55 protein-coding genes and 2 pseudogenes (1 of these 57 cut by a window edge) are annotated in these 57,671 nt (G+C 41.6%); 11 read left to right on the forward strand and 46 right to left on the reverse strand.

The features are described 5' to 3' along the window. Positions 1-131: 131 nt before the first annotated feature. From ACY8D0_RS19920 to ACY8D0_RS19930, 3 genes and pseudogenes are all read right to left on the reverse strand, one after another. Complete coding sequence (locus tag ACY8D0_RS19920) at positions 132-2,243, reverse strand: peptidoglycan D,D-transpeptidase FtsI family protein (protein WP_462412520.1); 2,112 nt, start codon at positions 2,241-2,243, stop codon at positions 132-134. 540 nt (positions 2,244-2,783) lie between these two features. Beyond that, a complete protein-coding gene (locus ACY8D0_RS19925) occupies positions 2,784-4,001 on the reverse strand; it encodes an MFS transporter (protein ID WP_462412232.1) in 1,218 nt (405 codons plus the stop codon). A gap of 378 nt (positions 4,002-4,379) precedes the next feature. Next, positions 4,380-4,648, reverse strand: a pseudogene (locus tag ACY8D0_RS19930) (superoxide dismutase); the annotation flags it as partial. A gap of 324 nt (positions 4,649-4,972) precedes the next feature. Here ACY8D0_RS19930 and ACY8D0_RS19935 point away from each other — a divergent pair. The 4 genes from ACY8D0_RS19935 (at position 4,973) to ispG (ending at position 8,201) form a co-directional block, all read left to right on the forward strand. Then, entirely contained in the window at positions 4,973-5,668 is a 696-nt protein-coding gene (locus tag ACY8D0_RS19935; protein WP_462412233.1) for a Crp/Fnr family transcriptional regulator, read from the forward strand. Positions 5,669-5,785: 117 nt separating this feature from the next. Further along, positions 5,786-6,556: a DUF1189 domain-containing protein gene (locus ACY8D0_RS19940; RefSeq protein WP_462412234.1), complete on the forward strand. Its 771-nt coding sequence runs from the start codon at positions 5,786-5,788 to the stop codon at positions 6,554-6,556. Between the two features lie 101 nt (positions 6,557-6,657). Further along, on the forward strand, positions 6,658-6,987 hold the full coding sequence (locus ACY8D0_RS19945; RefSeq protein WP_462412235.1) for a LysM peptidoglycan-binding domain-containing protein: 330 nt from the start codon (positions 6,658-6,660) through the stop codon (positions 6,985-6,987). Positions 6,988-7,100: 113 nt separating this feature from the next. Further along, positions 7,101-8,201 (forward strand): flavodoxin-dependent (E)-4-hydroxy-3-methylbut-2-enyl-diphosphate synthase, encoded by a 1,101-nt coding sequence (gene ispG, locus ACY8D0_RS19950; protein ID WP_462412521.1) that lies wholly within the window; start codon positions 7,101-7,103, stop codon positions 8,199-8,201. Positions 8,202-8,252: 51 nt separating this feature from the next. On the opposite strand, the gene ACY8D0_RS19955 is transcribed toward ispG, so the two are convergent. Beyond that, entirely contained in the window at positions 8,253-8,576 is a 324-nt protein-coding gene (locus ACY8D0_RS19955) for a hypothetical protein (RefSeq protein ID WP_462412522.1), read from the reverse strand. 423 nt (positions 8,577-8,999) lie between these two features. On the opposite strand from ACY8D0_RS19955, the gene ACY8D0_RS19960 reads away from it, so the two are divergent. Next, on the forward strand, positions 9,000-9,590 hold the full coding sequence (locus ACY8D0_RS19960; protein WP_462412236.1) for a 5' nucleotidase, NT5C type: 591 nt from the start codon (positions 9,000-9,002) through the stop codon (positions 9,588-9,590). 30 nt (positions 9,591-9,620) lie between these two features. Here ACY8D0_RS19960 and ACY8D0_RS19965 read toward each other — a convergent pair whose 3' ends face one another. From ACY8D0_RS19965 to ACY8D0_RS19975, 3 genes are read right to left on the reverse strand one after another with little or no spacing between them, the layout of a single operon-like run. After that, entirely contained in the window at positions 9,621-10,040 is a 420-nt protein-coding gene (locus ACY8D0_RS19965) for a zinc uptake transcriptional repressor Zur (protein ID WP_462412237.1), read from the reverse strand. After that, positions 10,027-10,899, reverse strand: coding sequence for a metal ABC transporter permease (locus tag ACY8D0_RS19970; RefSeq protein ID WP_462412238.1), 873 nt, complete (start codon positions 10,897-10,899; stop codon positions 10,027-10,029). The genes ACY8D0_RS19965 and ACY8D0_RS19970 overlap by 14 nt, the downstream gene beginning before the upstream one ends. Position 10,900: 1 nt before the next feature. Further along, positions 10,901-11,668, reverse strand: coding sequence for a metal ABC transporter ATP-binding protein (locus ACY8D0_RS19975; protein ID WP_462412523.1), 768 nt, complete (start codon positions 11,666-11,668; stop codon positions 10,901-10,903). Between the two features lie 162 nt (positions 11,669-11,830). On the opposite strand from ACY8D0_RS19975, the gene ACY8D0_RS19980 reads away from it, so the two are divergent. After that, positions 11,831-12,088, forward strand: coding sequence for a DUF2624 domain-containing protein (locus ACY8D0_RS19980; RefSeq protein WP_462412239.1), 258 nt, complete (start codon positions 11,831-11,833; stop codon positions 12,086-12,088). 65 nt (positions 12,089-12,153) lie between these two features. Here the strand turns inward: ACY8D0_RS19980 and ACY8D0_RS19985 are convergent, their stop codons facing one another. Together ACY8D0_RS19985 and ACY8D0_RS19990 are read right to left on the reverse strand one after the other, a co-directional pair. Then, positions 12,154-13,050, reverse strand: a complete 897-nt coding sequence (locus tag ACY8D0_RS19985; RefSeq protein ID WP_462412240.1) for a deoxyribonuclease IV — start codon at positions 13,048-13,050, stop codon at positions 12,154-12,156. 22 nt (positions 13,051-13,072) lie between these two features. Next, entirely contained in the window at positions 13,073-14,389 is a 1,317-nt protein-coding gene (locus ACY8D0_RS19990) for a DEAD/DEAH box helicase (RefSeq protein ID WP_462412241.1), read from the reverse strand. 335 nt (positions 14,390-14,724) lie between these two features. Here ACY8D0_RS19990 and vrrA point away from each other — a divergent pair, with 335 nt between their 5' ends. Further along, positions 14,725-15,408: a VrrA/YqfQ family protein gene (gene vrrA / locus ACY8D0_RS19995; RefSeq protein WP_462412242.1), complete on the forward strand. Its 684-nt coding sequence runs from the start codon at positions 14,725-14,727 to the stop codon at positions 15,406-15,408. Between the two features lie 328 nt (positions 15,409-15,736). Beyond that, positions 15,737-16,681, forward strand: coding sequence for a 4-hydroxy-3-methylbut-2-enyl diphosphate reductase (locus tag ACY8D0_RS20000; RefSeq protein WP_462412243.1), 945 nt, complete (start codon positions 15,737-15,739; stop codon positions 16,679-16,681). Positions 16,682-16,728: 47 nt separating this feature from the next. Here the strand turns inward: ACY8D0_RS20000 and ACY8D0_RS20005 are convergent, their stop codons facing one another. The 22 genes from ACY8D0_RS20005 to rpsU form a co-directional block, all read right to left on the reverse strand. Continuing rightward, complete coding sequence (locus tag ACY8D0_RS20005; protein WP_462412244.1) at positions 16,729-17,844, reverse strand: Nif3-like dinuclear metal center hexameric protein; 1,116 nt, start codon at positions 17,842-17,844, stop codon at positions 16,729-16,731. Further along, positions 17,831-18,550, reverse strand: a complete 720-nt coding sequence (locus tag ACY8D0_RS20010) for a tRNA (adenine(22)-N(1))-methyltransferase (RefSeq protein ID WP_462412245.1) — start codon at positions 18,548-18,550, stop codon at positions 17,831-17,833. Before ACY8D0_RS20010 ends, ACY8D0_RS20005 begins: the two co-directional genes overlap by 14 nt. A 78-nt stretch (positions 18,551-18,628) precedes the next feature. Then, positions 18,629-18,988, reverse strand: a complete 360-nt coding sequence (gene cccA, locus ACY8D0_RS20015; protein ID WP_462412246.1) for a cytochrome c550 — start codon at positions 18,986-18,988, stop codon at positions 18,629-18,631. Positions 18,989-19,224: 236 nt separating this feature from the next. Continuing rightward, a complete protein-coding gene (locus ACY8D0_RS20020; RefSeq protein ID WP_462412247.1) occupies positions 19,225-20,364 on the reverse strand; it encodes an acyl-CoA dehydrogenase family protein in 1,140 nt (379 codons plus the stop codon). Positions 20,365-20,870: 506 nt separating this feature from the next. Beyond that, positions 20,871-22,019 (reverse strand): RNA polymerase sigma factor RpoD, encoded by a 1,149-nt coding sequence (gene rpoD / locus ACY8D0_RS20025; RefSeq protein WP_462412248.1) that lies wholly within the window; start codon positions 22,017-22,019, stop codon positions 20,871-20,873. 40 nt (positions 22,020-22,059) lie between these two features. Continuing rightward, positions 22,060-23,868, reverse strand: a complete 1,809-nt coding sequence (dnaG, locus tag ACY8D0_RS20030; protein WP_462412249.1) for a DNA primase — start codon at positions 23,866-23,868, stop codon at positions 22,060-22,062. Positions 23,869-23,980: 112 nt separating this feature from the next. Then, positions 23,981-24,397, reverse strand: a complete 417-nt coding sequence (locus tag ACY8D0_RS20035) for a YaiI/YqxD family protein (RefSeq protein ID WP_462412524.1) — start codon at positions 24,395-24,397, stop codon at positions 23,981-23,983. A 646-nt stretch (positions 24,398-25,043) separates the two neighbouring features. Then, the gene (locus tag ACY8D0_RS20040) at positions 25,044-25,859 is read right to left on the reverse strand and encodes a pyruvate, water dikinase regulatory protein (RefSeq protein WP_462412250.1); all 816 of its coding nucleotides are present in this window, start codon (positions 25,857-25,859) and stop codon (positions 25,044-25,046) included. 33 nt (positions 25,860-25,892) lie between these two features. After that, entirely contained in the window at positions 25,893-26,525 is a 633-nt protein-coding gene (locus ACY8D0_RS20045) for a transcriptional regulator CcpN (RefSeq protein WP_462412251.1), read from the reverse strand. 136 nt (positions 26,526-26,661) lie between these two features. Next, on the reverse strand, positions 26,662-28,044 hold the full coding sequence (locus ACY8D0_RS20050; RefSeq protein ID WP_462412252.1) for a glycine--tRNA ligase: 1,383 nt from the start codon (positions 28,042-28,044) through the stop codon (positions 26,662-26,664). A 357-nt stretch (positions 28,045-28,401) separates the two neighbouring features. Beyond that, a complete protein-coding gene (recO, locus tag ACY8D0_RS20055; RefSeq protein ID WP_462412253.1) occupies positions 28,402-29,154 on the reverse strand; it encodes a DNA repair protein RecO in 753 nt (250 codons plus the stop codon). 34 nt (positions 29,155-29,188) lie between these two features. After that, positions 29,189-29,332, reverse strand: coding sequence for a YqzL family protein (locus tag ACY8D0_RS20060; RefSeq protein ID WP_462412254.1), 144 nt, complete (start codon positions 29,330-29,332; stop codon positions 29,189-29,191). Between the two features lie 161 nt (positions 29,333-29,493). Continuing rightward, positions 29,494-30,417, reverse strand: coding sequence for a GTPase Era (gene era / locus ACY8D0_RS20065; RefSeq protein ID WP_462412255.1), 924 nt, complete (start codon positions 30,415-30,417; stop codon positions 29,494-29,496). Next, positions 30,407-30,808, reverse strand: a complete 402-nt coding sequence (locus ACY8D0_RS20070) for a cytidine deaminase (protein WP_462412256.1) — start codon at positions 30,806-30,808, stop codon at positions 30,407-30,409. Before ACY8D0_RS20070 ends, era begins: the two co-directional genes overlap by 11 nt. Before the next feature lie 159 nt (positions 30,809-30,967). Next, positions 30,968-31,354: a diacylglycerol kinase family protein gene (locus tag ACY8D0_RS20075; RefSeq protein ID WP_462412257.1), complete on the reverse strand. Its 387-nt coding sequence runs from the start codon at positions 31,352-31,354 to the stop codon at positions 30,968-30,970. Next, positions 31,332-31,799, reverse strand: coding sequence for an rRNA maturation RNase YbeY (gene ybeY, locus ACY8D0_RS20080; RefSeq protein WP_462412258.1), 468 nt, complete (start codon positions 31,797-31,799; stop codon positions 31,332-31,334). The genes ACY8D0_RS20075 and ybeY overlap by 23 nt, the downstream gene beginning before the upstream one ends. Continuing rightward, entirely contained in the window at positions 31,796-33,967 is a 2,172-nt protein-coding gene (locus ACY8D0_RS20085; RefSeq protein ID WP_462412259.1) for an HD family phosphohydrolase, read from the reverse strand. Before ACY8D0_RS20085 ends, ybeY begins: the two co-directional genes overlap by 4 nt. Before the next feature lie 188 nt (positions 33,968-34,155). Next, entirely contained in the window at positions 34,156-35,127 is a 972-nt protein-coding gene (locus tag ACY8D0_RS20090; protein WP_462412260.1) for a PhoH family protein, read from the reverse strand. Beyond that, positions 35,124-36,320: a sporulation protein YqfD gene (gene yqfD / locus ACY8D0_RS20095; RefSeq protein ID WP_462412261.1), complete on the reverse strand. Its 1,197-nt coding sequence runs from the start codon at positions 36,318-36,320 to the stop codon at positions 35,124-35,126. Before yqfD ends, ACY8D0_RS20090 begins: the two co-directional genes overlap by 4 nt. Next, positions 36,317-36,619, reverse strand: a complete 303-nt coding sequence (yqfC, locus tag ACY8D0_RS20100; RefSeq protein WP_462412262.1) for a sporulation protein YqfC — start codon at positions 36,617-36,619, stop codon at positions 36,317-36,319. The genes yqfD and yqfC overlap by 4 nt, the downstream gene beginning before the upstream one ends. A gap of 136 nt (positions 36,620-36,755) precedes the next feature. After that, positions 36,756-37,202, reverse strand: coding sequence for a GatB/YqeY domain-containing protein (locus ACY8D0_RS20105; RefSeq protein ID WP_462412263.1), 447 nt, complete (start codon positions 37,200-37,202; stop codon positions 36,756-36,758). Between the two features lie 21 nt (positions 37,203-37,223). Continuing rightward, a complete protein-coding gene (gene rpsU, locus ACY8D0_RS20110) occupies positions 37,224-37,397 on the reverse strand; it encodes a 30S ribosomal protein S21 (RefSeq protein ID WP_042458546.1) in 174 nt (57 codons plus the stop codon). A 226-nt stretch (positions 37,398-37,623) separates the two neighbouring features. Between rpsU and ACY8D0_RS20115 the strand changes: the two genes are divergently transcribed. Then, the gene (locus ACY8D0_RS20115; protein WP_462412264.1) at positions 37,624-38,565 is read left to right on the forward strand and encodes a Na/Pi symporter; all 942 of its coding nucleotides are present in this window, start codon (positions 37,624-37,626) and stop codon (positions 38,563-38,565) included. Between the two features lie 152 nt (positions 38,566-38,717). On the opposite strand, the gene mtaB is transcribed toward ACY8D0_RS20115, so the two are convergent. The 12 genes from mtaB to gpr all read right to left on the reverse strand — a co-directional run bounded on the left by mtaB (position 38,718) and on the right by gpr (position 52,882). Further along, positions 38,718-40,073 carry a tRNA (N(6)-L-threonylcarbamoyladenosine(37)-C(2))-methylthiotransferase MtaB gene (gene mtaB / locus ACY8D0_RS20120; protein ID WP_462412265.1) on the reverse strand — a complete coding sequence of 452 codons (1,356 nt, stop codon included), beginning with the start codon at positions 40,071-40,073 and terminating at the stop codon, positions 38,718-38,720. Between the two features lie 8 nt (positions 40,074-40,081). Beyond that, positions 40,082-40,831 (reverse strand): 16S rRNA (uracil(1498)-N(3))-methyltransferase, encoded by a 750-nt coding sequence (locus ACY8D0_RS20125; protein ID WP_462412266.1) that lies wholly within the window; start codon positions 40,829-40,831, stop codon positions 40,082-40,084. A gap of 104 nt (positions 40,832-40,935) precedes the next feature. Continuing rightward, positions 40,936-41,877, reverse strand: coding sequence for a 50S ribosomal protein L11 methyltransferase (gene prmA / locus ACY8D0_RS20130; protein WP_462412267.1), 942 nt, complete (start codon positions 41,875-41,877; stop codon positions 40,936-40,938). A gap of 19 nt (positions 41,878-41,896) precedes the next feature. Then, a complete protein-coding gene (gene dnaJ, locus ACY8D0_RS20135; RefSeq protein WP_462412268.1) occupies positions 41,897-43,039 on the reverse strand; it encodes a molecular chaperone DnaJ in 1,143 nt (380 codons plus the stop codon). 142 nt (positions 43,040-43,181) lie between these two features. Further along, positions 43,182-45,017, reverse strand: coding sequence for a molecular chaperone DnaK (gene dnaK, locus ACY8D0_RS20140; RefSeq protein WP_462412269.1), 1,836 nt, complete (start codon positions 45,015-45,017; stop codon positions 43,182-43,184). Positions 45,018-45,047: 30 nt separating this feature from the next. After that, positions 45,048-45,665, reverse strand: a complete 618-nt coding sequence (gene grpE / locus ACY8D0_RS20145; protein WP_462412270.1) for a nucleotide exchange factor GrpE — start codon at positions 45,663-45,665, stop codon at positions 45,048-45,050. 106 nt (positions 45,666-45,771) lie between these two features. Then, entirely contained in the window at positions 45,772-46,794 is a 1,023-nt protein-coding gene (gene hrcA, locus ACY8D0_RS20150) for a heat-inducible transcriptional repressor HrcA (protein WP_462412525.1), read from the reverse strand. Between the two features lie 139 nt (positions 46,795-46,933). Then, a complete protein-coding gene (gene hemW / locus ACY8D0_RS20155) occupies positions 46,934-48,073 on the reverse strand; it encodes a radical SAM family heme chaperone HemW (RefSeq protein ID WP_462412271.1) in 1,140 nt (379 codons plus the stop codon). Positions 48,074-48,155: 82 nt separating this feature from the next. Continuing rightward, positions 48,156-49,991: a translation elongation factor 4 gene (lepA, locus tag ACY8D0_RS20160; protein WP_462412272.1), complete on the reverse strand. Its 1,836-nt coding sequence runs from the start codon at positions 49,989-49,991 to the stop codon at positions 48,156-48,158. Between the two features lie 104 nt (positions 49,992-50,095). After that, positions 50,096-50,422 carry a DUF3679 domain-containing protein gene (locus tag ACY8D0_RS20165; protein ID WP_462412273.1) on the reverse strand — a complete coding sequence of 109 codons (327 nt, stop codon included), beginning with the start codon at positions 50,420-50,422 and terminating at the stop codon, positions 50,096-50,098. A gap of 32 nt (positions 50,423-50,454) precedes the next feature. Continuing rightward, complete coding sequence (locus ACY8D0_RS20170; protein WP_462412274.1) at positions 50,455-51,639, reverse strand: stage II sporulation protein P; 1,185 nt, start codon at positions 51,637-51,639, stop codon at positions 50,455-50,457. Positions 51,640-51,763: 124 nt separating this feature from the next. Continuing rightward, positions 51,764-52,882 (reverse strand): GPR endopeptidase, encoded by a 1,119-nt coding sequence (gpr, locus tag ACY8D0_RS20175; RefSeq protein ID WP_462412275.1) that lies wholly within the window; start codon positions 52,880-52,882, stop codon positions 51,764-51,766. 200 nt (positions 52,883-53,082) lie between these two features. Between gpr and rpsT the strand changes: the two genes are divergently transcribed. Continuing rightward, entirely contained in the window at positions 53,083-53,343 is a 261-nt protein-coding gene (gene rpsT, locus ACY8D0_RS20180; protein WP_462412276.1) for a 30S ribosomal protein S20, read from the forward strand. 63 nt (positions 53,344-53,406) lie between these two features. On the opposite strand, the gene holA is transcribed toward rpsT, so the two are convergent. Beyond that, positions 53,407-54,423: a DNA polymerase III subunit delta gene (gene holA, locus ACY8D0_RS20185; protein WP_462412277.1), complete on the reverse strand. Its 1,017-nt coding sequence runs from the start codon at positions 54,421-54,423 to the stop codon at positions 53,407-53,409. Positions 54,424-54,726: 303 nt separating this feature from the next. On the opposite strand from holA, the gene ACY8D0_RS20190 reads away from it, so the two are divergent. Next, complete coding sequence (locus tag ACY8D0_RS20190) at positions 54,727-54,861, forward strand: YqzM family protein (protein ID WP_042458588.1); 135 nt, start codon at positions 54,727-54,729, stop codon at positions 54,859-54,861. Between the two features lie 70 nt (positions 54,862-54,931). Here ACY8D0_RS20190 and ACY8D0_RS20195 read toward each other — a convergent pair whose 3' ends face one another. Beyond that, positions 54,932-57,244, reverse strand: a complete 2,313-nt coding sequence (locus ACY8D0_RS20195) for a DNA internalization-related competence protein ComEC/Rec2 (protein WP_462412278.1) — start codon at positions 57,242-57,244, stop codon at positions 54,932-54,934. Positions 57,245-57,333: 89 nt separating this feature from the next. Beyond that, positions 57,334-57,671, reverse strand: a pseudogene (locus ACY8D0_RS20200) (ComE operon protein 2) (its annotated part continues 112 nt past the right edge of the window); the annotation flags it as partial.

The following is a 57,671-nucleotide window of genomic DNA, read 5'->3' on the forward strand; positions in this document are numbered from 1 at the left end:
GTGTGGAGATTTTGTAAATTAAGGGGTCCAAAGATAACTTCATTGTTTCGATTGGAAAGAATAATATTGCACTGTAAACTATTAAGTTTATAAAAAAAACACCTGTCTCATTTAGAGACAAGTGTCGCTTATTACTCAGTCTGTTCTGTTGTTTCAGCTGTAGGTACAGTTTCTACAGGAGTACTACTATCTATGTTTTGCCCCGCAACGTCGGCAGTTGCAGGATTTGCCCGCGCTTTCTTTAAATCAAAGTAGGCATCCATAACCCTGCGCCCAATTGAGTGGTTGATACTAGGTCCACTTCCTTGGTAAGCCCATGGAACCACAACAGCCAAGGATACCTCCGGATCATCATATGGAGCAAAGCTGACCAAGCTCAAGTTCCATACTGGTGTACCACGTTTTGATTTGTCAGAACCGTCATAAAAGGCTTCTGCGGTCCCTGTTTTACCCGCAGGATTGTAAGTGGCACTTTTCCAGTAACCTACTCCTGTACCATCACCAACCTGCATAACCATCCGAAATCCTTCTTGAACTCGTTTAATCCAGTCTTCTTTCATATCAAGCCGATTCAGAACCTTTGGCTGAATTTCTTCAACAATCGGACCTAATTCATTTGTGTCCTCACTAGGGTCCCGAATTTCTTTGACAAGATGCGGCTGAATTCGATTACCTCCGTTTGCAATTGTAGCCACATATTGGGCAAGCTGCATTGGAGTATAGGTATCGTACTGTCCTATGGCTAGGTCAAGAAGTAAACCTGACGTTTTCGCAGAACCCGGAAATCCGGTTGTTTCATTCGGCAGGTCAATTCCTGTTCGCGCCCCAAGGCCAAATTGACTGAAGCTTTTTCTCATGGTATCAAATCCATAATCCTCATCCAACACCAGTGGACGATTTGCGACATATTGGCCGTGTGCCAGTGCAATGACTGTTTTCCACATATAAACGTTAGAAGAGACTTGAAGTGCCCTTAAATCATTAATTGTGCCAAAGGTTTTCCAGGATTTTTTCACCGGTGTATCTTTAATGACCAATGGTTCATCGAGTTGGGTAGACCCAGGCTTAATAGCGCCGGTTTGATATCCGGTTAAAATCGTAGCACCTTTTACTGCGGAACCCACGTTATAAGATGTTGTAATATTACCTTGGGCATAATCCCGCATCTCGAGTTTGCCTGTTTCTTTGTTTTTGACTAGCTGTTTACCCGACATGGACAATATCTCACCGGTTTTAGGGTTCATTACTACAACAAACGCCCGGTCCATAAGGCCCGTATTGGGATTTTGTTTGGCCTTCCACATTTCTTCTTCAACAATCTTGTCAACCTGTGCCTGCAAATCCATATCGATGGTAAGCATCAAATCTTTTCCACGCTGGCCTTCCGAAATGACCTCTGTGGACAATACCTTACCGGTTTTATCCGTGACATTTTTGACTTTAGCCTTTTCCCCATGCAGAACATCTTCATATTTTAATTCGAGATAACTTTTCCCTACACGGTCATTCCGGCTGTAGCCTTTGGCCAGATAACTTTCCAATTGTTCCTTAGGCAACCCTGATTCAGATGAAGAAACCTCGCCTAAAATTGACTTTAGCGTATCACCAAAGACATAACTCCGATCCCAGTCAGTTGTGGTATCCACTCCCGGCAGATTCTCCAAATTTTCGCTGACGGCAGCAAATTCTTCCGGAGTAACGTCTTTATTTTTTACAATTTGCGGGGTCAGTGCATAACCGCTGTTCATTTCGCGCCAAATGGCACAAGTCTCTAACTCTTGCGGGGAAAGACTATTTAAATCCTCATCTGTAATTCTATCAAGCTGAAGATTATAGATTTGTTCATCATCCAGCTTTTTTTGGTCAAGCTTAACCCATTCTTTATCGGTAATTTTTTTCTTTGCTTTTTCCGGATGGATTAAGATCCAGAAATCTTTTTTATCCCGTTCGGGGATCTTTGAAGCATCTAGATTAATTAGTTTTGCAAGCTTCTCAGCGGTTTCAAGCATATCCTTTGTAGTTGTGTCTGATTCCTTCGTGTAGGTAATTGCGTTTAACGGCGTATTATCAACAATCACCTTACCGTTTCGGTCGACCATTCTACCTCTAGGTACAGGGTTACTAACCGTTACATCCTCCGTTCGTTGAATTTCCCGTTTAAAATCCTCACCAAATACAATTTGCAGTTCTCCAAGCCGGAGAATAAGGATCGAGAAGAGTAAAAACACGGCAAAAAACAACATATTTAAACGAAACGGTACCTTCGTTTTCTTCTTTTTCTTTGTATTCAATACCTAAGTGCACCTCCATATTTCAGGGCATGAACATAACAGTAACTATTGTATATGAATAAGCAGCATTTTTCTACGAGGAACACTTACCATTTTTGATAGAAAAGCGGAAGTGCCCTGATCAGTGTTGTATGGCCTCCTCGAAAAAGCTAACGTTTTTCCTTCGTGCGATGCTTATGCTCCCGAAGCTTTCCTTTGTGGAGGCTCTCCAACTGAGATAAGTGTAAACTCACCGATTGGCAAGCTGGCAGGCGGTTCATGAGGCGTAGTTGAACTTATGCGTTCGGAAATTAGGGAGTAAAATAAAATCCAATTAACAAAAGAAAACACAAAGAGCGAAGGACACTAGACACTAAGGGGCTGGAGCTGGACATTTCTCAAAGATTTGCACAATTACTTAAACTACAAGAAAAGCAAAAGCTCCTTGGTAAGTAGCATTCCCGGTTTCCGGGGCCAATTTTAAAAGACGATGACTAAAAGAAGCTCATCGTCTTATGTTGCGGGCAATTGTACTCTTTTCATAAACATGTAAATAACAGTGTGACCGGCACCTAACAGGAGCAGCAAAATCGGCAAGCTTTTTTCTGCGTCAAATAATAAGATGGATGCCAAAAATGCAAGGATCGAAACAATTCTTCCGATATTAAGGAAAAGCTCGCGGACGACAATATATTCAATCCTCATTTCAGCGGCTTTCCAGCCTGTTCCAATCACGTCATATGTAGTTGAAATATACGGTACCAAAAGCAAAGGGTAAGCAATGGCAATCAAGCCGGCATAAAGTAACAACTTGGCATAATTTACATCCCACACAATGAACAGAACAGCGACATATAGTAAAAGCCCGCCGATTAGAATGGCCTTTTTTCTGTGGCTCTTTTTAATCAGCCTTGAGGCAAAATAATAGGCAACAAACGAAATTCCTGAATTAATCAGACCGTATGTCCCTAAAGCCATTTCACTTCCTGTCGAGATATAAACGAAAACAGATATGACAAATAAAAACGTCCCTTCTCTTAAGCCCTGGAAAAAGTGGGCATTCGTTACGAGACGCCAATTTTCATTATGTTTCCGTTCTTCCATTATCCGCTTAAAGCAATATTGTCCTTTTGCAGGCCTTGGCTTTAAGGAAAAACTTAAGAATACTGCCAGCGCAAATAGCCCAAGAGAGAGGCCAAACACAATGGTATAGCCGGTAAACTTTGCGAACCGGGTGATAATAAACCCTGCGGCAATCGGTCCCACCATCCCGCCTAAAGAAGATAGAATTCCTAAAAACCCGTTAAAAAAATCCCTAGTCTCCGGTTCCGTAATTTCAAAAGTTAACACATTGTAGGCAAGCCAGTAAAAACCGTACCCGACACCCAGCAAACCTCCCAAAAGAAGTAAATATTTAGCCGCGTTAGTACCTGCCAATAGTACCGCAATATAAAAAAGCGTTAAAAAAATGACTCCAACCCGAAGCACAATGACCCGATCAATTTTCTTTGCCCAACGTCCCGCCAGTATGAAGGTCAGAGGCTGAAGGACAACAATAGATAAATTATAGAGGGCAATATCAGAGTACTCCCCCGTTTGTTTCCACAAGTAAATGTTAACAAAGGTATTCGATAAAGCAGCACTTAACGAATATAACCCTCCGATTAACAATAAAAGAGATAAATCTTTTGTTAGTTCAATGTCACCCAGAATCTTTAATTTCTTTCCCATAAAAACTCCCCTTTGTCTTAATGAGTAGTCTTTTACAGGGGGTATGTTCTTATTCATCTTTTTAAGTAAAAGCTCTGCTAAATTGCAGTTGATTTCCGCTCCAGGCACCCGCTTTATACGGGCGTGCCGGGGAGCCTCGTACTCCGCAGGACACTGAAATTCTTCCTCAGATCTGCCCACCCACGAAGTGTAAATGCGATAGCACAAGGAGAACATCCAGAAATAACATCGCACTATGCGATAGCATGATTGAAGATTTTCGAGGAGTCGAGGTTATCCGCTCCAATCAACAAAGCGTAACCAACATTATCTCTTAACAGAGCCAAATAAACAAGACAGCCTCTTTTGGCTGCCTTTTTCATTTTCTGTTATTCCATATTTTGCCGCGTTATAACGTTTTGCTGCCTCATCCCAGTTTCCCACGTTCCAGAACGCGCAAATTTAATCAGGGCGTTTTTTTGATCATGCTCCCAAACATCAAGACCTAGGATAGGGGTTTTACCTTCCATTAATAAAGAGTCTTGGTTAGGCGTGCTGGATACTTCAAGTTCACCATTGTTAACTGAAAGCCATGCCCAGCCCGAACCGAAACGTCTGGTTGCTGCTTTAGTGAACTCTTCTTTGAATGCATCAAAGCTGCCAAATTTATTTGGCGCTAGCAACTAAAAGGAAAAATTTAGTTCTAAAGCTTTATTTAAAAAATACCAAAATCGGCCAATTTTTTTCAACCAATTTACAGTATTCATGCTTGTCAAAATTGTCTGTATACCAGATTCTGGATGCTGCTTATTTTATCCATAATGTTCCGCTTGAAAGTTTCGAAAAGTTGTCAAGAACAAGAAAAACCTATCCTGTCAACGATTTTTGTCATATGCCGTCGCATTCGCTTCCATTTTATGTAAACACCATATTGACAGGACGCTCAATATTCCATTTAATCAAGCTAGAAGAGTGTAAAGGAAGTGTTAGACATGCAGATTGGCAGCATTTCAATCTATCATATATTGCATGATTTTTTTCAAAAAACGGAGCCAATTCAAAGTATTAAAGCAGGTGCAGTCCTCTTTCAAGAAAAAGACCCAGCAAAATATGTTTATCTTTTGCTTAACGGCAGCATTGCTCTTGGGCGGGTCCATTTAAGGGGCAAGGAATTTATTTTAAAAATCTTAAACAATGAAGAGTTAATTGTAGAATATCAATTGTTTAAATCCCACCCTCATTATCAGTTTTTTGCAAAAGCCATTACGGATTGTGAAATCCTTGCCATCAAAAGGGAGGATTTTGAGAAGTTTATCGAGACAGACAGTGGAGCCATGAGCCAATTTGTTTCCTGGATGTCAACAGGCTATATAAAAGCTCAAATGAAATGCCAAGACTTAATCATGAATGGCAAAAAAGGCGGTCTCTACTCGATGCTAATCCGTTTGTGCAATTCTTTCGGTGTGATGACAAAAGACGGTATATTAATTGATTTACCGTTGACGCACCAAGAATTGGCCAATTTAACCTACGGGACACGTGAAGTAATACAGCGCGCTTTGAAGGAATTACGGGAAAAAGACGTGATTTCTTATGAAAATCAAATGTTTACCGTAAAAAATCTTAACTATTTAAAAATGGCAGTTGACTGCCAAAACTGCTCCTCTGAAATTTGTGGATTAAACTAATCAGGTCTAAGAACAGCCTTCTTGAAAGAGTATATGCTTCCTTTTTAATCGTTTCTTGTATAAGGGATTTATTACGGCTACAATAGAATGATGAAACTATAGTTAGGTGTGGTCATTATGAATCTTTTCAAACAATTATTTAGAAGTATCTATTCTCCAAAAGATATTGCATCCTTTCGGTCCCAAGGAATAGGCAAGACCATTGGTTACGTTTTTCTGCTTACGTTCATCTCGGTGCTCCCATCGATTATTTATTTATCAACAACCCTCACAGAAGGAATGGATAAGGCAGAATCGCTTTTGCAAAAAGAAGCCCCCGATTTTATGATTGAGGATGGCCAGCTTACAGCGGACACGGAAGTCCCGGTTATTTTGAATAAAAACCATATTACCTTTATTATTGACCCTACCGGAGCGGTTTCTGAAGACGATGTATCGGATGAAACAAATGCTTTCGCATTGCTAAAAGATCAATTTGTTATTGCTTCAGGGGGCCAAACGGAATCATCGCCTTATTCGATGATGCCTGGATTAACACTTTCAAAAGAAGACCTTTTGAGCTTTGTCGAATACATTTCAGGGCTAAAGGGTGTCATCATAACCATCCTCATTGTTCTTGCCTTCCTGTTCTCTAGTGTGATGAGTTTCATTGAAATTTCAATTGCTGCTTTATTCGGCTTATTGATAAAAAACCTGGCCGGCAGAGAATTGAATTACGGCCAGCTATGGAGAATGGCCGCCTATAGCGAGACACTGCCGACACTATTTTTTACCATTATGGCAGCCTTAAAGACAACTGTGCCCAACAGTTTCGGTATAAACTGGCTAGTGGTTCTGCTCGTCTTATTCTTAGCCATCAACGAAGTTCCCAAAGCTGAAAAAAGTTAAGTGACCAAGCATCCATTGACGGATGCTTTTTTCTTTTTTGGTTCTATTAAGTGGCGGACAAGCATACGAATGTACAAACATTTATATTGGGGGCCTGCCTAATGAAAAAACTTATAGGGCTGTTGATCGCTATTTTAATTATATATGTCATTTATTTTGATTTAACTGTTGGTACGCTAGGGAAGTCCTCTCCAGAAACAACAGAAGTAAATGCTGCCTACACTGTCGAACCCGAAACGGAAATCCCATCCTTTTCGGCTAAAGTAAAACCTGGCGAAACGGTGATTTCCATCGTGGAACATCATATTGATAAGGAACTGCCAGTATCCATTTCAGCACTAATTGAAGACTTTGAGCAATTAAATCCAGGAGAATCCCCAGAAAAAATCCAAATTGGTTCTACATATCATTTTCCTGATTACTCAAAATAAGGAGGATAAATCCTTGTTCTTGTCAAAATTAGCAAAAGGCTGTTACAATTAATTCGGATTATCTATATCATTTCGAATCCAGCTTGAAGGAGAGCGAATAACACGTGAGTGAAATTATACATCGTTCAAAAACCCGGCCGATTAAGGTGGGCAACCTAACAATTGGCGGGAATAATGAAATTATCATACAAAGCATGACAACAACTAAAACCCATGATGTGGATGCGACGGTTGCCGAAATCAAACGTTTGGAAGATGCTGGCTGCCAGATTGTTCGTGTAGCCTGCCCTGATGAGCGGGCTGCCAATGCGATTCCTGAAATCAAAAAGAGAATTAATATCCCGCTGGTGGTTGACATTCATTTTGATTATCGATTAGCGCTGAAAGCAATCGAAGGCGGCGCTGACAAAATCAGAATCAACCCTGGTAACATCGGGCGAAAAGAAAAGGTGGAAGCGGTCGTTAAAGCTGCCAAGGAACGGGGCATTCCCATTCGTATCGGTGTCAATGCCGGTTCCCTAGAGAAACGGATTCTTGATAAATACGGTTATCCGACTGCCGATGGAATGGTCGAAAGCGCCCTCCATCATATCAAGATTTTAGAGGATTTGGATTTCCACGATATCATTGTTTCAATGAAAGCTTCCGATGTCAATTTGGCCATTGAGGCCTACGATAAAGCGGCACGGGCCTTTGATTATCCGTTGCATTTAGGCATAACCGAGTCGGGGACCCTGTTTTCCGGTACCGTTAAGAGTGCTGCCGGTTTAGGGGCTATCATCAACAAAGGAATCGGGAACACACTTCGTGTGTCCTTAAGCGCCGACCCTGTTCAAGAGGTAAAGGTTGCCCGTGAATTGTTAAAAGTATTTGGTCTTTCTTCAAACGCAGCTACCTTGATATCCTGCCCAACATGTGGACGGATTGAAATCGACTTGATTAGTATTGCGAACGAAGTGGAGGAATATATCCAGAACATCAAAGCCCCAATTAAAGTATCAGTGCTTGGATGCGCCGTTAACGGACCTGGAGAAGCCCGTGAAGCCGATATCGGTATCGCCGGCGCCCGCGGTGAAGGCCTGCTATTCAGAAAAGGCCAGATTGTCCGTAAAGTGCCTGAAGAAAAAATGGTTGAGGAATTAAAGAAAGAAATTGACCAAGTAGCTGAAGAATATTTTAAGAAAAAAGAGGCAGAGGCTGCTGCCCAAAAATAATGAAGAAAGAAACCCGGTAGCTTTACCGGGTTTCTTGTCGCTCCTATATGTTTAAAAGAACGGGAGAATAAAGATACCGATGATAATCGATACCGCGCCAATCCCGATTGCCCAGGCGCCAAGTGTGTCGGCACCCCTTCTTCTTGCGACAAATCCTAATATAATACCTGCAGCGCCAAAAAGAATTGGCATCACAAATAGTGATAAGATGGAAAGTACTATGGCGAGAGTACCTAGACCACTTGCCGCAGTTTTAGTTTTTTGGTTATTGTTTTCCGTCGATTGCGTGATACGGCGGGAAACCGGCACGGGTGCTGCAATCTCAGCAGCGTGCTCTTCCTTGTACCGTGACCGAATCGGAACCGATGCTCCAATTTGGGAAGCTGGCTCGTCTTTTTTTAGGGAAACCCTTAATGGACGAGAGACACCAAATTCTCCTGCCGTTTCTTCTTTATATTTTGAAGATTGGTTAGTGACAGGTGTCGCGACTTCTGAAGCAGTCTCTTCCCTGAAATCTGAAGGGAAATTGGGAATATCTTGTCCAATATTGGAACTTTGAAGAGCTTCCTGCACTTTAGCGTCTCTTTCATCTGCCATCTAATATCCCTCGCTTTCAGTAATAGGAGCATTAATTATTGTTTGCTTTCCTCGTGCTTTTACTATGTGAATGTTTTCTTAAATAGGAAAGTGCTGTTTATCACGAGATAATTTGCTAATCATTTTCTTCTTTATTGGAACGTAAGATTTGATAAAATAAAGCTATCCAGAATATCTGCTGCCACATGAAGGTGAATTGCCATGAAAAAAAGATTTGGAATTGATATCGATGGGACAGTTACCTGTCCCACGTCAATGATCCCGTTTATTAATCAAGCATTTGATCTCAACCTTACCTATGAGGAAGTTAACGAATACGATTTGACTCCTTTTGTTAACGTGCCAGAGAAGGTTTTTTCTCGATGGTTTACAGAAAATGAGCCGTTGATTTATGAAGGCTCACCGTTAGCAAAAGGGGCCAAAGAGGTATTAACCGGATGGAAACATCAATTTGAGTTGTTTTATATTAGTGCTCGTGGACCCCATTTACGGGGTGTAACGGAAGAATGGTTTCGGTGTCATGGGGTCGGATTTGACCATATTGAACTTATTGGTTCCCATGATAAAATTGAAGCTGCCAAAAAGTTCAAGGTTGATTTGTTCTTTGAGGATAAACATGATAATGCCATAATGATACATGAAAGCTGCAACATTCCTGTTGTTTTATTCAATACACCCTATAACCAGGATCCCATACCGGAGGGGGTGATTCGTGTCAATAATTGGCACGAGGCCAATCTTTGGGTTCAGCACTGGTTAAAAAAACAGATGGTGCACCAGAGTTCCATATAATAAAAAAACCAGCTAGCATAGCTGGTTTTTTTATCTCGTATGGATACAATCGGGACAACGCCCGTATATTTCAAATTTGTGGCCGGATATATCGTACCCCTTTAAGTTCTCATTAATGGTATCCATTGGACACGTCTCAATCTCTTTAGTTTTTCCACAGTCCAGGCAAATAAAATGGTGGTGATGATGATCGCCTGAGCAGGTAAACCGGAAGTGCTTTTCCCCAGATAGTTCGGTCATCTCCAAAATTTCCATGTTAACAAACAGGGCTAAATTCCGATATATCGTATCAAAACTTAGGCCCGGGTAATCATCCTTTAATTGATCGAAAACGTCTTTGGCGGTTAAATATTTATCGCTGACGGCAAACAATTGAAGCATATCTTCCCTTTTTCCAGTCTGCTTAAAACCGTGATCCTTTAAATGTTGGATGGCTTCATGAACGTTCACCTGGCAAAGCCTCCTCTAAGCTGTATTGTTTTGCCTTAACTTTTCGAATGATAATGGTAAAAATTAAAATAAGGACAGCCAGCATGACAATGGTACCGCCAGGAGCAAGATCCACATAATAAGAAATGATGAGCCCTCCCAATACGGAGATTTCCCCAAACAGAATCGAATAAAAAATCGTTTGCTTAAATCCTTTGGCTATCCGAATACTTGCGGCAACTGGCAGAGTCATTAACGATGATACGAGTAAAATCCCGACAATTCTCATCGATGCAGCAATCACTAAAGCGACCATTACAATAAAGATAAAATGGATGGATTTTGCAGCAATACCTGAAGCTTTTGCATATTCTTCATCAAAAGATAAAATAAATAATTCTTTAAAAAGCAGCCGGATTAACACAATAACCACTATGCTGATAATCAGGATGACAAATAAATCCGTACGGCTTACGGCTGAAACACTGCCAAATAAATAACTGAATAGGTCCGTATTAAAGCCGTTTGCCAGTGAAATAAAAATAACACTCAGTCCAATGCCTCCGGACATAATAATGGGGATCGCCAGCTCCTGATACGACTTATAGACCTCTCTAAGTTTTTCTATGAACAAAGAACCCCCGACTGAAAAAACCATCCCCATATAAATCGGGTTTAAACCGGTTAACGCGGCAACATTACTTTCCAACAACAAGCTGGCAGCAATACCTGCAAGTGTGACATGGCTAAGTGCGTCCGCTATTAAAGATAACCTCCGGACGACGATAAAAACTCCCAACAACGGGGCGATAATTCCAATTAATATCCCTGTCAGAAAGGCATTCTGTAAAAACTCATAATGAAACAACCCTGCAATCATTTTATCGCCCCCTGTACTCGTGTTGATGAGTAAGTAATTGCACATCATGGCCATACAGTTTGGACATATCATCCATTTTCAACTGCTCAAACTCCTCTGTATCACCATGAAAATGCAAATGTTTGTTTAAACAAGCAACGTGGGATACTTTATCGGAAACCGTTCCTATGTCGTGGGTGACTAACATTAAGGTAATTCCGCGGTTTTTATTTAGTTGGTCCAGCATTTGATAAAAAGTATTTACATTTTCCGCATCTACTCCAACAGTTGGTTCATCCAGGATAAGCAACTGTGGCTCACTTACTAAAGCTCTTGCGATAAATACACGCTGCTGCTGGCCACCTGACAGTTCGCCAATATTCCGGTTTTTAAACTGCTTCATGCCAACTGCCTCTAATGCATCTAAAACCTTGCCGACATGTTCCTTTTTAAACGACCGGAACATTCCGATGCGTTTTGTTAACCCACTGGCAGCCACCTCAAATACGGTAGCCGGAAAATCGGTATTAAACGAATTCGCTTTTTGGGAGACATAGCCGATTCTTTGCCAGTCTTTAAATTTGTTGATGTCTTGCCCAAATAATCGTATTTCCCCTCTTTGCAGCTTCAGCAATCCAAGTATTAATTTTAACAAAGTTGATTTTCCCGAACCATTCGGACCAACAATGGCTAAAAATGAACCTTTTGACACTGACAAATTAATATTTTCAAGTACTGTATCCTTATCATAGCGATAGGATAATTGTTTTATCTCGATTATCGATGACATCATTGCTCACTCGCTTTAATTTTAAGAATCATTCCGATTTAACTCAAGTAGTATACAATAGCTAAAATAAATTGTAAAGCAGGCTACACTTTTCCGCTATTCACTGCTTTGCTGTCACACTCTTTCCCTGCCTTCATACATTAGCATGGAGGAGTGATACCGTTGAACATATTTGAAAATATCATCAATCATAAGATTAATACCATCACTGCGGAAGAGCTATTAAAGTATGCCGATCAGTTTAATATAACAGTAACCCGAAAGCAGGCAGTGAAAATTGTCGAATACTTAAAAGGTAAAAAAATCAATCTATTTGATGATGCCGAGCGTGCTCGATTAATCCGGGAAATTGCCAAAGCAGCCGGCCCTGAAACAGCACGGGAAGTGAATAAGTTATTCAATGGTTTAGTTAAAAAATAGTTAAAAGCTGTGCAGATGGCACAGCTTTTAACTTATGGCATGAAAGTAACTTTGAGACCAGAAAATTACTGGTCCTGCATGATTTTATTTAACAGATCTTCGTCAAACTCCTGATGGCGCAGCATGGCAATTTCATGTTTGTACGGCGGCATCTTATTATTTTTATCTTCTCCGACAAACGGTGTTTCCAAGATTTTCGGAATATCCATTAACTGGGGATGATGCACGACGTAATTTAATGCTTTAAATCCAATATGGCCAAAGCCGATATTTTCATGCCGGTCCTTCCGCGCCCCCAAAACATTTTTACTGTCGTTAATATGAAGCACCTTCAGCTTTTCTAAGCCGATGATTTTATCAAACTCATTTAATACCCCATCAAAATCCTCGATTACATTGTATCCAGCATCATGGGTATGACAGGTGTCGAAACAAACCGAAAGCTTGTCATTATGGTCAACCCCATCAATAATCATCGCCAGTTCCTCAAACGCCTTGCCGCACTCTGAGCCTTTTCCGGCCATTGTTTCCAAGGCAATTTGAACTTGTTCCTTGCCTGTCAGCACTTCGTTTAAACCTTCAATGATTTTCTTTATTCCTGCTTCTGTCCCCGCACCTACATGGGCACCAGGATGCAGCACAATTTGCTTGGCACCGATTGCTTCTGTTCTCTCAATCTCCGTGCGAAGAAACCGTACTCCCAGTTCAAAGGTATCCGGATTAGTTGTATTTCCAATATTGATGATATAAGGGGCATGGACGACGATTTCCTCAATCCCATGTTCCTCCATGTGCTTTCTGCCCGCTTCAATATTCAGATCTTCGATTTTTTTCCTTCTTGTGTTTTGTGGCGCCCCTGTGTAAATCATAAACGTATTTGACCCATAAGCAACTGCTTCCTGGCTGGCAGCCAATAGCATGTCTTTGCCGCTCATGGATACATGCGAACCGATTTTAAGCATGTGTTTCCTCCCCATTTCCTGATTATTTCTTTTTCGCCTTCAGTCTTCTTTGTCTTTTTTTAATTTTATCAATTTCCGCTTGCTGTTTCTTTTTATAGCCCGGCTTGACCTGTTTCGGCTTCTTGGTTATCGCCTTAATCAAATGGTCCTCCTGCTCTTCGGGTTTTTTCCGTGTCTTTCTTCGATTGCGCTCCTCCAGCTCGATAAATTCACCATTTTTCAAATCGACATTTTTAAAGGTGATCCCCATTTTTTCAAGGCGGTTTAACGCATCCTCGTCAGATAAATCATAGACAGTCAGGGCAGTTCCTTTGCTTCCTGCACGTGCTGTCCGTCCAACTCTATGGACATAAAAATCCAGGTCGGAAGGAAGCTCATAGTTAATCACATGGCTGACGCCCTCAATATCAATACCTCTTGAAGCCAAGTCCGTTGCCACAATATATTGAAATTCCAAATCCTGAATCTGCTTCATCATCTTTTTCCGTTCACGCGGGGACAAGTCACCATGGACCCTGCCAACTTTTAATCCTTTTTCATTTAAATAATCGGCCACTTCTTCTGCCATTTTTTTTGTATTGGTAAAAACAATCGCCAAATAAGGGTTGCAGGCGATTAACGCCTCGCGGACGAGTTCCTTTTTATTGCGATGGCGCGACGGAATTAAATAATGTTCCAACAGCTCGGCTGTTTTTTGTTTTGGCTCAATATGAATCGTTTTGGGATTTTCCATATATTTTTTTAGGAATGGTTTAAGCTTTTCCGGAATGGTTGCTGAAAAAACAAGCATTTGCAGTTGTTCCGGCATCCTCGCTGCCACCCGGTCAACGTCTTCAATGAATCCCATGTCAAGCATCATATCTGCTTCGTCAATTACTAGCATCGTCCCAGTATGGACAAACAAAGCTTGCTCTTGGACCAGGTCATATATTCTTCCCGGTGTTCCCACGACAATATGGGGCTGGACCTTCAATTTATCGATGGTCCGTTGCTTGTCGGTACCACCGATGTAACATCTGGTCATGATGGACTTTTCCGGATGGCAATATTCTGTCACCTTTAGTATTTGCTGGTAGATTTGGGAGGCCAGCTCCCTTGTTGGTGCTGTAATAACCGCTTGAACCTCTTGCCGGTCAGGATTAATTCCTTCTAGAATCGGCAATGCATACGCCATTGTTTTTCCGGTTCCCGTCTGTGACTGGCCAATGGCGCTTTCACCCTTTAAGACTAGTGGTATCATCTGTTCCTGAATCTCTGTTGGCTGAAAAAAAACCATGTGATTCAATGCTTCGTAAATAAACGGCTGGAATTTGAAACGTTCAAATTTATTTTCTATCATATTATTCTCCTTTTAATCCTGGTCCTTTTGAAATATCGTTTTGGGGGATTCCGATATTAATTCCATCCTGTAATTATAGTAAAGTTCTTGATAAATCTCCAGTAACAATCTCTATTCATCATCTTTTACTCCAATCACACGGTTTAAACCTAAATTTAATTTCTGTTTTGTGCAGAATACCTAAACCAAAACAGGATAAAAGCATATTGTAAACCATAAAGATAGAAGTCGATTACAGCATTTTTGCCAAGTGGTTTCCTTATTTTCCTGGGAAGGATGGCAATTACGAGAAAGCAATGCTGAATGAAATAGAACCGAAGAAAGGAGGGGAAAGAGTGCAGCCAAGACAAATGTTTCCAATGCAGGTCGGTATGCGGCCAGGTCCTTTTGGCGGGAATGGTCCAATGAGGCAGCCAGGCCAACCCATGTTTATGGGGGGAAATCCGATGATGGGCCAAGGCCCAAGCGGTTTTCCCGGAAGGAATCCAATGATGCGGCCAACTGCCGGTCCTATGGGCGGTATGATGGGAGGCAGGCAGCCTGGAATGGGCGGTGGTGGATTCTTATCACGTCTGCTCGGCAGGGGGAATCCCATGAGGGGCGCCGGCAATGTAATGGGGATGCAAGGTGCCGGCAGAGCAGCGGGAGGCGGATTACTGCAATCCTTATCAAATCCCAGTGGACTTGCTGGAATACTGAACAACACGCAACAAGTATTAAAAACCGCACAGACAATCACCCCGATGATTCAACAGTACGGACCTCTAGTTAAGAATTTGCCTGCATTATGGAAGCTGTATCGGGGTCTCAAAAACGCTCCGGACGCGGAAGAAAAAACCAATGACGACAATCAAATGGCAAGTACCGAATCACAAGAGGAAAGTTCAAGAAGAAGCAGTAGAAGTCCAAGAAATTCAAAAGACAAGGGAACAGAAAAAAACTCTCCACAGAAAACGTCCCAGCCAACCAGGGAAGCAAGAAAACCAAAAGGCACTTCTGTACCGAAAATGTATATTTGATCAGGCTGACAAAGGTCAGCTTTTTTATTTTTAGCTCTTTTAAACGATATTGGTAATTTTTTTCTCTCTGCTGATTGGAGCGGAAGGTGCGAAGACTCCCGCGAAAATACGGGAGCTGGTGGACCTACAGGCGCATTTTAAGCCGAGGAGACTTACCGGCACGCCCTAAGGTCCGCAAAGCGCCTGAAGTGTGAATCAACAGCCAAAATTAACAGAGCCTTTATTTTAAACAACTTACAGGAAAAATGTATCTTTGTATTATTTTTAAGAGTTTTATATAATGGGTACATAGTCTATTAAATAGTGACCTGTTTAGGAGGACTCATTAATGAATGTGATAAAAATCTCACCGCGTGGATACTGCTATGGGGTAGTTGATGCGATGGTGATTGCAAGGAATGCGGCGTTAGATAAATCATTGCCCCGGCCAATCTACATTTTGGGGATGATTGTTCATAATAAACATGTTACCGATGCGTTTGCTGAGGAAGGCATTATTACACTTGACGGCAAGAACCGTAAAGAGATCCTTGAAAAAGTTGATAAAGGGACTGTCATTTTTACGGCACATGGCATTTCTCCGGAAGTAAGGGAACTTGCCAAACAGAAGAGCTTGGTTGCCATTGATGCAACTTGCCCAGACGTAACGAAAACCCATGTCTTGATTGAGGAGAAGTCCAGGCAGGGGTACCACACCATTTATATTGGCAAAAAGGGGCATCCAGAACCTGAAGGGGCCCTAGGTGTTGCTCCTGGGATGGTCCATCTTGTTGAAAAACCAAGTGATGTGGAAGCCCTCGATTTGGAGTATGATAAACTAATCGTAACCAATCAGACCACGATGAGCCAATGGGATGTGTCTGATACCATGGAAAAGGTAAAAGAAAAATATCCCCAGGCGGAAGTATTTAATGAAATCTGCCATGCTACCCAAATCCGTCAAGAGGCTGTTGCCCAGCAAGCAGGGCAAGCGGATGTCACGATTGTCGTCGGTGACCCGAAAAGTAACAATTCCAATCGCCTGGCGCAAGTTTCTGAAGAAATTGCCGGCACAAAGGCGTACCGGATTGCTGATGTTTCCGAGTTGCAGCTAGATTGGATTATGAACGCAAAAACGGTGGCTGTTACAGCCGGGGCTTCCACCCCAACACCAATTACAAAAGAAGTAATAACTTTCCTAGAGCAATTTGACTCGAATGACGAGGCAACATGGGAACGACAGAAAAAGGTTCCATTAGTAAAAATTTTACCAAAGGTTAAAAAAAGCAATTAAAAAAAGCCGGTCCACGACCGGCTTTTTTTATTGCCTATTTCACCTTTTTAAATAAACTGAAATGGATCCGTATTAACTGCTGAAGGGAATATTTCTACTTGGTACCCCGCCGCTTGGCACATTTTTTGCAAGGTTTGTGTCAGACCTCTTTTCATGACCTTCTCCACATTATGACCGGGGTCGATCATGTTTAATCCCTGCATCATGGCGTCGTGGGCTGTGTGATAGTAAATATCCCCTGTGACATAGACATCGGCCCCGCTAAACTTTGCCTGAGCATAATATTTATTGCCGTCACCACCTAAAACCGCGACTTTTTTTATCTTCGCATTAAGATCCCCTATTACGCGAACCCTTTCTACCTCAAGAGCCGTTTTGACCTTTTCCGCAAACTCCCCTAAAGTCATTTCCGGGACCTTGCCAATTCTTCCAAGCCCGAGGACTTCCCCTTTGTTTTCAAGTGGGTATAAATCATAGGCCACTTCTTCATATGGATGGGCTTTAATCATTGCGGTGACCGTCTTCTTAATAAGCGGCTCGGGGACGATCGTTTCAATTCTCACTTCATCCACAGCTTCAATTTTTCCTTGTTTCCCAATGTAAGGATTGGTGTCTTCACCCGGTAAAAATCTGCCAGTCCCATCAGAAGAAAACGAGCAATGGCTGTACTGGCCAATAAAACCGGCACCTGCCTCGCCCAATGCCCTTCTAATGTCGTCAGCATGGCTTTCCGGAACAAATACTGCCAATTTCTTGAGTTTTGCGTCAAAAGTAGGTACCAACACTTGGGGTTCCTCTATTCCCAAAGCTTCGGCAAGCCAATCATTGACGCCTCCCTTGGCCACGTCCAGATTGGTATGAGCGGCATAAACAGCAATATCATGCTTAAGTAATTTTTCAATCATCCGTCCCTGAACCGTATCCGTGTTAATATTTTTTAAAGGCCGGAAAATCGGAGGGTGATGGGCAATGATGAGCTGAACTTTGTTTTCGATTGCCTCGTCAATGACATTCTCGAGAACATCAAGAGCAATCATCACGCGTTCGATTTTTTTATTCAGCCGTCCGATTTGCAGCCCAATTTTATCTCCCTCCATAGCAAGTCCTTTGGGGGAAAATTGCTCAAATAATTGGATCAGTTCGTGTCCGTTAGGCGTTTTCATCTTTTAATGCCTCCTCAACCAATTGGTTTTTCCGCTCCAATTCTTGCGCTTTTTTCATCGTTTCTTCTGTTTGAGCAGCCTGGTCGATCTGCCCCAAGATCCTCTGCCAATTACGGATCTCTCCTGTCCACTTTTTTCTGAATGCAGACGATGGATTCTTTAGCAAATACGGCCCCATTAAAAGACCTACTTCCTTATTTTCGCGGTAGGGCCGCAGTGGATCCCCTTTTTCTGCTACAAGTATTTCGTAGATTTTCCCATCTTCCTCAAGGATCTCCTCTTCGATAAGTTCCCACTTATTTTCCAGAAGCCATTTACGGATGATCTCAGCACTAATATTGGGCTGTAATATCATCCTCGTGACCGAATCCAGCTTATCTTTGCCCTTTTCTAAAATACTTGCTATCAGGGCACCTCCCATGCCAGCAATCGTAATACAATCAACTTCCCCGGGCGAAATTACCTCCAAACCGTCGCCCATGCGCACAGAGATGGTATCTGAAAGGCCTTCAGCCAATACATTTCTTTGGGCTGATTGAAATGGGCCTTCAACGACCTCCCCGGCGACTGCAAAGGGAATTCCCTTTGTCTTAGCCAAATAACACGGCAAATAGGCATGGTCAGAGCCAATATCCGCCATTCTTGCACCGCTCGGAACATATGTTGCCACAGCCTCCAAGCGAGCTGATAATTTATCCGAATTCAAAACAAACACCACACTTTGATTATGTATAGTTACATAGTATAAAAAAAGGCCCTTCAATGCAAAGGACCTTTCTTTGTATTACTTTAATTTCATTAACCAATCGGCCATCATGTCGGCCTGCTCCGCCTTAACTTGGTTAGGCGGCATGTTGCCTCTACCTTTTGTAATAACTTGTTTGATTTCATCCTTGGATAACCTGTCGCCAACACCTTTTAATGAAGGACCCATTCCCCCTTGATATTGGTCCCCGTGACAGGCAATACAGGTAGACTTATAAATATCCTCTGGCTTTGAGGCTGCTACTTCTGTTTTTTCGTTACCTTCGTCACCTTTGGCGAGTTCCTTCGAATCGCCTACGCCTTTGAACGATAGAATAAACATAAGTCCAATCCCAAAAACCATAATCAGAATAAATGGAACTACCGGATTTCGCTTCATCTTACAACCTCCCTTATGTACGCACTAACAATATTAAATAAAACGTCTACAAACAACTATTATTTTACTTGAAAAATCACAGAAGGAAAAGCCCTAAACTTATTTTATCACTATAATCTTCAGAATAAATCAAAAAGAGGCTGAATCATCTCATTCAGCCCCTTTTATTTTGGAAAAATGTTAATAAATTTCGACTTTGAGCTTTGTCAAGCTCAGGACGCTTGCGCTTTTCTTGGTTAACACCCGATTAATCTTGAAATGACCATCCTCTGCACTTCCGATGTGCCCTCGCCAATTTCCAAAAGCTTTGCATCACGCATCATTCGCTCTACATGGTATTCCTTCATATACCCGTATCCCCCATGGATCTGTACCGCCTGATTCGTTACTTCCATGCAAATTTCGGATGCATACAGTTTGCACATAGCCGCTTCTTTGGAAAACGGCCGGCCCTGGTCTTTTAACCATGCCGCTTTATATACCATATTTCGGGCTAGCTCAATTTTCACCGCCATATCGGCCAATTTAAACTGAATGGCCTGAAACGAGGAAATCGAACGGCCAAATTGCTTTCTCTGCTTGGCATAAGCCAACGCCTTTTCAAAAGCCCCTTGGGCAATCCCAACAGCCATGGCTCCAATGCCGATCCTTCCCCCATCGAGGGTGACTAGAAATTGTTTAAACCCTGCTCCCCGCCTTCCAAGGATATTACCGACAGGGACCCTTACATTTTCCAAAACCAGTTCTGTTGTATTAGAGGAGTGCAGTCCCATTTTTTCGTATTGAGCAAGAACGGTAAACCCTTTAGCATCCGTAGGAACAATAATAGCGCTAATCTCTTTCTTCCCCTCCGCTTCCCCGGTAATGGCCGTGAGTGCCAAATATTTCGCATGGCTAGCATTGGTTATAAAGCACTTATTTCCGTTGATGACGAATTCATCATCCTCTTGTGATGCAGTGGTTTTCGTTCCACCGGCATCAGAACCAGCATTGGGTTCGGTCAGCCCGAACGAACCAAATGACTCCCCTAGGCAGATAGGGGTCAAATATTTCTGTTTTTGTTCCTCAGTCCCGAATAAATAAATCGGTGCACCGCCCAAGGAGATGTGTGCAGAGTAGGTTATCCCCGTGGAGGCACATACCCTGCTCAATTCCTCGGTCACAATGGCAAAACTAACCGTATCGGCTCCTCCCCCTCCATATTTCTCAGGAAAAGGCAGCCCCATCATCCCTAGTGCTGCTAGTTTTTTAAAAATATCCAAAGGAAATTCCTTGGTTCGATCACGTACAAGTACCCCAGGTGCAACCACTTCTTCCGCAAACTCCCGCATGGTTTGTTTAATCATTTGCTGTTCAGATGATAGATCAAAATTCACTTTTAATCTCCCCCCATTACCTGAATGCGTTTACATTCTATTATATTCAATACAAAGATTTTCTCAATAATTATAAATTTTTCAATTATTGTGTATTAGCTGGGGATAATTTTATTTGGGATAAAGACAATAAAAAAAGCCATTTAACAGCGATGTAGACTTTTGGTTCCCCCTATTTTAATTTCTGGGATAGTAATTTTTTGTAAAATAAATTACTCTACTCCATTCCCCTATTTGCAAAGTGAGAGACAATTCAGTAAAATAAAGGAAAATATAGGTTTCTAATTTTAGAAGGCTTTGTTAAATTTGGCTGTTGATTGCAACGAAAGAAGTTCAACGACCCGCGGGTGTGCCGGAGAGCCTCTCCTGCCCCATACCACGCAGGAGTCGAGATTATCCGCTCCAATCATCAGCGATTAAAAATCAACATTATCGTTTTACAAAGCCCATTAGAAGACAAAAAAAAGTTTACTCCGAATTACGAAGTAAACTATTGAATGTTGATTTTATTCCAAAAAGTCCTTTAGGCGCTTGCTACGGCTAGGATGACGCAATTTCCGCAATGCTTTTGCTTCAATTTGGCGAATCCGTTCGCGGGTAACACCAAACACCTTGCCAACCTCTTCGAGAGTCCGTGTCCTGCCATCATCCAAGCCAAAACGGAGGCGAAGAACATTTTCTTCACGGTCAGTGAGTGTATCAAGCACATCCTCAAGCTGTTCTTTTAACAACTCATAGGCCGCATGCTCTGATGGGGAAGTAGCGTCCTGGTCCTCAATGAAATCGCCAAGATGTGAATCATCTTCCTCACCGATTGGTGTTTCGAGAGATACCGGCTCTTGAGCAATTTTGAGAATTTCCCGAACTTTATCTGGTGTTAAATCCATGTCTTCTGCGATTTCCTCCGGTGTTGGTTCACGTCCCAAATCTTGAAGCAATTGCCGTTGAACTCGGATTAGTTTATTAATCGTCTCAACCATATGAACCGGAATCCGAATTGTCCTTGCTTGGTCAGCAATCGCGCGTGTAATTGCTTGGCGAATCCACCATGTCGCATAGGTACTGAACTTGAATCCTTTGCGGTAGTCAAACTTCTCAACGGCTTTGATTAGACCCATATTTCCTTCCTGAATCAAGTCAAGGAACAACATTCCACGGCCTACATAACGTTTTGCAATACTAACAACTAGACGGAGGTTAGCTTCAGCCAGACGCCGCTTTGCTTCCTCATCACCTTGCTCTATTCGATGAGCTAAACTGATTTCCTCTTCAGCAGAAAGCAAGTCAACTCGGCCAATTTCTTTTAAATACATACGAACTGGGTCATTAATCTTAACTCCAGGCGGAACACTAAGATCATTTAAATCAAACTCATCTTCGTCCCCTTTTTCAATTTCATTCAGACTTGGGTCGTCTTCATCGTCATCATCGTCATCATCTGAATCGCCAACTAATTCGATTCCCTGATCACCAAGATATTCATAAAATTCGTCCATTTGCTCAGACTCTAATTCAAAATTAGCCATCTTTTCGGCAATATCGTCATAGGCAAGAACGCCGACTTTTTTCCCCATTTCTGTCAATTGATCTTTTACCTGTTCAAGGGTCAATTCATTTTCGACCTCATTAGCGCGGGCTGATTTTTCAGCAGCCATAAGGGAGTTCCCTCCTTCCAAAAATCAAAAACACTAAAATCTATAATGACTTGCGCAAGGCAAGAATTTCTTTTCCTAAAGCCACAGCTTTTGGTATATTGCTCTGGCGCTCGGCTTCCTTTTGTTCAGCTTCTTTTTCTTTTATCTTTAACATTTTTTTATGTTTCAACACTTGCTTGATATAATCTGATAATTCTTGATTACCCAATTCATCATTAATTTCCATCATTTCGATATCGGCAACCATTCTTCTAAGATTTTCATCTTGGATATAGGATAAAAATGCGCTTGTATCTGGTTCCAAGTGATCTTCGTAAAATCCTATCAGATAAGTTATGATGGCTTGATGCTCATCGACGTTAAATGTATTTCCTTGTAATAGGTCCTGAACTTTATAAATCGCCTCAGGATTTTTCATCATGTGAGCAATTAAGCATCTTTCCGCTTTATAATAAGCGGGCTTAAGCTCACTCACCTGTTTTTGGATGATAAACGGCTTTGGGTTGACAGGCGCAGCTCCCGCTGACGCTTTCTTTTCCGCAAAATAAATTTGTTTTTGCTGCTGTTTTAAAGCATCCAATGAGAGTGAAAATTCGGATGCAAGCTGCCGCAGGTAGTGGTCCTTTTCGACCACTTTGGATAGCTTGTTAATTTCTTGCATTATTTCTTCTATATATGAAAGTCTATCTCCTTCATTGTTGAGATTTTTCCCTCTTCGATAATAAAGAAATTTAAATCCCATCCAAGTATGGCTTGCCCCAATCACTTCATTGCGAAACTTCTCCGGACCATACGTTTTTATATACTCATCAGGATCAAGGCCGTCCGGCATTAGCGCTACTTTTAGTTGAAATCCCGCATCGGTAAGCAGATTTCCCGCACGGAAAGCTGCTTCAATTCCGGCATTATCGGAATCATAACAAATGGTGACCGAATCCGCATTCCTGCGCAACAGGGCGATATGATCATCCGTTAATGCAGTCCCCATAGTGGCAATTCCATTTTCGACGCCCGCCCGATCTGCGGCAATCACATCCGCAAACCCCTCAAATAAAACGGCTTGGTTCAATTTTTTTATACTTATTTTGGCCTGATGAAAATTGTATAAAGTTTGACTTTTATGAAATATTGCCGTTTCGGGACTATTTAAATATTTGGGCTCCCCGGCCCCCAGTGATCTCCCTGAAAAAGCAATGGTATTCCCATTACGGTCAAAAATAGGGAACATGATCCGATCTCTGAATCGGTCGAAATATGTTCCATCCTTTTCACGTTTGATAATGAGTCCGGCTTTTTCCATCCATTCGGGCGGGTAATCTCTTTTAGAAAGAAACTTCACCACAAAGTCCCATGAATTTAAGGAATAACCTATTTGGAATTTATCAATAGACTCATGAGTAAAACCTCTTTCTAAAAGATATTCTAAAGCATGCTGACCTTCCTTTGTATTAATGAGCAGATGATGGTAAAATTTACGCAAGAGCTCATGCGCATCCAGCATGGATTGAATCTCTTTAGAAACTTTTCTTTCTTTATGAACGGAAGAAAGGTTCAAATCAAGGTCAATATTTACTTTGTCCGCCAGTTTAACGGCTGCTTCTTGGAATGAAATTCCTTCGATGTCCATCAAAAAAGAAAAAACATTACCTCCGGCCCCACACCCAAAGCAATGATAAATTTGCTTATCCGGTGACACCGAAAACGATGGGGAATTTTCTCCATGGAAAGGACATAATCCGAAGTAATTTCGTCCCTGTTTTTTAAGCTGTACATAATCACCAATGATTTCGACGATATCAACAGCCTGACGAACCTGGTCAATTTTTTCTTCGGCAATACGATCTGCCATGAAAACATCTCCATTGTATTACTTTATTACAAGTATTCGATACCTCATCAGTTAATCCCTGCAAAATTCGACAAAATTTTTGTTAATTCTGTCACAAACCTAATTCGGTCTTTCATTTGAAATGGTTTTGGCCCTTTTCCGTACTCTCCCCTTCTTCTGGCTTTAGCATGAAGGAACCGCACCGCATTTCCAAAGCAGTCTGCATTTTGTCTTCATCGTATAAGGAACCTTTTGGCGACAACACATGAACCCCCTTTGGCAGTAAGGTGGCAGCAAGACCAATATCCTGTGTAATTACAATGTCTCCACTGCGGGCTTGATTCATGATAAATAAATCCGCAGCTTCTTTTCCCGCATCAACATACTTCCAACTAGCGTATGTAATTACCTCTCTCATATGATGGTCGTAGGAAGCGACAAATTGAACAGGAATGGAATAACCTGAAGCAATTTCGACAATCTCCGCTTTAACTGGACAGGAATCTGCATCAACATAAATTGTCTGACTGCCATTTTCCTCTGTATTAATTCTACATCACTCCGCATATTCCTTCTTTAATTGATTAAATTTATAAAGTACAACTGCTTAAATGAACTCGCTGTCCTTAGCGAAAGGAAAACTCGCCTGGGGGCGAGGTCCTTAAGAATCATACGTTTTGGGCTTTATTGCCCATTAAGAATCACGGTTAGCAGAAGGAGGTTATGTCGAATTTTTTTTTGTGGGTTCCCTTGACATCTCACAATAAATAGTTTATTCCTTCATCAGAAAGTCTAAACCTATAAAGTGTGGATTTTTATCACAATTTTTTATTATAGTCGATATAATATCATTTCGCCATAACTTTTTTATTTTTTTTGTGACTTTTTTGAATAAGGCTTTGTTAAACTTGGCTGTTGATTGCAGCAAAAGAAGCTCAGCGAACGCTCTGGCGTGCCTTGGAGCCTCCTAGGCGTTAGTAGCGCCTGCGGGGGGGGGCTGCCTAGCTCCGTACTCCCGTAGAAGTCGAGCTTAACCGCTCCGATCAACAGCGTGAAGATCGCCATTATCGTATAACAGATTCTTTCCTTAAAGAAGGATGACCACTAAAGCGCAAACCTGCTCATCTCCTACCATGAGTGCAAGCCGATCGGGCAGTGGCTTGCAATAGTCCGGGCAGGTTCTCGCCTTTTGTGTGTCATCCTCTTGGTTTTGTTTTTTGGGAATAATTTAAAATAACATTTGCCGTTTCTTCAACTGCTTTATTCGTCACATCAATTACAGGACAATTAATTTTATTCACGATCTTTTCAAAAAAGTCCAGTTCTTCTTTAATGCGATTAATATTGGCATAGCTGGCTTGGTCATTGAGCCCAAGAGAAATCAACCGCTCGCGTCTAATATCATTTAATTTCTCAGGACTGATCTTTAATCCGAAACATTTTTCCTTTGGAACAGTGAATAGTTCCTCGGGAGGATCCACCTCGGGGACAATCGGCACGTTAGCCACCTTCAAACGCTTGTGAGCCAGGTATTGTGATAGCGGCGTTTTGGATGTTCTGGAGACCCCAATCAAAATGATATCTGCCTTCAAAATCCCGCGTGGGTCTCGGCCGTCATCATATTTAACCGCAAATTCAATCGCCTCAATTTTTTTAAAATAATCCTCGTCCAGTTTGCGGACAAGTCCCGGCTCAAATAAAGGCGTCTTGCCGCTATAGCCTTGAACCTGGTCGATGATTGGCCCGATTAAATCAACTGCCATAATGTCGAGTTTTTCAGCCGCCTCTTTCATGTATGCACGCATATCAGGTTTAACCAGCGTGAAAGCAATCATGCCATGATCCATGGCAGCAAGTGATAAAACTTCATCGATATGTTCATTGTCCTCTACATAAGGAAATCTTTTTAAAGTCATTCCCGATCCATTAAACTGGCTAATGGCGGCTTTGGTCATTAATTCCGCTGTTTCCCCTACCGAATCTGATACCACATAAATGACATGTGAACTCATTGGTGCCCCATCATCTCCTTCATTCTAATTCAGTTACTCTTCTCCCAGTGCAACAAAAGCCTTTGTGATATTGGTTTTGGTAATCCTGCCGATGACCTCATAGCCTTCCTCTGTTTTTCTAACAACAGGAAGCGCATCGATTTGTTTTTCTATCAATTTCCTGGCGATATCAATCAGTAAATCATCCCGCTCACACATCGTGATGTTGGGCATCCGAGTCATAATAATATTTACTGGAATCGCAGTCAATTCCTGTTTCCCAATGCTGGCCCGAAGCAGATCCTTTCTTGATAAAACCCCCACTAAATGTGATGTTTGATCCACTACAAATAAAGTGCCAACATCTTCAAGAAACATGGTACATATCGCATCATATACAGAAACACTTTCACTTACCACGACAGGAATGGATTGATATTCTTTCACATAAATTTTTTGTAAATTCTCCGTCAAAAGCTGCGTTCCTGATTTTCCGGTATAAAAATAGCCGACACGGGGCCGTGCATCAAGGAAACCGGCCATTGTCAAGATAGCAAGATCGGGACGTAACGTTGCCCTGGTCAGGTTTAGCTGATCAGCAATTTGCTCCCCGGTTATTGGTCCATTTCCCTTCACAATTTGCAAAATCTGATCTTGGCGTTTAGTCAGTTCGATTGTCCTCACCACCCTTACTAACAAAATTAGGTTATATGTATAATAGGAATATTATATACTAATCCTAATCTAATGGAAATAATTCACCTTATTGCTTCATCCTTTTAGAAAGAGGATGACTCTATTTTTGAGCCATCCTCTAATCATGTTAAAAAGTCATCTTTTCTTGTAAAAATGTAACTAGTTCTGAAATAGGCAGACGGGTTTGTTCCATAGTATCACGGTCCCTTACTGTCACCATATGGTCTTCTTGGGAATCAAAATCATAGGTGATACAATATGGTGTGCCGATTTCATCATTCCGGCGATACCGTTTGCCAATGGAACCAGCCTCATCATAATCCACGTTAAAGTGTTTAGCCAGTTCAGCAAAAACTTCTCGTGCACCTTCGGAAAGCTTTTTGGACAACGGAAGAACAGTCGCTTTATATGGTGCCAACGCGGGATGGAAATGCATGACGGTTCGGGACGTTCCATCTTCCAGCTGTTCCTCGTCATAGGCATCAATTAAGAAAGCTAAAGTTACCCGGTCTGCCCCTAAAGAAGGTTCGATACAGAATGGAATATATCTTTCGTTAGTCTCAGGATCAATATAATGAAAATCTTCGCCAGAGAATTCCATATGCTGCTTCAAATCATAGTCAGTCCGTGAAGCAACCCCCCAAAGCTCACCCCAGCCAAAAGGAAACTTATATTCAAAATCAGTGGTCGCATTGCTGTAATGGGAAAGCTCCTCTTCCGAGTGGTCACGAAGCCTTAGATTTTCATTAGTCATGCCTAATGAAAGCAGCCATTTTTCGGCGAACTGTTTCCAGTAATTGAACCAGGTTAATTCTTCACCAGGTTTACAGAAGAATTCAAGCTCCATTTGTTCAAATTCCCTGGTGCGGAAGGTGAAATTTCCAGGAGTGATTTCATTGCGGAAGCTCTTCCCGATTTGAGCGATACCAAATGGCAGTTTCTTTCTCATGGTCCGCTGAACATTTTTAAAGTTAACGAAAATCCCTTGGGCTGTTTCCGGGCGAAGGAAAATTTCATTCGTGCTCGTTTCGGTAACACCTTGGAAAGTTTTAAACATAAGATTAAACTGACGGATTCCGGTAAAATCATGGCTGCCACAATCAGGGCAGGCAATATTGTGTTCCTTTATTAGTTCTTCCATTTTGGAAAAAGGAAGGCCGTCAACCACCGTTTCAATGCCTTTTTCATCAAGAGCATTTTCAATTAATTTGTCCGCACGATGACGTGACTTACAATTTTTACAGTCAATCATTGGGTCATTGAAGTTTCCGATATGGCCGGATGCTTCCCATGTTCGTGGATTCATCAATATGCTTGCATCCAAGCCCACATTGTATGGTGATTGCTGGACAAATTTTTTCCACCAAGCCTGTTTGATATTATTTTTAAATTCAACCCCTAGAGGGCCGTAGTCCCACGTATTAGCCAAGCCTCCGTATATTTCTGAACCTGGAAAAATAAAACCTCTATGTTTGGCATGGGCGACGATTTGATCCATAGTGACACTCATTTTGTATTTCTCCTTTTTTTAAAAAAATTAGGGTTTGTAAAATTTGTTTGTTGATTTTCGCTCCAATCAACAAGGTTTAAAAAGTTTAAAACAACAAAAAATAAAAAACTCCCATCCCTATGCTTTAAAAAGCATAGGGACGAGAGTTACCCGCGGTTCCACCCTATTTGCTGCCAAAAAACAGCCACCTTAAAAATTACACGATTGCTCAGGAATGCCTTCGTTAGTACTCTATACCCTAGCTTACACCGTCCTAGGTTCGCTTTTATAGAGCAGCTAATTACTACTTTCCCTCAACGCAAATATATAAGTTAAACAAAATATAAACGATAAGCGTAGTCATTGTCAACTAGACAACTATAACATCGGACGAAATTTATCCATCGAATCGAGAAACTTCTTTGTCTTGAGATGAAGTCCAGAATATTCCTCATAATAAGCGGATATTACCTGTTTCAGCTCAGCCTTTGTTTCGTCCTTTACTGAAATGTTCCCTAACCTAGACAAGTCCATATAATAGAATAACCGTAATAACTTTACGGTGGCCGGAGTGATTTTAAAATGGTATGGATCCTTGTCCAAACATCGATGGCAGATGAATCCCCCTTCACGTATGGAAAAAGAAAAATGCCCGTCTGTACTCCCGCAAACGGAACATTGATTGAGCGTGGGATAAAGGCCCATCACATTTAGCATTTTCATCTCATAAATATTCTTAAGCACGTCCGGGTCATAGCCCTCGTTAAGATAATTCAATGTTTGGTATAGCAGTTCAAAATGGAATGGATTTGGCTTCTTCTCCTCCGTGCATTTATCCGTTAATTCGACTATGTAACTCGCATAAGCGGTTAAAAATAAATCCTCCGTAATTGAACGCAACGAGGTGATGATTTCCCCCTGCTGCAAACTGCCCAGTCCGGAACTTCTTTGCACAAGGAAGTCGCCATGTGTAAAAAGCCGGGAAATTGAGGAAAGCCGGCTGTTTGGCTTTTTAGCCCCTCTTGCCATCGCACCAATCTTTCCCCATTCCCTTGTATATATGGTTACAATCTTATTTGTTTCGCCATAATCTGTTGTTCTGATGACTATGCCTTCACATTTTTGAAACATAAGTGGCCACCATCCTAGCGAGTGGAAGGCAAACCTATGAAATAGGAAAATCGATTTCTGCTAGCTCTTCATTCGGACTGCCGGGTATTTCTTGGTTTTCCTTCTCAAGCTCTTTAAAGAGAAGATATGTGTCAATATTACCTGTCCGGGTAAATACTTTCCACGTAAAATCCAACATGAAAACCCCACCTTTTTTAATTTTAGACTAGCGATTAAAACATTCCCATACCTTACAAATTATCATAGCCTGCCTTTGCTAAAATCATGAAACGTAAATTTTGTTAATCCTGTTCATGCATATTTTATAAACAAGACTAATACGCTAATTAAAGTGAGCGGTTAATATTCGTCCTCATTAAAGCCATACTCCCGGAGCTGGGACATCCGGTTCCGCCAATCTTTCTGCACCTTGACCCATAATTCAAGGAAGACCTTTGATCCCAGAAGATTTTCAATATCGGCCCGCGCGCGTTTACCAATTTCTTTTAACATACTTCCTTGCTTTCCGATAATAATTCCCTTTTGTGAATCACGTTCCACAATAATGGTTGCCATGACGTGAATAATATCTTTCCCCTTTTGCCGCTCCATTTTATCGAGCACAACAGCCAAGGAATGCGGGATTTCCTCCCTCGTTAGATGAAGGGCTTTTTCCCTGATTAATTCTGTTATGACAAACCGTTCAGGGTGGTCGGTTATCTGGTCAGTAGGATAGTACTGCGGCCCGGCTGGCAAATACGTTTTAATCTGTTCCAATAGCCGATGAACATTATTTCCTTCAAGTGCCGATATTGGCACAATCTCTTTGAAGGGATATTTTTCTTTATACGTTTCAATAATTGGCAGTAATTCATCCGGATGTATCCGGTCAATTTTATTGATGACCAAAAAGACCGGGGTGTCCGTTTTTTCGAATTTCTCCAGGATAAATTCCTCACCGCGGCCGAATCCTTCCTCGGCATTGACCATAAAAAGAATTAAGTCCACTTCTTTTAGTGTATTTTGGGCTACTTTCATCATAAAGTCGCCTAGTTTGTGTTTAGGTTTATGAATTCCTGGTGTATCTATAAAAATCATCTGTGAATCCGCCAATGTCAGAACACCCTGAATCTTGTTTCGGGTTGTTTGCGGTTTGTCACTCATTATCGCAATTTTTTGGCCAATGACATGATTCAGAAATGTTGACTTTCCCACATTTGGCCGGCCAATGATCGATATAAATCCTGATTTAAAATCCTTCGCTCCGTTAGTATTATTTAGCATGTAAATCCTCCGGAGAAAAAGCACCAGGAAGTAATTCAGCGACCGTAATCTCTTGAATATCCCCTTTTAAATTCGTGAGGACCACTTTCATATCACTGGGGCATAATTCGGAAATAACCTGACGGCATGCGCCACAAGGAGAGCACGGCCGGTCCGTATCAGCTACAACGGCCATCAGTTGAAAATCCCGATCTCCTTCAGAATATGCTTTAAACAGGGCAGTGCGTTCCGCGCAATTGCACATGCTGTATGCGGCATTTTCTATGTTACAGCCATGATATACTTTTCCGTCTTTTGTCAACAAAGCTGCTCCTACTCCAAATTTGGAATAAGGAACATAAGCTTTCTCTCTTGCAAGCTTCGCTTCTTCGATTAATTGTTCGATGTTCACTAGTCTTCTTCCTTTCCAGCAGGAAACTGCTGTGCCTTTATTTTACATCATATTTCCATGAAAATCATTACCCATTATTAAAAAATATAAAAATTTAAAATAGTTGAAATATTCTTAAAAATTTTAAATCCGAGTAATATATGGAGTTTTATTTGCCAGTTAAAATAGTTTGTAAATATACGGAAAAAAAATGATAAGCCCGGTTAAAAGAGAAAGTAAAGCGTATACAAATACTGCCCCTGCCGCAAGGTCCTTCGCTTGTTGTGCAAGCGGGTGGTACTCTGTAGTAACCATATCCACTACGCGTTCAATCGCACTGTTCATTAATTCTAAAGCAAACATGCCGCCTATGGCAAACAGAATGATAATCCACTCCGTCCTGGTAATGGATAAAAAGAAGCCTAGCAGGATAGCTGCAATACCGCTGCATAAATGAAATCTCATATTTCTTTCCTGTTTGACACCTGTAATAATCCCAGTGGCAGCATAGGAGAACGAGTGGAAAAAGCTCCGGGGCTTTTGCTTATCGTTTGAGGCCATATTCATTTAAGATTTCCTTTTGCAACGTAAACATTACTTTTTCATCTTCCTCGTTCATATGGTCATAACCCAGTAGGTGTAAAAATCCGTGTACCGCCAAAAAGCCCAGCTCGCGTAAAAAACTATGACCGTATTCTTCCGCTTGTTCTCTTGCTTTAGGAATAGAGATAATGATATCCCCCAAAATCCGCGGCATATTAGCCCCAATTAATTCCGTTTCTCCTTCCCCCAACTCCTCGAGTGCAAAAGAAATCACATCTGTGGGTGCGTCCTTATCCCTGTATTCCCGGTTAATCTCATGTATTTTTTCGTTGGTCACAAAAGTGATCGATACTTCACTATTCCCAACCTCTTGTTTTTTGGCGGCAAAACTGATCAATCTTTCAATCTCAATAATCTGTTGTTCGGTTAATTCATTTGTTTCGTCGGTTGAATCTATGATTAATGTCATGCCTGTTTCACTACTTTCTTCGTTAATTCTGGATACTCAATTCTTGAATGAAAAATTCCTTTTACTGTCTCACACAATGTATGGGATACCGTTTCAATTTCCCTAATGGTCAGGTCGCATTCGTTCAATTGGCCATCCTGAAGCCGGTCGGCCACAATTTTCTTGACTAGTGACTCAATTAATTCTGGTGTCGGCTGTGATAAAGAACGTACAGCAGCTTCCACGCTATCCGCTATTCCCACAACCGCAGATTCTTTCGACTGCGCCCGTGGCCCAGGGTAGCGAAAATCCTCTTCTTTTGTATCCGGGTCCATTTGCAGTGCCTTATGGTAGAAGAACTTTAGTAAAGTAGTCCCATGATGCTGCTCGGCGATTTCGACAATTTCACGGGGCAAATGGAATTTTTTTAATATCGCCACGCCGTCTGTTACATGGGCAATAATAATCGATGCGCTTTTATCCGGTGGCAGTCGATCATGGGGATTATCATGATGCATTTGGTTTTCTATAAAAAAGTTTGGCCGCTTCGTTTTTCCAATATCATGATAATAACTTCCGACCCTTGCCAAAAGTCCGTTTGCCCCGATTGCTTCACAAGCCGACTCCGCTAGATTTGCCACCATAACACTATGATGATAGGTTCCGGGGGCTTCCATTAAAATTTTTTTTAGAAGCGGATGATTGGGATTCGATAATTCAATAAGTTTCATCGTCGATAATATGCCAAAACTGGCCTCAAAAAACGGTAATAGCCCGATGGTTAAAACGGCTGAACCAACGCCGGAAACCAGCGCTGTTACAACAAAATTACCATATTCCTGGCCAGAATACTGGCCGTTTGGCAAAAATAGCAATACAGCGATGGACAATAGGTTTACAAGCGCGGCAAACAAGCCTGCCTGTAATATCTTTGACCGTTGATTCTGTTTACTTAAAAACAGAATGGCAGCGAGAGCACTGAAGAGAACATAAATCCCTTCTGAAAAATTGAAAGTTCCTGTAACGCCCTCATTAAATAATACACTTCCACACACAGCAAAAACAATGGAGGTTAGTATTGAGAGCTTTTCATCAATTAGGATTTTTATGAGCATCCCGCCCATGGCAGCCGGATAGAGATATCCCAACCAAGAGTATCCCCCCAGTATACTGATCATTTTCATGATGACAATCGAGACAAGAAAAATCATCCCATATAATAATAAATGGGTTTGCCGCTTTTCCGGCGAAGTATTCATCTGATGAAAATAGTGATAGATGGCTGAAAGAACCACCATAATCAAAATCAACAACCCAAAAAAAGGTTTCAAGGATTTGGCATTGCTAATCAATCCGACTAGCTTCAATTGACGATAAATCTCCTGATTAATCAGATCCCCCTGCTCGACAATAATTTGTCCTTGGAGGATTTTTACCGGTTCTACATTTTCTGCCGCTTGCCTGCGCAGTTCTTCGGTTTTGCCTGAATCATAGAACTCATTTTGGACGATGGCATACCTGCCCAATTCAATGGATGCTAGCTTAAGGTTATCATTTAAGGTGGTATACTTTAATTCTTCTTCGACTCTTTTCTTGGCATTTTCTACTTGGTCTGAAGGGATTCTTCTCGTCATGGCATTATTAATCGCCGTAACGGTCAAATCCTTTGCGATTGACAATTCATCGTTACTTGCTTGGACCAATGCAGTAAACACCTGTTCGGGAAGCTGTTTTGAAACCGTATCAGTCAGTTCATCTTTTAGTCTAGCCGCTTTTTCGGAAACGCTCGGTCCTGAGACAAAAGTTTGGTCTCCTTCGAGTAAGCCGCCTTCCTGTTTCTTTAGTTCATCGGCTATTTGATTATTTACTTCAACAGCCGTTTCAAAAATCGAGGAAATTAAATCGACACGATTTTGGGTATATTCATTTTTCAATGTATAAACTGGCTTAACTTGATCGCGTTCCTCCTGACGTTTTGCTTCCGTACTTTGTTTATCTTCTACAGTACCTGGTGAGCGAATGGTCTTTTCTGCAACCGAGAATAAATCCGTATTTAATTTTTCCGGCTTCACATTGCTGAACAAGGCTGCAAATAACACCATTCCCAGCAAGACAAAAAATAGTATTCGAAAGAAAGTGACATCAAGCAATTTTCTGATCCGTATGAAGTTCTGCTGCAGTTTGTCCAACTATATCCCTCCAGCCACAGCCAGTTAATTTCCGCCGCATTCATTAAATGGATTGTAATGGAAATTATGCTTTATGTAAAATAATATCAGTTTTTCTGCTAAGTTTCATCTTGAGCCATGAAGTTTTTCAATAAGTGATTTAAAAGTAAAAAAGGATACCCCGAAAAAAGGCGTATCCTAAGAATGCATCAAGTATTTTGGATGGATAGTTTCTCATATGCCTCGATGATTCTTCCGACTAACGGATGGCGGACTACATCACTCTGTTCAAACTTCACAAAACCAATACCTTTCACGTTCCGCAAGATAACTTCTGCTTCCACCAAACCTGATTTTGCCCCTTTAGGCAAATCAATTTGGGTTTGGTCCCCGGTGATGACCATTTTGGAGCCATAACCAAGTCTGGTGAGAAACATTTTCATCTGCTTATTGGTCGTATTTTGGGCTTCATCCAGAATAACGAAGGCATCCTCTAGAGTACGCCCTCTCATGTAGGCAAGCGGGGCAATTTCAATCGTCCCGCGTTCAATTAACCGTTGGGTATGCTCGACTCCTAAAACATCGTGTAACGCATCATACAGTGGCCTTAAATAAGGGTCCACCTTTTCCTTAAGATCACCCGGCAAAAATCCAAGACTTTCCCCAGCTTCCACCGCCGGCCTCGTTAAAATAATGCGATTGACCTCGCCATTTTTAAGGGCATTGACCGCCATCACTACCGCAAGATAGGTTTTACCGGTGCCTGCCGGTCCAATACCAAAGACTAAATCATTTTTACGGATGGCCATGATATACTGTCTTTGTCCCATTGTTTTGACGCGAATAGTTTTACCCTTGACCGTTTTACCGATTTCCTCATCATACAGATTGACAAAATACTCCAGCGTCCCTTTTTGCGCCATTTGGACGGCATACAAGACGTCTGTTTGACTGATGTTGATTCCTTTGCGGATTACAATCATCAGCTGATTAATCACTTCACCGGCTAAAGCGGTTTTTTCCGCATCTCCTGAAAGGCTGACAGATTCTCCTCTAGTGATAATGGAAACGCCTAACTCCTGCTCGATTATTTTTAGATTTTGATCTGAATTTCCCAGCAAAGCGATAGCCTCCGTGGGATTTTCAAGCTGTACATTGATCGTGGTTAACTTTACTGTCATTCCTGAGTCTCCTCGGATATTGGTAGTCCAACTGCAATATTTTCGATAATCTTAAAATGGATATCTAGTATAACCTTACCATTTTCTACAGCTTTGTGTAAAATTTTTTCATCTTTTATTATAGCATCTTCATCTAATCGGCTTTTTATTTCCTTTTTCGCCAATTCGAGTGCAATTTGTTCCGCTTCTTGCTCAGAGTAAGTACGTGTAAATTCTTCCCGTTCTCTAATGGTTTTTTTTACATACGTAACAGGCAGTTCCCATTTCAAAAAGTGGAGCCTATGGTCGTCCACTTCCGTCTCGTATTCTTTATATTCCGGTTTGCCAAATCCCCATATCGGAAGTTCCAGTTTCCAAAATCGAATCGAGTGCTTAATCGTCTCATTGCCCTTAAATACCTTAAAATTTGTTTTAAAGGGCAGTTCCACATGACTCTTATACCATGTCTCCCCCCAAACCTCACCTTTTGCGGCGACCATCTTTGGATTTTGTCCATCTTGTCCGATTTGGCCAGATACTAATAATTGTCCCTGCTCTACATGGTCATTTTTATCAACCATCAATTGCCCGTCTTCAATATAGTGTTTAACAATAACGGCTTTTTTCTTAGCGACAAGATTTTGCGGAGCCAATTGTTCTGGCTTTTTCGGCTCATTTTTTTCAACCACTTGAAGATGATAGGTTGTCCCGTTTAACTCCACCCCAACCCATGTAAGATCGCCGATGTTATTGGTTAACTGGCGCTGAATTCCCTCCACATTTTCAACGGAAAATTGAAGCTTCCCGATCTTAACCCCCATCTTGTCCAATTCTTTGCGGATTTTATATTCCGTTTCAGGCTTTGCCCCTTTAATTTCAATACCCCAGATTACGTTAGATAAAAGAAAAATAATCACCAGGAAAATAGCAGCTCCTGCAATAAAGCCGCTATTTTTTAGCATTCGTAAAGACAAAAACGGGACTCCATTTCTTTGCAGGAACGTCAGTTTCAAACCGCTGTTTCGAATGTAAGGCCTGATTTTCTTTGCGTCATCTAATCTCATTCTAAACGTAATCGTCTCTGTACCGTGGCGTTTCACATTCCAAAGATGATATCCGTTTCGAATCAAAACATTGATAAACCGCTCTGTCCCTTTCCCTGTTATCTTAACGGTCACATTGCCAAAGATAAATTCCATCCACTGGTTCTTCATTCTGATCCTCCTGGGTTTTCAGTTAAATAGATGACCTGATCAATTTTTCCTTCAAGTAATATCTCTTCGGGTAAAATGGTTTTGATTACAAAGGATTTGCCTTTTATCAGCAGTTGTCCCTGTTTTAACAACAGGCGGAGTTCTTTATCGGTGAACGCCAGCAATCCCCGGTGATTTTCTATGTAAATATGGATTTGTCCAATCATCGTAATGCGGGGTAAATCCATGATGACATCTTGAGGAAGATCCATTTTTTTCGTCATCCAATGACGTATTCGCTGGCCCCATTTTTTTGCCATTAAAAAAGAACCCCCTTTCATCTCATGTTTATGAAATGAAACAGGGTTCTAGCACTTTTTTTTAAGAACAGCCATTGGAAGTCCAATATGGAAAAAGACCACAGGAAAGGTCTCCTGTGGTCTTGGTGTCAGAATACTATGAAAGGTGTTGTTGTACAAATTTATTAACAAGTGACCCGTCTGCCCGGCCTTTTACCTTAGGCATGACAGCAGACATCACTTTTCCCATATCCGCTTTTGATGTTGCACCGACTTCAGAGATGGTTTGTTTTACAATTTCCGCGAGTTCGTCCTCGGAAAGCTGTTTTGGCATATACAGCTCAACGATGGCAATCTCTATACGCAGTTTTTCAACCAGATCATCACGACCGGCTTTATCAAACTCATGGAGGGAGTCTTTGCGTTGTTTTAATTCGCGAGAAAGGACCGTCAACTCATCCTGTTCGGACAGCTCTTTAACGCCGAGCTTAATTGCTTCATTTTGCATAGAAGCCTTAATCATCCGAATCACAGACAGTTTGTCTTTTTCCTTATTTTTCATCGCTTGTTTCATGTCATTATTTAAACGCTCTAGAAGACTCATGTGTGTTACACCCTCTTAATACTAATACTTACGTTTTCTTGCTGCTTCAGACTTTTTCTTACGTTTTACACTTGGTTTTTCGTAGAATTCGCGCTTTCTAGCCTCTTGCAAAGTACCTGTTTTTGATACAGAACGTTTGAAGCGACGAAGAGCATCTTCAAGCGATTCGTTTTTACGAACGACGGTTTTAGACATCCTCTTTCCCTCCCTCCGAAACACAACACACTTACATCAATCCATGTACCATGCAATTATAATATAACCTTGAAACAAGGTCAACTGAAATTAACAGTTACACTATTGAGAAATGACTTTTTTATGCATAAAATTTACGATTATTTTTAACTTGTCTGATTTTCCCAATGAAATGGCATGTCCCCTCCATGCCGGCCATACAATGAAGAAGGGGGTGCCTAGTGACATGCTATATGCACTATTATTTGTACTTTGTATTTTATTATTTATTTTTGGAATGACAATTATCAGGTTTGGACTATTTAATTTGTCCGCGAAAAATTTGAAAACCTGGCTGATTAAGTTAACGGATACTCCATTAAAAGGAATGCTGACCGGAACTTTTATTACAGCCCTTTTGCAGAGCAGCTCCGCGGTTATGGTGATAACTATTGGCCTGATTTCTGCAAGAATCATGACATTTCCTCAATCCATTGGCATTATTCTTGGAACCAATATCGGGACTACTTTCAAAACCGAATTAATTACATTTAATATAGATATTGTCCTTGTCCCGTTTGCCGTTATCGGAGCATTGTTCATCATAATGCCAAATCGAACAATCAGAAGTACCGGTATGCTTTTGTTAGGAATCGCCTCCGTTTTCACAGCCATGAAAGGGTTTGAGTTATTGGCGGAGCCACTTACCTCCATGGCAGTCATCCATCGATTTATTTTAAGTATTAATGACAATATTCTCATGAGCCTTGTAACGGGTGCGATAATTACGGCCATTATACAGTCGAGTACGGCAATGACAGGGATTGCGATGGGGTTTTTAATGGCAGGGCTGCTGCAGCTCGAGGCAGGGATTGCAATTGTCCTGGGGGCCAACATAGGGACATGCATTACCGCAGTCATTGCCTCCATTGGGGGCGGCCGGGAATCCAAGTTAGCGGCATTCGCGCACGTCTGGTTAAACGTGTTGGGAGTTTTACTGTTTATCCCGCTTATTCCTTTCTTGACGGAAAATGCACCATTATTGGCTGACAGCGTCAATGTTCAATTGGCCCATATCAGTGTGATTTTCAACGTGGTTTCTTCACTGGCAGTACTGCCTTTCGCCACGAAATTTGGGGAAATGATATTGTTTTTGCATGATAGAAAACCAAAGCCGAAACAAACATGATAAGATCGGAAACGTCCGTCGATGAAGTTCAAATAAGTGCCACATTAGGAACAAACCGTTCTTCATTTGCCCGATGAAAGACATTTCATCTTGATATTTTCTACAAAATGTCCTTCATAAACTAATAAAAAAGGGCCGGAAACGGCCCTTTTTTATACTGCAGCTTGTTTATTTGTAATCGTAGAATGCTCTACCACACGGACAAATTGTCCCTCATTAAATGGGTAACCTGGTTTGGTTATTTTTACTTTAACTAACTGGCCAAACATGTCTTCCGTTCCCTCGAAAACAACTCTGAGGTAATTATCCGTATAGCCCTCAACCAAACCGGAATTCGGATCTTCGCGGAATTTTTCCTCTGGGATGACTTCTAAAACTTCCCCTTCAAATTGCGATGCGTACTCTTTAGCCAGCTGATCGGATAAGGTGATTAAACGGTGTACGCGTTCATTCTTGACTTCCTCATCAACTTGGTCTTCCATTCTTGCAGCAGGAGTACCCGTACGCTTTGAGTATGGGAACACATGAAGCTCTGAAAACTTATGTTCTTTAATAAAGTTATAGGTTTCCATGAATTCTTCTTCTGTTTCACCTGGGAACCCGACGATAACATCAGATGTAACCGCAAGGCCAGGCAAGACTTCTTTCAGGCGCTCCAGACGCTCAGCAAAGAACTCCATAGTATATTTACGGCGCATCCGTTTTAAAACAGTGTTTGAGCCGGATTGGATTGGAATATGCAAGTGACGTACCACAATTTTTGAATTGTTAATGACCTCAATGACTTCATCGCTAATTTGGCTGGCTTCAATGGAAGAGATTCTCAACCGTTCGATACCATTTACCTGCGCTTCTAAATCACGCAACAGCGAGGCAAGATTATAGTCTTTCATGTCCTCTCCATAACCGCCAGTATGGATACCGGTTAACACAATCTCCTTATACCCCGCATCGACCAACTGTTGAGCTTGGTGGATGACTTCTTGCGGATCACGCGATCTCATTAACCCCCGCGCCCAAGGAATAATGCAAAATGTGCAGAAGTTATTGCAGCCTTCTTGAATTTTCAGGGAAGCCCGCGTCCTGTCTGTAAAGGAAGGAACATCCAATTCCTCATAAACACGGTTCTTCATGATATTGCCCACGCCATTAATTGGCTGGCGTTCCCGCTTATATTGCTCGATATAATTCAGCATTTTTACGCGATCCTGTGTACCGACCACAATATCGACACCAGGGATCGCCATAATTTCTGCAGGAGAGGTTTGGGCATAGCATCCTGTCACACAAATGACCGCATCAGGGTTTTTCCGTACGGCACGGCGAATCACCTGGCGGCTTTTTTTATCGCCAGTGTTTGTCACCGTACAAGTATTAATAACGTATACATCTGAAGTGGCTTCAAAATCTACACGATCGTAGCCCTCTTGTTTAAATAATTGCCAGATGGCTTCAGTTTCATAGTGGTTTACCTTGCATCCAAGTGTATGAAACGCAACTGTTGGCATAAAATAGTTCACCTCAATAATTCAAAATGATAGGAAACAGCAGCAAGTGAATATAATGGAGCGGTTTCCGTTCGTAATATGCGCGGTCCGAGTCCGCAAAGTTGAAATCCGTTATCCTTTAAAGTACGGACTTCCTGGTCCGCTAATCCGCCTTCGGGGCCAAAAACAATAAGAAGAGAATCACCATTTTTCATTTTCTGTAAAGTTGAAGAAAAAACAGAAACCTCACCATTTCTGCTTTCATCCTCAAAAGCGGCTAATTTATAATCAAATTCGTTACTTTTCGCTAACAATTCATGGAAACTCAATGGCTGGATAATTTCAGGAACTTTTATGCGATGAGACTGTTCGGCTGCCTCTTTGGCGATTTTTTGCCAGCGTTCCAGTTTCTTTCCTGCCTTTTTTCCATCCCATTTCACAACGGACCTTGCCGCGGAGAATGGAATAAACTGATTTGCACCCAGTTCGGTGCCTTTTTGTATAATCCATTCCAACTTATCCCCTTTAGGAAGTCCGCTGGCAATTGTAACTGAAATGGGGAGCTCTGAATGACCTTCGTTCCATTGTACAACGTCTGCAACGACTCTTTCATCGGTAATTTCTGTAAGCCGGCAAACAGCCTGGTTACCTTCTGGGTCGACACAGATGATTTGATCACCGATTTCCATCCGCATCACTTTTACGATATGATGGCGGTCTTCTCCTTCAATATAGAAATGCTGATCGCTTGCCCTGTGGTTAACAAAGTAGCGTTGCACACGATGCACCCTTTCTAATAAAACATTTTACTCCCTACTAAAAGTAAGTCGTATTTTCAAAGATAAACACAGTAAAAAAAGGGGTATTCCCCTTTTTCATCAGATTATACCTTTTTCGCAATTAATGCAACCCAGTCTTCCATGGCAATGGTCTCAACGAGTTCAAACCCGACTTCTGATAAAGCTTGTTTTACCTGTTCCTTTTTTTGCTGGATAATACCAGAGGCAATGAAGTGGCCCCCAGGCTTAATTACGCGGGCCGCATCTTCAGTAAACCGAACAATGACCTCCGCTAATATATTAGCCACAATTAAGTCAGCCGATTTTTCCTGAACCCCGTCTAAAAGATTGTTCTGTCCAATGGTCACTCGATCATGGACCTTATTGAGCTTAATATTCAATCTCGCCTGTGTGACAGCCACTTCATCCAAGTCAAATGCCCTGACATCCTCTGCCCCGAGCATGGCAGCCGCTATGCTCAATACACCAGAACCGGTTCCCACATCAATGACCCGGTCGCCTTGCTGGACTGTTCGCTCCAATGCTTGGATGCACATGACAGTGGTTGGGTGGGTACCAGTTCCAAATGCCATGCCTGGGTCCAGTTCAATAATTAATTCATCACTGCTTACGGGTTCATAAATCTCCCATGTTGGGACGATTGTAAATCGCTTGGAAATTTTTACGGGATGATAGTATTTCTTCCAGGCGGTAGCCCATTCTTCCTCATGGACCTCACTAATAGTCACTTGATTAAGTCCAATATCAATATTATAAAGAATCAAGTTATTTATCGATTCCTTAATAGCTTCAACCGTTTCTCCTAAAAAACTGTTAATCGGTAAATAGGCTTTAACGATTACACCCTCTTCTGGATAGTCATCTGGATTGAGTTGGTAGATTTCCCCGAATTGATCTTGCCTTTCCTTTGTCAACTCAAATGGATCTTCAATCACAACCCCGCTCGCTCCGGCCTCGTGCAAAATATTAGAAATAGGTTCGATCGCTTCGTTTGTTGTGTGGATACTAATTTCCGACCACTTCATTTTCTGCCAACTCCAATCCTTACTCGCCTTTAAAGGCACGTTTAAATTTAGAGAAAAGGGTTTCCTCATGTTCGCCCATAGGTGCAGACCCACTCAGTTCAGCAAACTCTTTTAACAGTTGCTTTTGCTTTTCCGAAAGCTTTGTCGGTGTGACGATCTGGACAGTGACATATTGATCGCCAATACCAAATCCACGGACATTCGGTACCCCTTTTTCTTTCAACCGGAACTTTTTGCCGGTTTGGGTGCCCGCAGGAATTTTCAATTTCACTTTTCCATGGAGCGTTGGAACTTCAATCTCATCCCCTAAAGCTGCCTGAACAAAGGTGATAGGGGTTTCACAATAAATGTCATCGTCCACTCTTTGGAAGAATTCATGAGGGCGGACGTGGAACACAATATAAAGATCTCCGGCTGGTCCGCCATTAATACCCGCTTCTCCTTTGCCAGACATTCTTAGCTGCTGGCCGTCATCTATACCGGCAGGAATTTTCACTTGAATTTTGTTGCGTTTTTTCACTCTGCCAGAACCGGCGCATGTGGAGCATTTTTGTTTAATTTCTTTTCCGGTACCATTACAAACATGACATGTTCGCCGATTCACAATCCTGCCAAATGGAGTATTTTGCTCAACGCTTACTTGTCCAGAACCTTGACAGTGACGGCAGGTTTCCGCCTTTGTTCCCGGCTTGGCACCAGAGCCATGGCAAGTTGAACATGTTTCTTCCCTTGGTATTTCGATTTCAGCTTCTTTTCCAAAGGCTGCTTCCTCAAAGGAAATTGTCATATTGTATTGTAAATCCGCTCCTTGTCTAGGCGCGTTTGGATCTCTTCTCCGCGAACCGCCACCGCCGCCGCCAAAAAAAGTATTGAAGATATCTTCGAATCCGCCAAAGCCGCCAAAATCACCACCGCCGCCGCCGAAACCGCCAAAACCTTGGTTCGGATCCGTATGGCCGAATTGGTCATAGTGTGCTTTCTTCTGGTCATCACTTAACACTTCGTATGCTTCCGCGATTTCCTTGAATTTTTCGGCAGCATCCGGTTCTTTATTGATATCCGGATGATATTTTTTTGACAGCTTGCGATAAGCCTTTTTTATTTCATCCTTTGAGGCGCTTTTGCTGACACCCAACACCTCATAGTAATCTCGTTTACTCATGATTACCACTCCCGAATCTGTCACATAAAAGTTATTTTAACACCCTAAAGAAGCAGAACGCAATAAAAACTATCTCGTCAAAGAAAAAGCCAAAGCCTTGTATGTTGACTTTGACCTTTCCTGAATTTATATGTGGTAGTGATTATTTATCGTCTTTTACTTCTTCAAACTCAGCATCAATGACATCGTCATCTTTTTTTGCGGAACCTTGAGGGTCTGTACCGCCTTGCTGTGCTTGCTGTGCTTGGGCTGCTTGCTCATACAGTTTAACAGTCAACGCTTGAACGATTTCTTGTAGAGCATCTTTTTTCGCACGCATTTCATTTAAATCATTGCTCTCAATCGCTTTTTTAAAAGCATCCTTCGCTTCGTTAGCTTTCGCCACTTCAGCAGCATCTACCTTACCTTCAAGGTCTTTTAAAGTTTTCTCAGTCGTAAATACTAGCTGGTCAGCCTCATTTCGGAGCTCGGCTTCTTCTTTGCGATTCTTATCCGCTTCAGCGTTTTCTTCTGCTTCCCTTACCATTTTTTGAATCTCTTCATCTGAAAGTCCAGTTGAGGATTTAATGGTAATTTGTTGTTCTTTGTTTGTGCCAAGGTCTTTCGCACGAACATTCACTATTCCGTTCTTATCTATATCGAAAGTTACTTCGATTTGTGGAATACCGCGTGGTGCAGGCGGAATGTCGGACAATTGGAAACGTCCCAATGTTTTATTATCGGCTGCCATTGGGCGCTCACCTTGAAGGACATGGATATCAACCGCCGTTTGGCTATCGGCTGCAGTTGAGAAAATCTGAGATTTAGATGTTGGGATGGTGGTATTCCGATCAATTAACTTCGTAAATACGCCGCCCATTGTTTCAATTCCAAGTGATAGAGGAGTTACGTCAAGAAGTACAACATCCTTAACATCTCCAGTGATCACGCCGCCTTGAATAGCTGCACCCATTGCAACAACTTCATCCGGATTAACACCGCGGTGCGGCTCTTGGCCAGTTGCCTTTTTTATAGCCTCTTGTACGGCTGGAATACGAGTGGAACCACCGACAAGAATAACTTTATCAATTTCGGAAGAGGATAACCCGGCATCACTTAATGCTTGGCGAACAGGACCCATTGTCCGTTCAACAAGGTGAGCGGTTAACTCATCAAATTTTGCTCTAGTCATGGTAACATCCAAATGAAGCGGGCCTGCAGGGCCTGCTGTGATGAATGGTAAAGAAATTTGGGTAGATGTTACCCCAGAAAGGTCCTTTTTCGCTTTTTCAGCCGCATCCTTTAACCGCTGCAATGCCATTTTATCTTGCGAAAGGTCAACACCGTTGTCTTTTTTGAATTGTTCAACTAAATAATCGATGATGACTTGGTCAAAATCATCTCCACCGAGACGATTATCCCCGGCAGTTGCTTTAACTTCAAATACACCGTCACCCAGTTCAAGAATGGATACGTCAAAGGTACCGCCGCCAAGGTCATAAACTAGAATGGTTTGGTCTTGATCCGTTTTATCTAAACCGTATGCTAATGCTGCAGCAGTTGGCTCATTGATAATACGTTCAACTTCAAGACCGGCAATTTTACCAGCGTCTTTCGTTGCTTGGCGTTCAGCATCATTAAAATATGCTGGAACAGTAATAACTGCTTTTGTCACAGTTTCGCCTAGATAGTCCTCAGCATAGGATTTTAAATATTGCAGGATAATAGCCGAAATTTCTTGTGGCGTATATTGTTTCCCCTCAATTTCCTCCTTATGGTTTGTTCCCATATGACGTTTGATGGAGATGATTGTATTTGGGTTCGTAATGGCTTGGCGCTTAGCCACTTCCCCCACCTGGCGTTCCCCATTTTTAAAGGCAACAACAGATGGAGTAGTGCGATTTCCTTCTGGATTAGGAATAACCTTAGGTTCGCCGCCTTCTAGTACAGCTACACAAGAGTTCGTTGTCCCTAGGTCAATACCGATTATCTTACTCATTGACTTATTCCTCCTTAAACATTATGTAAACTATTGATTTACTTTCACCATCGCAGGACGAATTACTCGATCCTTTAGCAGGTAACCCTTTTGGAATTCTTCAATTACTACATTGGAACCATAGTTAGGGTCCTCACCTTGCATGACCGCTTGATGCTGGTGGGGATTAAATTCTTTTCCAACAGCTTCAATTGATTCCACGCCTTCTTTTTTCAGTGCATCGGCAAGGCTACGGTAAACCATTTCCATTCCTTGTAACAGTGATTTTGCCTGTTCATTGTCAGCCTCAATTTGCAAGGCTCTTTCGAAGTTATCCATTGCAGGCAATAAATCTGTTACAAGTTTTTGGGCTCTATATTTTTCGCTCGCTTCCTGATCTAACCTTGTTCGGCGGCGGAAATTATCAAAATCAGCTTGGAGGCGCAAATTCCGGTTTTCGGCTTCTTCTAGTTTTTGGTTCAAAGCTTGGATTTGCTCCTGTAATTCTTGGATGGCATCGGTTTGGGCAGCTTCTTGATTTTCTTCAACCGCTTCGGCAGATGAAATGTCATCTAGGTTTGTTTCAGCAGCTCGGTCTTCAGTAAGCTCACCAGTGCTATTTATTGTTTCTTCTTCGACGCTGGCAGTATTATTCTGTTCTTCAGTCAACTTACTCACCTCCTCAAAATGAATCAACCATTAATAACATATAAAAATAGCAAGCGGGGTGAAATCGGGGGTTCACCCTTACTAAATATGGCCAGTGCTATTTATATTAATACCGCTTTGTTAAAACGGAACTCAAATCACGGCTTAAAAGTTTAAGCAAACCAATAACCCGTGAATACTCCATCCTTGTCGGACCCAGAATGGCAATTGTCCCCAACTTTTCCGATCCTGCAGAATATGTTGCGGTTATTAAACTGCAATTTTCCATGATGCTGTTTTGAATTTCGCTGCCAATCTTCACATGTATCCCGGCCGAATTGCTCCGAATCATATCAGTAATCCATTCTTCGTGATCAATGATGGTTAACAGGTTTCGCACTTTTGTAATATCATGGAATTCCGGCTGACTTAACATATTCGTCTTTCCGGCAAAAAATAGTTTCTCTGTGTTCGGAATTTTAACGGTTTCCGCAATAGAATGAAGAAGCCAATCATAATTGTTAATATGTTGCTTAAGCAGTGAAGCCACTTCTTTGTAAATATTATCATGCAGTTCATCAAGTGGAACCCCATTCAACCGCTCATTCAGGATGTTTACCATTTTTTCCAAATCACTAGAGTTAATCGAACCCGGCAGAGAAAAGGTTCTGTTTTCCACATGACCAGAATCTGTCACTAGGATTGCCACAGCTGTTTCTTTATTTAAAGGAATAATTTGGATCCTTTTTAATTTATTCACACTGACTGCGGGTCCAAGAACAATAGACGTATAGTTGGTTAGCTCAGACAATATTTTTGCCGACCTTTGAATGATTTTTTCAAATTCAAAAATCTTTTCAGCAAATATGGATTGGATAATTTTAATATCCTGCTGGTCTAACGCCTGAGGCGAAAGCAAATGGTCTACGTAATAGCGATAACCCTTTTCAGATGGCACTCGCCCTGAAGAGGTATGGGTCTTTTCTATAAACCCCATCTCTTCCAAGTCAGCCATTTCGTTGCGGATTGTTGCCGAACTTAGGGAGATTTCCCCCTTTTTCGACAAACTTCTAGAGCCGACTGGTTGTGCAGATCGAATAAAATCATCCACTATTACTTGAAGAATTAATAATTGACGATCTGTTAACAACATTCATCACCTCTGTTAGCACTCAATGTTACCGAGTGCTAATTATATTAATAAATTATCAAAAAGGGGGGTTGCTGTCAATCATAAAAGCCTAGGAAAACAAGTTACAACACAATGTCCTGCTTATTTAACCCGGGGGCTAAATTGCGCCGATAAATGCCTGAAAAACTTCATTTCCTAACAGCTTTCCCGTTTTAGTTAAATATATATTGTCATCAGAAACTTCTATCCATTGTTTTCCGGTCAGTTCATTAATTTCTTTATGGAATAACAACAACGGGTCTTTTGAAAATTTTTCTTGAAAATGCGAAATGGAAACACCCTTGGCTTTTCGCAATCCCAAGAACATTTCTTCTTCCATTTGCTCTGTCAATGTAACTTGGTGTTCTTCCAGTATGGGAAGACTTCCATGGTTTACTCGCTCGATATACCTGTTGACGGGCCCGATATTGGAACGTCTGATTCCATCCACATAACCATGGGCACCTGCTCCAAATCCATAATACCACTCGTTATTCCAATACGTTAAATTATGGCGGCTTTCATAACCAGGCTTGGCAAAGTTACTGATTTCATATTGCCAGAATCCGTGTTTTTCCATTTCCTCCATTAACATTTCATACATTTGGGCTTCGATATCCTCACCAGGGGTCAGAAGAGATCCTTTTCTCATTAAATTATAAAAAACGGTCTTGGGCTCAATAATTAATGAGTACGCTGAATAGTGGGGGATGTCTAACGAAAAGGCTATTTCTAATGACTCCTTAAAATCTGCAATAGTCTGTGTCGGGAGGCTAAAGATTAAATCAATGCTGATATTTTCAAAGCCTAGCTGTTTGGCTGATTCAATTGTATGATAAACATCCTTTGCGCGATGGACCCGGCCGATTTTTTTCAGCAGTTCATCATTGAAAGTTTGAACCCCAAGGCTGATTCTGTTTACGCCAGCCTCTTTTAATATTTGCAACTTTTCTTTTGATAAATCTCCGGGATTTGCTTCAAAGGTAAATTCCATTCGAGGCCCTGCCGGCAAGTTTTGACGTATGGTTTCGCAGAACCGGTACAATTGCTTTTCATTTAAGGAAGTTGGCGTCCCTCCGCCAACAAAAATGGTGTCCAACTGCTTCGTTGGACGTCTCTCTAAGGTCAACTTTATTTCCTGCTCCAGGGCCGACAAGTAATCATCCACTGGCTGTCCTTTAAGAAATACTTTATTAAAATCACAATAATGACAAATATGTTCGCAAAATGGAATATGCAGATATGTTGCTTTCACCATTGATTAACACCTTCTTTTCCAAGTAACAAAAAGAGGCAGGAATCGCCTGGTTTTTAGGCTTCTCCTTACCTCCCCGCTGCATTTATTTTTTCGTATTGTTGTCATCCATTCTTAATACTGCCATAAATGCTTCCTGCGGCACCTCAACAGAGCCGACTTGCTTCATGCGTTTTTTACCTTCTTTTTGCTTTTCCAACAGTTTGCGTTTACGGGAAATATCTCCGCCATAACATTTAGCCAATACGTTTTTGCGCATCGCTTTAATAGTCGAACGGGCTACAATCTTTTGACCAATGGCCGCTTGTATAGGCACTTCAAATTGCTGGCGCGGGATTAATTCTTTGAGTTTTTCTACAATCACTTTTCCCCGGTCATAAGCAAAATCCTTATGGACTATAAAGCTTAAGGCATCTACTTTTTCAGCGTTTAATAAAATGTCCATTTTCACAAGGCTGGATGGTTTATATCCAATCAATTCGTAATCAAAGGAGGCATATCCTCTGGTGCTGGATTTCAACTGGTCAAAGAAGTCATAGACAATTTCCGCCAAAGGTATTTCATAGACAATGCTGACGCGATTTTCACCTTGGTATTGCATGTCGATAAAAATTCCCCGCTTATTCTGGCAAAGCTCCATGATCGCCCCAACATAGTCATTTGGCGCCATCATCGCAGCTTTTACATATGGTTCTTCCACACGGTCAATTTTGACCGGTTCGGGCATATCAGAAGGGTTATCGACATGGATTAATGTACCATCCGTCATGTAAACCTGATAGATAACACTTGGGGCTGTTGTAATTAAGTCAATCTTAAATTCACGTTCAATCCGTTCCTGAATGATTTCCATATGGAGCAAGCCTAAGAATCCGCAACGGAAACCAAAGCCAAGCGCCTGTGATGTTTCCGGTTCAAATTGCAAGGCAGAATCGTTTAATTGCAGTTTTTCCAAAGCTTCACGAAGATCATTAAATTTGGCTGTATCAATCGGATACATTCCGCAGTAAACCATTGGGTTTAATTTACGGTACCCTGGAAGCGGTTCAGTGGCCCCGTTTTTTGCATTAGTGATCGTATCACCAACACGGGTATCACCGACATTTTTAATCGACGCAGTCAAGAATCCAACATCCCCGACAGAAAGCTCGTCACGAAGGACTGCTTTAGGGGTAAATACCCCTACTTCATTGACTTCGAATTCTGCTCCGGTTGCCATCATCTTAATTTTATCACCGACTTTAACCGTTCCTTCGACGACACGAATATAGGCAACGACGCCGCGATAGGCATCATAAAGGGAGTCAAAGATTAACGCCTTTAATGATCCTTCCGGATTACCAGTAGGTGCAGGTACTTTTTCTACAATCTGTTCGAGAATTTCCTCAATGCCAATTCCCGCTTTTGCAGAAGCTAGAACCGCCTCGGATGCATCCAGCCCGATAACTTCTTCAATTTCGTTGCGAACCCGTTCCGGGTCAGCACTTGGCAGGTCGATTTTGTTGATGACCGGCAAAATTTCCAAATCATTATCGAGCGCCAGATAAACGTTTGCCAAAGTTTGGGCTTCAATGCCTTGGGCGGCGTCAACGACCAATATCGCACCCTCACAAGCAGCAAGACTGCGAGAAACCTCATAAGTAAAATCGACATGTCCAGGTGTATCGATCAAGTGGTAGATATACTCTTCTCCATCTTTTGCCCTATATTTTAATTCGACGGCATTTAATTTAATCGTAATGCCGCGTTCTCTTTCAAGGTCCATGGAATCAAGCAATTGGTCCTTCATTTCGCGGGACGACAACGCATTTGTTTTCTCTAATATCCGGTCAGCCAAAGTGGACTTTCCGTGGTCAATATGGGCAATAATCGAAAAGTTCCTGATTTTCGACTGCCGTTTTAATCTTTCTTCTCTATTCATGTCGTTCACTCCTACTAAACTTCACACACGTAAACTATTCTTGATTATATCAGCAGGATATATAAGATTCAATGAAAAGAACAAAAGCGGCTTGGCCGCTTTTGTTACTCAGTTATTTTCTTAATCAGACTATCTGAAGCTTCTGTCAGTCCGTCTGACAATTTTTTCCCCATCGAGGAAAAGAAGTTGTAGGCACTCATTTCTTCCAGCTTTTTCTTCTTGGCGGCAATATCATGGCTAGAAATATCATTCCCGAGGAAGGTGGCGTTAAGGTCCTGATCTGTTTCCTTGATGGCAACAGCATTTTCAAAGTTTGGGTCGTCATATCCCTTCATCTTGTGAATCCCATTATTGGCCAGTTCCATGCCGGTCAATACAGAGATAAACATCAGGGCGATGATTACTAGACTTTTGGCGAAAAACATCTTCATCCTTCATGTCCCCTTATTTATTGATTGGATCATCATTGATTAACATTTCCGTTAACACTTTCTGCCTGCCAATAATATTCGCTAAACACATCCGCTAACGCATCTGCTGAGTGGTTTAATTCTTCAAATGTATTGTCTACACCGCCAAATTCAATTAATAATGCATTTTCTGAAAGGTTTTGATTATAGATACTATTACTTCCAGGCTCATTCTTTACAAAAACCCCTCTGCTTAAACCTTTATATTTGTCTTGTAGAAGTTGGTTCAAGTCAGACGCCAATTTGGCATTTTTTTCATAGTTAGGATTTTTTCCGCCGATGATAAAGGCAAGTTTTGCATATGGTTGTCCATTGATCGTAACAGTTGTTTTCTCTTTTCGCTGCGAATCACGATGGATATCAATTAAATAAGATAGATCCCGATTGGATGCCATGGCAGCTTGAACGACCGTGTTGGATTCCTTATATGCACTTGGCATGGTTAAACCCTTAGCTGTTAAATTACCCATTATATCTGTTTTATCTATTTCTGTTCCAATTCCCTTTTGTTCTAGACTCGCTTTGAGGTGATCGCCGATTTTGGTTACATTAATTTGCGAATGGTAGGCTAAATTGGGATTTGTGACCCCTTGCAAATAAGGCAAATACGATTCACGGTTATGAGAAAAATACAGATAGACTACTTTCCGGCCACCTGTTGTCTGACCGGGTGTTTCCCCAGGAGCTGCATTATCCGAATTTTCGATTCCTTCTAAATTCTGCAATGCCGCTTCCCGCTCTGACTTCATGATCTCTGTTGGCGGAGATGATTCCATCGGCATGTTCGTATAATTGGTGCCCTCCCCTGCTACTAAAATTTGGCCATCAAATTGATAAAACCCTGGAAGTTCCCGGCCCAATAGACTTCGCGGATCGTCCAAATTAATATTGCTGGTTAAACTGAAAATGACATTGGTCCATTTAGGCGCCTCAACATCCCGCTTCACGGTTAAAAAGTGGTGATTTTCCCAACCCATTAACTGATAAAGCAGTTCCCCATTCACTTGGGTTGTGGCTTGATTAACTGACGGTGAAGATAATTTATACTGGGGTTTTAACGATGTCATGACACCGCTTAGCGAGAATATCAATAGAATAAACAAAAAAAATGCTGCAGCTAGTTTCATTACGCTCGTTCCCTGCACCATAATAAACGTACCAGATGCCTTTGTTTTCATGGTTCCACCCCTAAATAAAAATTCTAGTAAAACTTATGCCGTTACTAGAATTGATAGAACCATAAATGTGAAATAGGAATGCTTTTGAAAATAGTAGAATCTCAAAAGCATTCCTAAAACTTTTTTATCTCGTATAAAATCCTGCATTATCCTGGTTAACTGAACTGTGAAGAGCAGAATTCAGACCATTGGCAATTAAGTTCGCCATATCCTCGATGAAAACATCAACTTCCTTTGGCGTGACCATTAAATTATGCCCAAGCGGGGACAATACTTCATAGATTAGTTTCCGTTTTTCATCATCTGGTAATGTTCCGATGATTCCTAAGAAAGTTTTCCGATGCTGTTCCTCGGGCAAGTCCTCATCCGTCAGCACCCGGCGTTCGCCAAAACTCAAGCCTGCAGGGGCCAAAGACCTTGATGGCCGGTTACCTTCCCGCATTTCCCTGCCAAAATGTTTAAGGATAAAATCAATGGTGTCGCTGGTAATGGAAACCGCGTCCACAACAGTTGGGACACCAATCGCAATGACCGGGACACCCAAAGTGTCTTTACTTAATTCTTTCCGTTTATTCCCTACACCCGAACCCGGATGGATGCCGGTGTCCGAAATTTGAATCGTCGAATTTACCCGTTCGATGGAACGCGATGCCAAAGCATCAATGGCAATGACGAAATCAGGCTTGGTTTTATCCACGATTCCAAAAATAATGTCACTCGTCTCAATTCCCGTCAGCCCCATGACTCCCGGTGCCAATGCACTGACCGGGCGGTAACCTTCTTCAACACTTTCTGGCTGCAATTGAAACAAGTGGCGGGTAATCAGCAAGTTTTCACAAACCATCGGACCTAAGGCATCTGGTGTCACATTCCAATTTCCTAATCCTACTACAAGGCAGGAATCGGTTTTCTTCACCCCTGAGCCTTCTAAAAAATGCGAGAATTCCTTAGCAAAAATTTCCTCCACCTTTTGCTGGGTCTCGGTATTCTGCTCGCGGATTCCCTGAACCTCGAGAGTTAAATATCTTCCGGCTTTTTTACCTATTTGCTCTTCGCCCTGTTTCGTGACTTCCACTAACGATAGTTTGATATCGTCAATATCTTTTTCCTTAATAATAACGCCTTCAATTTGCGAAAGATTTTGCCCTTGTTCAACCGATTGGCTGGCCAGCACCATTTCGCTTGCTTCGATGGCCAAATCTGTCCGGACCGAGTATTGACTTAAATCAATGGATTTCTTCATGATAATCACTCCTAAAAATTTCCTAACATGAGAAACTATTTCCTATTTTTACCCTGAATTTAAAAAAACATGCAGGCGAATATCATGAATTCCATTGCAATCTGGGTAACTGTTTGATAAAATATCATTTGTTGCGAATCATGTTAATGAACGTAAAGTCGAGTTCACATAGTCTCGATTCTTTGTAGGAGGTGAAAGTAATGCCTAACATTAAATCTGCTATTAAGCGTGTAAAAACTAGCGAAGCTCGTAATGCTCAAAATACAATGGCGAAATCTGCAATGCGTACTGCAGTGAAAAAAGTTGAATCTGCTGTTACAATTAACGATGCTGCTGCTGCTAAAGAAGCTTTAGTTACTGCTTCCAGCAAATTGGACAAAGCTGCTGCTAAAGGTCTTATCCACAAGAATGCGGCTGCTCGCCAAAAAGCCCGCCTGACTAAAAAAGTTAACAGCCTATAATAATAGAGCTTAAAAACATAAAAAAACGATTCCTATAACGGGAATCGTTTTTTTATTGCTTTTTTATTTCTGTAACCTGAATAGTAACATCTCGATCAACAGTGATTTGTTGGCTCCCCCAGTTTTCATTTGGTAATCGGCTTCTGCTAACAATTCCATCAGGTTTGCCAACTCTTCATCGGTAAATCTTCCTGCTTGTCCAAGCGCGAGCTTTACACGAAACGGATGTGTTTTTAAAAGCCCTGCGATTTGCTGTTGCCCATACCCCCGTCTAGATAGTTCCTTTACTTGGTAAATGAGCCTGAACTGTCCCGCAAGTAATGCCAAAATCTTAATCGGCTCCTCGTTTTGCTTTAGCAGATCATAATAGATTCGCAATGCTTCATCCAACTTACGTTGCACGACTTTCTCAATTAAAGTGAAAATATTTTGCTCCAGCGACCGAGCGGCCAATTTTTCCACCAAGTTCCGGTCAATCTTTGTTTCTTCAGCAGCATATAACGAAAGCTTTTCGATTTCACTGGAGATCATAAACATATTGGTGCCGACAAGCGCAAGCAATTGATCCACGGCATCCGCCTCAAAAACTTTTCCTTTCGTTTTTGCGGCATCTTGAATCCAATTCTTTAGCTCATGCTCTGATAATTTTTTTGCTTCGAGAACTTCCCCTTGACGTTTCAATTCTTTTGTCAGTTTCTTCCGTTCATCGAGTTTTTCATATGGGGCGGAAATAACCATGACGGTAAACGGTGCCGGTTTACTTAAATATTCTTCAAAGCGTGTTAAATTATGTTCCACTTTTCCCTTTGATTTCTCGGCAGTCAAGAAAACAGGGTTATGTAAAAAAATCACCTTTCTGTCCCCGAAAAAAGGAAACGTTTCCGCATCCTCAATGGCAAGCTCAATTGGCGTTTCTTCCAAATCATAGGCAGAAAAGTTAAAATCCCGCTCATCTTCAGTTAATAATCGGTTAATTATCAGCTGTTTAGTTTCATGGATTAAATATGCTTCCGTTCCATATAATAAATAAATGGGAGCAAATTCTTCCCGTTTGATTTTTTTCCATAATTCTATTGCCATTGTCCAGCGCTCCCCTTCATTTCATCCTCTCTTATCGTAATGAAGCTTGGACAATTTGACAAGTGGTAAAAGGGAATTGACAGCTTTTGTCTTTTAAGTGCCAATTCCCGATCTATATGAACGCCAGTAACAGCAGCATCATGCTGCAATTCCTGACGGAGTTCATTGGGTAAAGTTATTATAGCCCTAGGCTAATCAAACTATTTTGACAACACTTGACAGGACAGGAAAGCCAGGTTAAACACAAGCTGGATTTTTTTTCTTAAATCACTTATACTATAGGTGAAATAGGGGGGACAGACTGTGAACGAATTTGAAAAAAATGTGCAAAGCAAACGTAATGACGCAATCGATTCTGGGGTTGGATTTATCGTTTCATTCGGATTTTTTGCAACGATGTTTATCATCGCTACAGTCATCAAGTTAATTGGTTCTTAATAAAAGGTTACATAGTGATATAAAAGAGACTGCTACCTTTAAGCAGTCTTTTTTATATTTCTGGTTTATCTTATGGCAGATACGAAAAAAAGGTTCCTGAATGCCGAAAAAATCTGTAGCTGATTGCCCCTTGCCGGTCAGTACGAAAAATGGTGGCTCCGGCTTCTTCCAATCTGTTTATCACCTCTTGGTTTGGGTGACCGAACCGATTATGTTCCCCTACTGAAATAAGGGCAATTTCTGGTGTGGTCCTTTTGATCAAACCAGCGGAATTTGATGTTTTACTGCCGTGATGTCCTGCCTTAAATACATTCACCTGAAGGTGGGGGTATTTTTGAAGGATTCTCTCCTCCCCTTCTTGGTCCAGGTCGCCTGCAGTAAACCAATCAAGACCACCAATTCTGGCAAAAATTGCAATTGAACCACTGTTACGCTCGCCGTTAAAATCTTCCTCGGGCCCCAATATGGTAAATTGCGCCAATCCGTTCTCCCAACGGTCATTTTCCGATACCCTAATCACAGGAATATTTTTCTTTTCTGCCTCATTTTCTATAGAGATTTCCGTTTCTGAAGGTTCATGGACGGAAGGCATTAAAATCTCTTTAACCTTAAGCTCTTTTATAACGGCAAACGCTCCTCCGACATGATCCATATCACCATGGGTCAAAATCAATTTATCAATGGTCGTAATTCCTTTGCTTTTTAAATACGGCACCACCACATCCCGGCCCACTTCAAATGGTTTCCGTCTTTGTTGCCATTCCTCCCCGGCAAACGTTACAGTGCCCCCTGTATCGATCAGATAGTTCCCTTTTCCATGGGGCAAATGAATCAATAGGCTGTCTCCTTGCCCCACATCGATCATCGTTACCTCTCCGTAAATATTTATCCAATTGAATATAAATTGAAAGGAAAACAAGATAGACAACAAACAGAATAAAAGTTTTTTATTGCCTTTGATTTCCCAGCAATAAAAACTGGCCAATATTAAAACTATGTAGACTATCAAGAGAAACAATGGCGGTTTGCCAGGTGTAAATACCGCCAAGGATATATCCCCTAAAAATCGCAGCAGGTTGTCCGCAACATGGACCACTCCTAAATAGAATTGAGTAAACAAGGCAGGTGTTTTTCCGAGGATCATTTGGATGAAGAGCAGCAAATAACTGAGTGGCAAATACAGAAAAGAAAATAGTGGGATATAGATCATATTGGTAATAATCCCGATCAGCGACATTTCATAAAAATGAAATAGCAAACAGGGCAATGCCGACAACTGGGAAACCAACGATACTTTCACCATTTGGAATAGACTGTTTTGGCTTCCTCTAAGGAGCTGCCGTGCGGATAAAATAATGGCAAAACTAACCGAAAAAGATAATTGGAAACCAACATCCATAACAATAAAGGGCTGGATAAACAGGTATAGTATAAACGCCAGGCTAATGGCATCCAGTGTGGTAAGTTTGTGTTCCGATTTTTCCGCCAATATGACCAAACAAATCATCAAAACCGAGCGGATGACCGAGGGAGATGCACCTGTGAGAACCGCATAAACCGGAAGGACGATAAGAAGAAAATTCAACATAAATTGCCTTGTCAAGCCAATTCGTATTCCCATAAAAAACACAGCGCCCGTAAGAAGGGTTACATGGAGGCCGGAAATTGCCAGCAAATGAACAAGGCCTGTTTCTTGATAATTTTCTAGTATTTCGGGGTCGAATAAACTCCGGTCTCCATAAATGAGCGCGGATGACAGCGAAGCGATTTCATTTGGGAAGTGCTTCTCAAGATAGCGGATACCATTGAATCGGATTTGTTTTACCATTGTTAAGGGGGTGGTTTTTAAAGGGGTACAGTTTTGCAAAGGGTTTTGGTCTAGTTCGACAATCCAAAAGATATTTTTGGTGGCTAAATATTGGCGGTAATTAAATAGATTGGGGTTTTTGGAGATACTGGGTTTCTTCATCTCCCCTGTCACGCTGCAGTTCATATCATAAAAAGACTGGCCGCCTGTGCGGTCTTTTTCCTGCTTGGACCGGAGTTTGTATCGGACAAGAATCTTTTCATGGTACTGAAGGTCTTGGGCCTGTACTTGGAGCAGGTCTCCATCCAGTTGCGGGTCTTGGATGAATTTGAGGACAAAAGTGGATGTTCCTTCCGGGATAGCCGTATTATTTTTATCAACCGCGTGAAACCCGCTAACCATAAAAATGAATATTGAAATAATCAGAAGCAGTAACTGCCGGCTTTTCCATCTCTTGTATTTATAAAGGCAATAAAGGTAAATGGCTGTTAACAGGGCAAACGGTACAAAACTAATAAGAATTGCAAGCACACTAAACAATGCCGCGATTGCGAAATAGATATATCTACCATTCATATTTTATTTATGCCTCTCCGTATGGGATAGTATAAATCGATGGGCGCCGGACCAGTCCGGCGCACCTGATGCCTTCAGGCTTGAATCTCCCTGAAATCGATGACCTGCTCGGTTAATTCCACTTTTTCAACCTTAACACCTGCTTGGTCAAACAATTCAATCGCATAAGGATGATTTTTATAATCTTTAGCGTAATAAACCGTTTTGATACCTGCTTGGATAATCGCTTTACAGCATTGCAGACAAGGAAAGTGGGTTACATATATTTCCGCATTTTCTGTTGGAACACCAAACTTGGCACATTGCAATAGGGCGTTCATTTCGGCATGAATCGTTCTTACACAATGATGGTCAATGACATAACATCCCTTATCGATACAATGGTCGCCACCGGCAATTGAGCCATTATAGCCGCCGGCAATAATCC

The sequence above is a fragment of the Neobacillus camarae genome (assembly GCF_054950115.1).

Coding starts and splice junctions, on each gene's coding strand:
- ACY8D0_RS20090 (WP_462412260.1), bottom strand. CDS start 35,127: ATGACAGTAAAGTTAACCACGATCAATGTACAGCTTGAAAATCCCACG.
- rpoD (WP_462412248.1), bottom strand. CDS start 22,019: ATGGCTGCTGAAAAATCAGCCCGCGCTAATGAGGTCGAAAATGAATTG.
- ACY8D0_RS20195 (WP_462412278.1), bottom strand. CDS start 57,244: ATGAATGGTAGATATATCTATTTCGCAATCGCGGCATTGTTTAGTGTG.
- ACY8D0_RS19975 (WP_462412523.1), bottom strand. CDS start 11,668: ATGTCATCGATAATCGAGATAAAACAATTATCCTATCGCTATGATAAG.
- ACY8D0_RS19970 (WP_462412238.1), bottom strand. CDS start 10,899: ATGATTGCAGGGTTGTTTCATTATGAGTTTTTACAGAATGCCTTTCTG.
- ACY8D0_RS19920 (WP_462412520.1), bottom strand. CDS start 2,243: ATGTTGTTTTTTGCCGTGTTTTTACTCTTCTCGATCCTTATTCTCCGG.
- cccA (WP_462412246.1), bottom strand. CDS start 18,988: ATGAAGCGAAATCCGGTAGTTCCATTTATTCTGATTATGGTTTTTGGG.
- ACY8D0_RS19945 (WP_462412235.1), top strand. CDS start 6,658: ATGAAAAAACTTATAGGGCTGTTGATCGCTATTTTAATTATATATGTC.
- dnaJ (WP_462412268.1), bottom strand. CDS start 43,039: ATGAGTAAACGAGATTACTATGAGGTGTTGGGTGTCAGCAAAAGCGCC.
- holA (WP_462412277.1), bottom strand. CDS start 54,423: ATGGCAATAGAATTATGGAAAAAAATCAAACGGGAAGAATTTGCTCCC.
- dnaK (WP_462412269.1), bottom strand. CDS start 45,017: ATGAGTAAGATAATCGGTATTGACCTAGGGACAACGAACTCTTGTGTA.
- prmA (WP_462412267.1), bottom strand. CDS start 41,877: ATGAAGTGGTCGGAAATTAGTATCCACACAACAAACGAAGCGATCGAA.
- hemW (WP_462412271.1), bottom strand. CDS start 48,073: ATGGTGAAAGCAACATATCTGCATATTCCATTTTGCGAACATATTTGT.
- rpsT (WP_462412276.1), top strand. CDS start 53,083: ATGCCTAACATTAAATCTGCTATTAAGCGTGTAAAAACTAGCGAAGCT.
- recO (WP_462412253.1), bottom strand. CDS start 29,154: ATGTTTCAAAAATGTGAAGGCATAGTCATCAGAACAACAGATTATGGC.
- ACY8D0_RS19935 (WP_462412233.1), top strand. CDS start 4,973: ATGCAGATTGGCAGCATTTCAATCTATCATATATTGCATGATTTTTTT.
- lepA (WP_462412272.1), bottom strand. CDS start 49,991: ATGAATAGAGAAGAAAGATTAAAACGGCAGTCGAAAATCAGGAACTTT.
- ACY8D0_RS20115 (WP_462412264.1), top strand. CDS start 37,624: ATGCTATATGCACTATTATTTGTACTTTGTATTTTATTATTTATTTTT.
- ACY8D0_RS20005 (WP_462412244.1), bottom strand. CDS start 17,844: ATGAAAACGCCTAACGGACACGAACTGATCCAATTATTTGAGCAATTT.
- yqfD (WP_462412261.1), bottom strand. CDS start 36,320: ATGAAGAACCAGTGGATGGAATTTATCTTTGGCAATGTGACCGTTAAG.
- ybeY (WP_462412258.1), bottom strand. CDS start 31,799: ATGACATTAATCATAGATTCAACCGACGAAACAAATGAATTAACCGAA.
- ACY8D0_RS20050 (WP_462412252.1), bottom strand. CDS start 28,044: ATGAGTGTCACTATGGATCAAATCGTCGCCCATGCCAAACATAGAGGT.
- ACY8D0_RS20170 (WP_462412274.1), bottom strand. CDS start 51,639: ATGAAAACAAAGGCATCTGGTACGTTTATTATGGTGCAGGGAACGAGC.
- yqfC (WP_462412262.1), bottom strand. CDS start 36,619: ATGGCAAAAAAATGGGGCCAGCGAATACGTCATTGGATGACGAAAAAA.
- mtaB (WP_462412265.1), bottom strand. CDS start 40,073: ATGCCAACAGTTGCGTTTCATACACTTGGATGCAAGGTAAACCACTAT.
- ACY8D0_RS19985 (WP_462412240.1), bottom strand. CDS start 13,050: ATGCTTAAAATCGGTTCGCATGTATCCATGAGCGGCAAAGACATGCTA.
- ACY8D0_RS20060 (WP_462412254.1), bottom strand. CDS start 29,332: ATGTTGGATTTTACGTGGAAAGTATTTACCCGGACAGGTAATATTGAC.
- ACY8D0_RS19990 (WP_462412241.1), bottom strand. CDS start 14,389: ATGATAGAAAATAAATTTGAACGTTTCAAATTCCAGCCGTTTATTTAC.
- gpr (WP_462412275.1), bottom strand. CDS start 52,882: ATGAAGAAATCCATTGATTTAAGTCAATACTCGGTCCGGACAGATTTG.
- ACY8D0_RS19940 (WP_462412234.1), top strand. CDS start 5,786: ATGAATCTTTTCAAACAATTATTTAGAAGTATCTATTCTCCAAAAGAT.
- era (WP_462412255.1), bottom strand. CDS start 30,417: ATGCTAAATAATACTAACGGAGCGAAGGATTTTAAATCAGGATTTATA.
- ACY8D0_RS20075 (WP_462412257.1), bottom strand. CDS start 31,354: ATGAATATGGCCTCAAACGATAAGCAAAAGCCCCGGAGCTTTTTCCAC.
- ACY8D0_RS19960 (WP_462412236.1), top strand. CDS start 9,000: ATGAAAAAAAGATTTGGAATTGATATCGATGGGACAGTTACCTGTCCC.
- ACY8D0_RS20165 (WP_462412273.1), bottom strand. CDS start 50,422: ATGAAGATGTTTTTCGCCAAAAGTCTAGTAATCATCGCCCTGATGTTT.
- ACY8D0_RS20105 (WP_462412263.1), bottom strand. CDS start 37,202: ATGAGTCTTCTAGAGCGTTTAAATAATGACATGAAACAAGCGATGAAA.
- ACY8D0_RS19925 (WP_462412232.1), bottom strand. CDS start 4,001: ATGGGAAAGAAATTAAAGATTCTGGGTGACATTGAACTAACAAAAGAT.
- ACY8D0_RS20000 (WP_462412243.1), top strand. CDS start 15,737: ATGAATGTGATAAAAATCTCACCGCGTGGATACTGCTATGGGGTAGTT.
- ACY8D0_RS20040 (WP_462412250.1), bottom strand. CDS start 25,859: ATGAGTTCACATGTCATTTATGTGGTATCAGATTCGGTAGGGGAAACA.
- dnaG (WP_462412249.1), bottom strand. CDS start 23,868: ATGGCAGATCGTATTGCCGAAGAAAAAATTGACCAGGTTCGTCAGGCT.
- rpsU (WP_042458546.1), bottom strand. CDS start 37,397: ATGTCTAAAACCGTCGTTCGTAAAAACGAATCGCTTGAAGATGCTCTT.